Origin of the sequence: Promicromonospora alba (assembly GCF_042654905.1) — a bacterium.
GTDB lineage: Bacteria > Actinomycetota > Actinomycetes > Actinomycetales > Cellulomonadaceae > Promicromonospora > Promicromonospora alba.
Genome location: NZ_JBHSFI010000004.1, coordinates 1 through 56,356 on the forward strand (window position 1 = coordinate 1; position 56,356 = coordinate 56,356).

Below are 56,356 nucleotides of genomic sequence, written 5' to 3' on the forward strand. Positions count from 1 at the left end.
CTCGACGGGCTCGACCACCGGTGGTCGAGCCCGTCGAGACCGGACAGGCGCTCTACTTCGCGGACCGTCGTGTCAGAGGGACGCGAGGGCCTCGTTGAACGTCTTGCTCGGGCGCATCACCGCGTTGACCTTGGCCTCGTCCGGGCGGTAGTACCCGCCGATGTCGGCAGGCTTGCCCTGGACCGCGAGCAGCTCCTCCACGATCGCCTGCTCGCTCGCGGCGAGCGCCTCGGCGAGGGGCTTGAACGTGGCGGCGAGCTCGGCGTCGTCGGACTGCGTGGCCAGCTCCTGCGCCCAGTACAGGCCGAGGTAGAAGTGCGAGCCGCGGTTGTCGATGGTGCCGAGCTTGCGGCCCGGGGACCGGTCCTCGCCCAGGAACGTCCCGGTGGCGCGGTCGAGGGTGTCGGCCAGGACCTGGGCCCGGGCGTTGCCCTCGTTCACCGCGAGGTGCTCGAAGGACGCGGCCAGCGCGAAGAACTCACCGAGCGAGTCCCAGCGCAGGTAGTCCTCCTCGACGAGCTGCTGGACGTGCTTCGGCGCGGAGCCGCCGGCGCCCGTCTCGAACAGGCCGCCACCATTCATCAGCGGCACGATCGACAGCATCTTCGCCGACGTGCCGACCTCGAGGATCGGGAACAGGTCGGTGTTGTAGTCGCGCAGCACGTTGCCGGTCACGGAGATGGTGTCCAGGCCCTGGCGGATGCGCGCCAGCGAGAACGCCGTGGCCTCCGACGGGTCCATGACGTGGATCTCGAGACCCTCGGTGTCGTGCTCCGGCAGGTACTGCTCGATCTTCTTGATCAGGTTCGCGTCGTGCGCGCGGCGCGAGTTGAGCCAGAACACGGCGGGGGTCGCGGAGGCACGGGCCCGCGTGACGGCCAGCTTGATCCAGTCGCGGATCGGGGCGTCCTTGGTCTGGCAGGCGCGCCAGACGTCGCCGACGCGAACCGCGTGCTCGATGAGGACGTCGCCGGCGCCGTTGACGATGCGCACGGTGCCGTCGGCAGCGATCTCGAACGTCTTGTCGTGCGAGCCGTACTCCTCGGCAGCCTGCGCCATGAGGCCGACGTTCGGGACGGAGCCCATCGTGGCCGGGTCGAGGGCGCCGTTAAGGCGGCAGTCGTCGATGACGGTCTGGTAGATGCCGGCGTAGGACGAGTCGGGGATCACCGCGAGGGTGTCGGCCTCTTCGCCGTCGGGCCCCCACATGTGGCCGCCGATACGGATCATGGCGGGCATCGAGGCGTCGACGATCACGTCGGACGGTACGTGCAGGTTGGTGATGCCCTTGTCGGAGTTCACCATGGCCATCTTCGGGCCGTCGGCCAGCGCGGCGTCGAACGCGGCGCGGATCTCGGCGCCGTTCGGCAGGGACGCGAGCCCGGCGAAGATGCCGCCGAGGCCGTCGTTCGCCGACAGGCCGGCGTCGGCCAGGTCCTGGCCGTACTTCTCGAAGACCGGCTTGAAGAAGGCCTTCACCACGTGGCCGAAGATGATCGGGTCGGAGACCTTCATCATCGTCGCCTTGAGGTGCACGGAGAACAGCACGCCCTCGGCCTTGGCCCGCTCGATCGACTCGAGCAGGAACGCGTCCAGCGCGGCGCCGTCGATGAACGTGCCGTCCACCACCTCGCCGGCGAGGACGGGCAGCGACTCCTTGAGCACGGTGACGGTGCCGTCGGCGGCGACGTGCTCGATGCGCAGGGTGTCGTCGGCCTCGATGACCACCGACTTCTCGTTGGAGAAGAAGTCGTCGTGGCCCATGGTCGCGACGTTCGTCTTCGAGTCGGGCGTCCACGCACCCATGCGGTGCGGGTGCGCCTTCGCGTAGTTCTTGACCGACGCCGGTGCGCGGCGGTCGGAGTTGCCCTGGCGCAGCACCGGGTTCACGGCGGAGCCCATGACGCGGCCGTAGCGCTCGCGCGCGTCCTTCTCGGCGTCGGTCTCGACGCTCTCCGGGAAGTCCGGCAGGTCGTAGCCGAGGCCCTGGAGCTCGGCGATGGCGGCCTTCAGCTGCGGCAGCGAGGCCGAGATGTTGGGCAGCTTGATGATGTTGGCGGACGGGTCGTGCGCGAGCTCACCGAGCTCGGCGAGCGCGTCGGCCTGACGCTGCTCGTCCGTGAGCCGCTCCGGGAACTGCGCGATGATCCGGCCGGCGAGCGAGATGTCGCGGGTCTCGACGTCCACACCTGCCTTTGCCGCGTATGCCGAGACGATCGGCAGGAACGAGTACGTCGCCAGAAGCGGGGCTTCGTCCGTGTGGGTATAGATGATCTTGGACATGGGTGTGGCTGACTCCCCGGGTTATTGGAATGTGCCGATCTCTCGACATCAAGATACCTGAGCCGACCCCTCGTCCCGGAATCGCGAGACGCACCTCACGTCACACCTTCCCGTGGGTCGAGCTTGTCGAGACCTGGCGGGTCTCGACAAGCTCGACCAACGGGAGCGCTCGATCAATGGGTACGTTGGGTGCGAGTCAGACCAGGCCCAGGGAGCGGACGGCGTCGCGCTCCTCGGCCAGCTCGGCGACGCTCGCGTCGATCCGCGCGCGGGAGAACTCGTCGATCTCGAGGCCCTCGACGATCTTCCACTCGCCGGTGCCGTCCGAGGTCACGGGGAAGGAGGAGACGAGCCCCTCCGGGACGCCGTACTCGCCGGAGGACCACAGACCCGCCGAGGTCCAGTCACCCTCGGGCGTGCCGAGCGTCCAGTCGCGGACGTGCGCGATCGCAGCGTTGGCCGCCGACGCCGCCGACGAGGCCCCACGCGCCTTGATGATCGCCGCCCCGCGCTTGGCCACGGTCGGGATGAAGTCGTCGGTGAGCCAGGTCGTGTCCGCGGCGATCTCGGCGCCCGGACGCCCGCCGACCTCCGCGTGGAACAGGTCGGGGTACTGCGAGGCGGAGTGGTTGCCCCAGATCGTCAGCTTCTTGATGTCCGCGACGGCGGTCCCGGTCTTTGCCGCGACCTGCGAGAGCGCGCGGTTGTGGTCGAGCCGGGTCATCGCGGTGAACCGCGTGGCCGGCACGTCGGGCGCGTTCGTCGCCGCGATGAGCGCGTTGGTGTTCGCGGGGTTGCCGACCACGAGCACGCGGACGTCGGAGGCGGCGCCGTCGTTGATGGCACGGCCCTGCGGGCCGAAGATGCCGCCGTTGGCCTCCAGGAGGTCCGCGCGCTCCATGCCGGCGCCGCGCGGGCGGGCACCGACAAGGAGGGCCACGTTGACCCCGTCGAAGGCCTTGACCGGGTCGTCGAAGATCTCGACGCCGGCCAGGGTCGGGAAGGCGCAGTCGTCGAGCTCCATCGCCGTACCCTCTGCGGCGGCGACGGCCTGGGGGATCTCGAGCAGGCGGAGCCGCACTGGCGTGTCCGCGCCGAGCATCTCGCCCGCGGCTATGCGGAAGAGCAGCGCGTACCCGATCTGGCCAGCGGCTCCGGTGACGGTGACATTCACGGGTTCAGTCATGACCCCACTCTTGCATCGACCGGCCCGCCTCGCCCAGCCCCCACGCAACATCCGTACGCAGGGCCCCGGCGGCCGTCGAAGACCGGACCTAGACGATGCCGTAGGGCACAGCATGAGTACGGTGAAGAAAATACCTGCGTGCATTCAGGTATTGCTCAGCCAGGTAATGGCAGGATGTGCGCGACATCGCACGCACGCCGCCACAACGCGCACCGAATCGGTGTGCCACTGAAAGGATCTGACTTCATGTCCCAGGACCTCGCCGCGACCCGCGGCGTCACCGAGGTCGAGGAGCGGTCTCCGAGCCTGCTCGTCCGCCTGCTCGCCGAGACCTTCGGCACGTTCCTGCTGACGATCGTGATCGTAGGGCTGCTCGTCTACGGCCCGCTGAACTCGGCCCAGGCGCTCGGCGTCGCGCTCGGTGGTGCCTTCGCGTACATCGCGGGAGCCGCTGCAGTCGGCCGCGTCTCCGGCGCGCACTTCAACCCGGCGATCTCGCTGGGCGCCTGGCTCGGTGGGCGCATCTCGATCAGCGCCATGTTCAGCTACTGGGGTGCGCAGCTCGTCGGCGCCATCCTGGCCGCCGCAGTGCTCTTCCTGACGCTTCCCAACCCCCTCGTCGAGCTGCTCGGCAAGGAGAACACGTTCGGCGTCTTCAGCTCGGCGGTGAACGGCTTCGGGGAGCTCTCCCCGCTCTACCTGCAGACGCAGGGCGGGGCTCAGTTCGACTGGTTCCCGGCGCTGCTGGTCGAGGTCATCATCTCCGCGGTGCTCGTGGGCGTGTACCTGGGCGCCAACGACCCGCGCCGCCCGATCGGCTACGGTCCGCTTGCCGTCGGTAGCGCCATCGCCGCGCTGACCCTGGTCTCGTGGTTCGTCACCAACACCGGCATGAACCCTGCTCGCTCGACCGCCGCCGCGATCTTCGCGAACGAGTGGGGCCAGCTCTGGCTCTTCTGGGTCGCCCCGCTCGTCGGTGCCGCCCTGGCTGCCCTCTTCTACCGTGCGTTCGGCTCGGACGAGACCGCGGAGACGGAGGAGCTGGACCTCGACGAGGACGACGACGATCTCGATGACGACGACGTCGTAGTGGTCGAGGAGACGGAGCTCGTCGCCGTGGAGACCCCCGCCAAGGCGGAGGCCGAGGCTGAGGCCACCACGCCCGAGCCCGCGAAGAAGGCCGACGACAAGGCCTGATCCACCGCAGTACCTGCACGACGCCGGGGCCGCACCCTCCGTACGGGAAGTGCGGCCCCGCCGTCGTGCGGGCCCTGTGCAGACCGTGCGGCGATCGGCAGCCGTTTGCCGGGTCGGCGCTCCCCGGCGCTACGATCCCGGATCATGGCCGACAAGAAGCAGACCCCCGGTGACGAGCCGGAGCCGGCTACGGAACCCGAGACGGCCGACCCGGCGGACGGCGCAGAGGACGACCCTGCGGGCGACGTCGTAGACGACGCTGCGGAGGGCGCTGAAGCCACGCCCGCCTCCCCCGACGCCGATGTCGACGCCGACACCGACACCGACACCGACACCGACGTCGCTGACGATGACGACTCCGTCGACGAGCGACCCACCGGCCCCTTCCCGACCCGCGTCGGCTGGGTGGTCGCCGCGTTCCTGCTCTTCTGGCCGCTGGCGATCCCGGCGCTCGTGCTGTCGATGCGGACCGCCGAGGCCAACGGCACGGGCAACGTCCGCCGGGCCGAGAAGTCCTCCGTCCGCACGCTCGACTTCGCCCTGGGCGCCGTCACGCTGGGCGTGCTCGGGATCGTCGGTCTGGCCGTCGGCATAGTGGCCGCTCCCACCTATGCGTCGTCGCTCCCGGCGGGGTTCGTCTCGGCGGTCCGGTCGTTCGTCCCGCCGGCCCTGGCCGGCCCGCTCGGCATCACACTGTCCGACGACGGTGCAGAGGTCGCCGCGCCGACGTCGTCCCCCAGCCCGAGCGACGACCCGTATGCCGACCCCTTCAATCCTGACCCGTCGGCCACGGACCCGTACGCGGACGTCCCGGCGGACGACCTCGAAGAGACGCCCGAGGCCGACGACGAGACGGATCCCGCCGTCGAACCGGTCCCGGAGCTGGACGAGACCGCAACGGCCGGGGCGGAGATCCCCGACCTCGCGGTGGGCGACTGCTTCGACACGTCGGCGACGTCGGGCCAGACCACGCTGTACCGGATCCCGGTAGTCCCCTGCAGCACCGCGCACGGCGGCGAGATCTACGCCGAGACGACGGCGCCCGACAGCCTCGCGCGGAACGGCGACGCGCCGACGCAGCAGGCGCTCTGGGACGCGGCCGACGCGTACTGCTACCCGGAGTTCACGAAGTTCGTCGGCATGCGGTGGGCCAGGTCGGAGCTGCTGTACTGGCCGATCGCGCCGTCGGAGGAGAGCTGGGCCGAGGGCGACCGTCGCATCCTGTGCGTCGTCGAGTCGGAGCAGCCGGTGACGGGCTCCCTCAAGGGCGCGGCTCGCTGAGGCACGCAGGGCGGCACGGGCCGCCCGGCGGGGCGGCTGCCCGGCGGAACGACGTCAGATGCTGGGCGTCGCCACGGCGAGGATGCCGATCAGCACCGCTGTCGCGCCGTACAGCACTATGTCGACGGTCCGCGTGCGGATGACGAGCCCGACCGGGCTGTCGAGCACCGCGCGGAAGATCGCGCAGACCACGAGGACCACGCCGATGCCGATCGCCCCGACGCGTGCCCCGGCGGTCATGCCGAGGATCACCGAGAGGGCGACGCCGAGCAGCACGAGCCAGATCGCGAGATTGCTGCGCTGAGGCTCGGATGACGTCATGTCGGATGCCTCGCCGCTGGAGGGCTCACTGCGGTCGAGCTCCTGGCTGGTCGTCGTGGTGGCACTCGTCAGACGTGCCTCTCCGGTTCGTTCGAGCGTAGCCGTTCCGGCGGTTACCGGCTCGAGGAGCGCCGTAGCGCCACCCGGTGCGCTGGAGGCAGTCCGCGTCTCACTGAGATCCACGGCACGAGACTACAACCGAAACGTCGCGATTCTGCAGAGCCGTGACCTGCTTGCAACCTGAATACCTGTCCGTTCCCAGGTTGGCGGCCCTCCCGGCTACCGTGAGGTCTATGCCCACGCCTTCAGCACAGGTCCCCAGCAGCGTCGTCATCGTGGGCGCGGGACTGGCCGGCGCGCAAACCGCCGCGGCGTTGCGGAAGCACGGTTTCGAGGGTCACGTGACGCTGCTCGGCGCGGAGGGTCTGCCGCCCTACGACCGGCCGCCGCTGTCCAAGGAGCTGCTCAAGCGCACGGAGCCGCTCTGGCTCGCCGACGACCTCGGCATCGACCTGGACGCCCTCACCGACGACCTCCGGCTCGCCGATCCGGCGGTCCGTCTCGCGGTGGACCGGGAGCGTGTGGTGGTGCGGACGGCGTCGGGGGACGACGTGACGGCCGACGTCGTCGTGCTCGCCCTCGGCAGCGAGCCCGTCCAGCCGGCGGGCTGGGACGCCGCCGTCACCCTGCACACCGCCGCGGACGCCGAGCGGCTTCGCGCGGCCCTCGTGCCGGGGATGCGGCTCGTGGTGGTGGGTGCCGGCTGGATCGGGGCGGAGGTCGCAGGTGTCGCCGCCGGTGCCGGCGCCCGCGTCACCGTGGTGGAGGCGGGTCCGGTGCCGCTGGAGCGGCAGCTCGGCCGACGGGTGGGCGGCCTGGTCGCCCCCTGGTACGACGCCGCAGGGGTCACCCTGGTCACGGGCGTCGCCGTCGACCAGGTGCTGCCCGGGTCGCACGAAGGCACGCAGGACGGCGCGCGCGTGACGCTGGCCGACGGCCGCGTGCTCGAGGCGGACCTGGTGCTGGCGGCGGTCGGTGCGCGGCCGGCGTCGGGCTGGCTCGCCGGCTCCCTGCCGCGTGAGTCGAGCGGCGGGCTGCGGGTCAACCGCGCGGGCCGGTTCATGGGGCTGCGCTCCCCCACCGACCCGGCGGGCGGGCTGCACCTCGACGCGCTGCGCCGGGTGTGGGCGGTGGGCGACATCGCGACGCGCGAGCACCCGGTGTTCGGGCCGGTGCCCGGCGGGCACTGGTCGGCGGCCCTGCACGACCCCGACGTCACGGTCCGTGCCCTGCTCGGCCTCGACGAGCGCGCCGCCGAGCCGGAGCGGGTGCGCGCGCGGCTCGGGCTCGCGCCGATCCCGGCGCACGCGCCGTACGTCTTCTCGCAGCAGCTGGGGCACGACCTGGCGCTGTTCGGCGCGCCGTCCCCGTTCGACGAGGTGGTGCTGCGGGGCGACCCCGCGGCGTCGGGCGGCTGGGCCGCGCTCTACCTGGAGAACGCGCTGGACCGGCATCCCCGCCAGACCACGGACGGCCACCGGGTGGCGACCGTCCGGGCGGTGCTGCTGGTCGACTCACCCCGCGAGGTGGGGCAGGTGCGCAAGCTGATGAACCGCGGCGTCCCGCTGGAGCTGGACCTGGAGCGCGCCCTGGACCCGGCGACAAAACTGAAGGACACAGTCGTCTGAAGCGGGTTGCCGAAGTAGAGCGGGTGTCCGGACGCCCGCTCTACCTCGCGCGCCGAGCGACCGCGAAGTAGAGCACCTGTCCGGACAGGTGCTCTACTTCGGCGAACCGGGTGGGTCAGTGGGCGAAGTGGCGGGTGCCCGTGAGGTACATCGTCACGCCGGCCGCCTCGGCCGCCTTGATGACTTCCTCGTCGCGGATCGAGCCGCCCGGCTGCACGACGGCGGTGACCCCGGCGTCGAGCAGCACCTGCAGGCCGTCCGCGAACGGGAAGAACGCGTCGGACGCCGCGACGGCGCCCCGGGCGCGCTCGGCGCCGTCGGCCAGGGTGTTGGCGCGCTCGACCGAGAGGCGGCACGAGTCGACACGGTTCACCTGGCCCATGCCGATACCGACCGCCGCGCCGTCCTTGGCCAGGAGGATCGCGTTCGACTTGGCGGCCCGCACGGCCTTCCAGGCGAAGGCGAGGTCGGCGAGGACCTCGGGTGACGCGGCCTCGCCGGTCGCCAGCGTCCAGTTCTCCGGGGCGTCGCCGTCGGCCTGGAAGCGGTCGGTCGCCTGCATGAGCAGCCCGCCGGAGATGGGCCGGGTCTCGACGGCGCCGGACGGCGCCTCCGGGACGACCAGCAGGCGGATGTTCTTCTTGGCCTGCAGGATCTCCAGCGCCTCCGGCTCGAAGCCGGTCGCCACGACGACCTCGGTGAACACCGGGGCGATCTGTGCGGCGGCAGCCGCCGTGATCACGCCGTTGGCAGCGATCACGCCGCCGAACGCGCTGACCGGGTCGGTCGCGTGGGCCCTCGCGTGCGCCTCCGCGATGTCAGCGCCGACGGCGATGCCGCACGGGTTGGCGTGCTTGATGATCGCCACCGCCGGACCCTCGTGGTCCCAGGCGGCCCGCCATGCGGCGTCGGCGTCGACGTAGTTGTTGTAGCTCATGGCCTTGCCGTGCAGCTGCTCGGCCTGGGCCAGGCCCTTGACCCCGTCACCGCGCGTGTAGAGGGCGGCCCGCTGGTGCGGGTTCTCGCCGTAGCGGAGCACGTCGGACCGGTCCCAGGTGCCGCCGATCCAGGCGGGGAAGCCGGACTGCTGCGGCTCGCCGTCGACCGTCACCTCGTCGGTGGGCGACACGACGTTGCCCATCCACGAGGCCACGGCGACGTCGTACGTCGCCGTGTGCACGAACGCCTGGGCGGCGAGCGCCTTGCGCTGCGCGTACGTGAAGCCGCCGGCACGGACGGCGTCGACCACGGCGGAGTAGGCGTCGGGGTCCACGACGACCGCGACCGACGGGTGGTTCTTCGCCGCGGCGCGCACCATGGACGGCCCGCCGATGTCGATCTGCTCGACGACGGCGTCCGGCCCGGCGCCCGACGCGACGGTGGCCGCGAACGGGTAGAGGTTCACGACGACCAGCTCGAACGGCGCGATCTCGAGCTCGCCAAGCTGGTCGAGGTGGTCCTGCTTGCGGGTGTCGGCCAGGATGCCGGCGTGCACGCGCGGGTGGAGGGTCTTGACCCGGCCCTCGAGGCACTCGGGGAACCCGGTGAGCTGCTCGACCGGGGTGACGGGGATCCCGGCGTCGGCGATCCGCGACGCGGTGGAGCCGGTGGAGACCAGCTCGACCCCTGAGTCGTGCAGGGCGGTGGCGAGCTCGATCAGGCCGGTCTTGTCGTAGACGCTCAGCAGGGCGCGCCGGACGGGGCGCTGCGAGTCGTCGGTGAGCTGGACATCGGGTACGGACGGGGCGCCGGACATGGCGGTTCTCCTCGGAGTAGCTTCGCGGAAAACCCTGGCACCCAGGCGGGCGGCGCGCATCACGGGTCGCTCGGCCGCTCCCCGGTGGTGACCCACCCTCGCCAGTCACGGCCACCAGAAGTGTAGCCCGGCGTCAGTACACGTAGCGGTGGACGGTCTCCGGGTGGATGACGACGCGGGTCAGCTCAGTGGCGAGGATCCCGGCGAGGCCGGCGGCCCTGGCCGGGTCGCCGAGGTCCCAGTAGCGCGCCGCGAGCCGGGAGGCCAGGTCGGGCGCCCCGCCGGTCTCGACGGTCGTGGGTCCGGCGACCGAGATCCAGCGCTCACGCTCCCCCACCGGTGCGGCGACGACCAGAGAGGCGCGCGGGTCGCGGGCGAGACGCCGCATCTTCAGGGAGCCGGGCTCGGTGAAGAACTGGACGGCGCCCTCGGCCGTTGCCTCGAACCAGATGGGCCGGGGCTGGGGCGGCTGCGTCCCGCCAGCGACGGACAGGAACCCGTGCAGGGGGCGGGCGAGAAACTCGAGGTCCTCGGTGGTCAGGCTGGCGCTGTTGGTCATGACAGCGATTCAACGCCGCCGAGCCGGACGGATCCATGGGCGATCAGCCGGATTGCCTTTGTGATCGTCTAGCCTCGGTGGATGGACTCGTTCGGTGACCTCTTCCGCGGGATGCGCGCCCAGGGCTCGCTGTTCGGCAGCTCGACCCTGTCGCCGCCCTGGGCGCTGGACTTCGTCGACGGCGCGCCGCTGACGCTGTGCGCGGTCATCAGCGGAGCCGGCTGGATAGTCACCGAGGGCCAGCCGCCGGTGCAGCTGCACGCCGGCGAGACGGCGGTCGTGCGCGGCCCCGCGCCGTTCCTGTTCGTCGACGAGGTCGGCACGACCGCGGAGCCGGTGGCGTGCGGCGAGCACTGCGCGGTGCCCGAACAGGGCGGGACCAGGTACCGGCGCGGCTGGAGCGACTGCGGCGAGGGCGCGACGACGCTCGTCGTCGGCGCCTACCCCGTGCGCGGGGAGATCAGCCGGCGGCTGCTGGACGCGCTGCCCGTGGTGCTGCGGGTCGGGGCGGGCGGCGCGAGCGACGCCGTGCTGGACCATCTCGCCGCCGAGGTCGCCGCCGACACCCCGGGGCAGCAGGTGGTCCTGGACCGGCTGCTGGACTGGTTGCTGGTCTGCGCGGTACGCGACTACTTCGACCGGCCCGGCGGTGAGCCCCCGGCCTGGTACGCCGCCCAGCGGGACCCCGTGGTCGGCGACGCCCTGCGCCTCCTGCACGCCGAGCCGGCGGCGCCCTGGTCGGTCGCCACGCTGGCCACCCGGACGGGGGTGTCGCGGTCCACCCTGGCCAAGCGGTTCGCCGACCTGGTGGGTGAGCCGCCGCTGACCTATCTCACCGGCTGGCGCATGACGCTCGCCGCCGACCTGCTGACCGAACGCGAGAGCGCGACGGTCGCGGAGGTCGCCCGCGTCGTCGGCTATTCCGACCCGTTCGCCTTCAGCGTGGCGTTCAAGCGGGTCCGCGGCATGAGCCCGAGCGCGTTCCGGCGCACGGGCGCGCCGGCCCGGAGCGCATAGCGCTCAGGCCGGGATCCGCACCTCGAACCGCAGCAGCTCCCAGGCCCGCGCCGCTCTGGGGACCCGCTCGGCCGCGCCGACCCCGGACAGCCCGCCGGCCACCATCGAGACGGCGAGCAGCAGATCGTCCGACGTCGTCCCGGGCGGGACGTCGCCGGCAGCCGTCGCGTCCTCGAGCCGGGTCCCCAGCGCGACGGCGACCCGGTCACCCAGGCCGGCCAGCCGCCCGTCAGGCGCGCCTGACCGGACCAGGTCCACGAACCCGACCGACTCGACGGCATGCCGCGTGACCAGCCCGAGCAGGTCGGGCAGACCGACGCCGGGGGCCGACGCGAGCTCCTCCACGGCGGCGACCTGCTCCTCGAAGACGGCGACCACGAGGTCGATCCGCTCGGGGAAGTGCCGGTAGAGGCTGCCCTGCCCGACGCCCGCGCGCTTGGCGACCGCACTCAGCGGCGCGCCCGTCCCGGCGGACCCGAAGACCTCACGAGCCGCCGCCAGCAGCGCGGCGCGATTACCTGCCGCGGCGCGCGGCCCCAGGTTGGGCACTCCCCCGCGGCGCGCGGGTGCGTGCGGGACGTCGCCGCGCCGAGGGTCACGAAGTACACCGGTCATGGCGCTATCCTAGATACCGGACAACACTGTCCGGTATCGTCCCCGTCCCAGGAGCGCACCATGGCACTGACCGTTCACTCCACCGTCGGCGAATGGCTCGACCACCCGGTCGGTGGTCAGATCCTCGCCGGCTTCCTCGCGCAGGGCGGCGCGACGCCGGACTCGCTGGCCCCCGCCCGCGGCCTGCCGCTGGGGCAGCTCGTCGCCATGTCCGGTGGCAAGTTCCCCGCCGAGGCGCTCGACGCCCTGGTCGGGGCCTACCAGGAGGCGGCACCCGACGAGGCCGCCGAGGCGGACGCGGACACCGCCAGCGGGCAGCCCGCCGGCTGGGTCGAGCAGCTCACCCCCGGCCGCTTCGCCGGTCAGACGGTGATCGTGACGGGTGCGGCGTCCGGCATCGGCCGGGCCGTCGCCACCCGCGTGGCACGCGAGGGCGGCCGGGTCGTCGCGGCCGACATCTCCAAGGAGAAGCTCGACGAGCTCGCGGCCACGCTGACCGACCTCCCCGCCGGGGCCGAGGTGATCCCTGTCGCCGGCGACATCTCCGACCAGGGCGACGTCGAGCGGATAGCGCTCGCCGCGGGCAACCGCATCGACGCGCTGGCCAACGTCGCCGGGATCATGGACGACATGTCCGCGATCCACGAGGTCAGCGACGACCTGTGGGAACGCGTGCTGCGCGTGAACCTGGAGGGCACCATGCGGCTGACCCGCGCCGTCGTACCGAGCATGCTGGCGGCGAAGGAAGGGCGCATCGTCAACGTCGCCTCCGAGGCCGGGCTGCGCGGCTCGTCCGCCGGCGTCGCCTACACCGCCTCCAAGCACGCGGTGGTCGGCCTGACCAAGTCGTCCGCGGTGATGTACGCGAAGAGCGGCATCCGCACCAACGCCGTCGCGCCCGGCGGCGTCGCCACGGGCATCCACGTGCCCGGCGCGGCCGAGTTCGGCGCGCCGGTCCTGCGGCCCTACCAGGGCAACATCCCGAGCCTGGCCATGGCCGAGGAGCTGGCCGCCTCGATCACCTTCCTCCTGTCGAAGGACTCGGTGAACCTCAACGGGGCGATCATCGCCTCGGATGGCGGCTGGTCCGCCGTCTGACGGCTTCGGACCGGGTGGCCGACGGCGGACGCGGCGTCGGCCACTCGACCACGTCGGCCGCCCAGGTGCCGGGCAGGCCGACGTGCCACAGCGGGCGCACGAGGAACAGGGCGAGGAACAGTAAGGCCCACCCGGCGGAGAACACCCACATCGCGGGCCCGATCCCCAGGCTCGCGAGGAGCAGGCTGCCCACGAGCGGCGCGGTGGGCCCGGCCACCAGGCCGGTGAGCCCCATCGTCGCGGCCATCCGGCCCTGCACGGCTCCCGGCGTGATCGCCGTGACGTAGGAGAGCAGCCCGGCGTTCAGCGCCGGGGCGAAGAACATCATCCCGGTCAGCGCCGCGACGAAGCCCCAGAACGTCGGGTACAGCGCCATCGCGACGACGGCCACCCCGGAGACCCCGAGCGTCATGGCCGTGAGGACGCCCACGCGAACCCGCTTGACGAGCACGCCGGCGAGGAACGACCCCGCAAGCACCCCCACCCCGACCGCGGTGTTGATGAGACCGATGAGCGCCGGCGTCGTCCCGATGCTCACCAGGTGCAGGTTGATCGCGACCATCATGCCGTTGAGCACGATGTTGACCAGCACGAACAGCCAGATCATCGTGCGCAGCAACGGCACGCCGAAGACGTAGCGCAGACCCTCCCTGAGCGCCGCGAGCGGATGCTCCGCACGGGCGGCCCCGAGGTCCCCGTTGAGTGGCTCGCGCACCAGGGACGTGGTGACGACCGAGACCAGCCGGCCCGCCACCGACACGACGAACGGCAGCACGGAGCTCATGCCGTAGAGCAGCCCGCCGAGCGGCCCCTGGAGGAGGGTCGCCGCGGCATCGCGGCCCTGCGCCACGGACACGGCCTGCCCCAGCTGCTCCTTGGGCACCACGGCGTGCAGGGCTGCGATCCCGGCAGGATCCATGAGCGAGCCGACCATCGACGACACGAACAGCGCGGCAGCCAGGTGCGGGGCCGTGATCGAGAGCCCGTCGACCAGCCCGGCGACCACCACGCTCAGCCAGGCGAGCGCCGCGACCGCGCTGCCGATCATGATGAGCCGACGGCGGTCCACCCGGTCCACGATCACGCCGGCCGGCAGCGCCATGAGCACCGACCCGAGCTGGCCGACGAACGAGATCACTCCCGCCTGTACCACCGAGCCGGTGGTCCCGTAGGCGGCGAGCGGGACGGCGAAAGCGCCGACCGCGGCACCGACGTCCTCCGCCGTCGCCCCGGTCAGGAGCAGGCGGTAGGAACGGTTCTTCCAGAGGCCGGTCGCCGCTCCCCCTGTCGCCGGGCGGGTGGCGCCCGTCGCTCGATCCGTTGCCTCGTCGGTCGTCATGACGTCACCCTAGATTCCGCAACTTATATTGCGCAATAGCCATTGCGCATTAGTCCTTGCGGAACGTTGCTAGCCTGAGGCGATGGCATCGAAGGAGCCCTTCCGCATCACCGAGCCGGAGACCATGCGGGCGCTGGCCCACCCGCTGCGGCAACGGATCATGGTCGAGCTCAACGTCCGCGAGCACGCTCGCGCGGCCGACCTCGCCAGGACGCTCGGAGAGCCGGCGAACTCGATCAGCTTCCACCTGCGGGTGCTCGCGAAGCACCGGTTCATCGAGGAGGCACCGGAGCTCGCGCGCGACAAGCGCGACCGGGTGTGGCGGCCGCTCGTCGAGCGCTTTCTGGTCGACGGCACCGTCGGCCACGAGGAGCAGATGCTCGATCCGATCCTGCGCTGGACGCGGGACATGTTCCTCCGCGACCGGGACGCCCCGGGGGCCGAGGACGACTTCCACCAGGGCACCGCGAGCGGCGCCTTCTTCACGCGCAAGGAGGCGGAGGACATGACTGCCGAGGTCTTCGCCGTGATGGAGAAGTGGTGGGACCGGACCAGCGCGGCCAAACGCGCCGACCCGGACGATCCGGAGCGGAAGTACTACCAGGTCCTGTTCTCCGTCGGCCCGAGGGACCTCGCTGGAGAGCCCGCCCCGGAGAGCGCACCGGAGAGCTGAGCGGCGCCCGGCTCCAGCCCGGCTCCAGCCCTGCTCCAGCCCTACTCCAGCGCGTCGGCCGCCCAGGTGTCCGGCGTGCCGATCCGCATGAGCGGCCGCGTGCAGCCGAGCGCCAGGAGCACGCACGCCATCGCCCCCACCATCACCCACAGGCTGGTGCCGATGCCGAAGCCCTCCAGCAGTGCGCTGCCCAGGACGGGTGCGGCCGGCGCGGCGATCAGCCCGGTCAGCCCGAGCAGGGACGTGGCGCGGCCCATCATCCGGTCCGGGACGATCACCGTGAGGTACCCCGTGAAGCCCGCGTTGAGCGCCGGGTAGAGGAACACGCCGAACGCCAGCATCGCGACGAAGACCCAGTACGTCGGCACGAGCGCCATGACGGCCAGCGCGACGACGAGCAGGCCGATGGTCAGGAGCCCGAACCGGCCCACCCTGGTGCGCTGCACGATCGGTCCGGCGACGACGGCTCCCACCAGCATGCTGATGCCCGCACACGCGTCCACCAGCCCGATGAGCCGGGGATCGGTGCCGGTCCGGACCAGCTCCAGGTTGATGACCACGACCAGCGCGATCGCCGTGAGGTTCAGCAGGGTGATCAGCACCAGCACGGCACGGAAGAGCGGCACGGCGCCCACGAAACGCAGCCCCTCGCGCAGGTCGGCCAGCGGATGACTCAGCTCGGTCCGCTCCCGGTTGAGCGGCTCGCGCACGAGCGAGACCGCTACCGCCTCTATCGCGTGCCCGACCACGGAGGCCACGAACGGCAGCACGTGGGCCATGCCGTAGAGCAGCCCTCCGATCGGCCCCGCGAACAGCCCGACCGCCGCCATCCGCCCCTGGTTCACGGCCATGGCGTTCGCCATCTGGGCGGGCGGCACGACGGCGCGCAGCGCACCGCCCGACGCGGGGTTCACGAACGCGCTCACCATCGAGGAGCCGAACAGCACCGCCGCGAGGTGCCAGCCGCTCAGGGCGCCGGCGATGCCGGCCACCAGCGCCGTCGCCCAGAGGGCCGTTCCTGTGGCGGCGGCGAGCACCAGGAGCCGACGGCGGTCCACCCGGTCCGCGACGACCCCCGCCGGCAGGGTCGCCACCAGCGCGCCGACCTGGCCGATGCCGCTGATCAGGCCCGCCTGCGCCACCGAACCGGTGAGCCCGAACGCCAGCAGCGGCACCGCGAACGTGCCGACGCCCGCCCCGATCGCCTGGGCGAACCGCCCGGTGGTCAGGAGCAGGTAGGCGCGGTTACGCCGGAGCGGAACCTCCGGCGCGGGTTCGGTCTCGGCCGTCCGAGTCTCTGCGATCACGCCGCACAACGTAGTGGTCAGGTGTGTCGAGCGGGTGAAATGTCCATGCTTCAGCTCGCCACGCTCAGCGGCCGATCGACGCCTTCCGGCCAGCGACGTACAGGCCCTCGCGGGCGATGCGGCCCACCGTCTCGACGAGCAGCGCCCGCTCGGCGACCTTGATCCGCTCGGTCAGGGCCGGCTCGTCGTCGTGCTCCTGGACGGGCACGGCGGCCTGGGCGATGATCGGGCCGGTGTCCACGCCGTCGTCGACGACGTGGACCGTGCAGCCGGTGATCTTCACGCCGTGGGCGAGCGCGTCGCGCACGCCGTGGGCGCCCGGGAAGGAGGGCAGCAGGGCGGGATGCGTGTTGATGATCCGGCCCTCGAACCGCCGCACGAAGGTGGGCGCCAGGATCCGCATGAAGCCGGCGAGCACCACGAGGTCCGGCTGGAAGACCGCGACAGCCTCCGCGACACCCACGTTCCACGCGGCGCGGTCCTCGAAGTCCTTCGTCGAGACGACCACCGAGGCGACCCCCGCCTCGTGCGCGAGGTCGAGGGCGCCGGCGGCGGGGTTGTCGGTCACGACGCCGACCACGCGGGCGCCGTACGACGCCTCCCCGTGCGCGGCGAGCAGGGCGGCGAGGTTGGAGCCGAACCCGGAGACCAGCACGACGACCCGCTGGGACGACGTGGACTCGACGGGGTGACCGGAGGGCGTCTGCACGAGACCCAGCCTACGTCGACCGGCCCGGGTGCGGCGCCGTCAGTCGACACGCCACACGCTCAGGGTCGCCCGGTCCCCGCGGACGCCGTCCACCCCGATCGCGACCTTGTCGTTGAGCGTCAGCTCGCCTTTCGCCGCACCGCTCCAGGCCGCATACCCGTCACTCGACACGATGCTCCCGCCATTGGTGGAGAACGACCGGATGTACCCGCCCAGCTGAGCTGTGACGGACTTGTCGTGAACCCAGACCAGGACCTCGTAGGGCCCGCCGGACCCGCCGATCGAGAGCACGGTCCCTGACGTCACGCGCACCTGGCATCGCGCGTCCCGGCAGGCGCGGATGTTCGACCCGTCCGCCGGGTGGTCCGCGTTCGCGACGGCACGGTCGCGCACCTGCTGGTGGCGGATGCTCTGGACCAGCTCGTCGCGCATCTTCCGCACCGACTTCGCGCCGGGTGCGTCGGCATAGGTCTCGAGATACTCGCCGTACAGGGAACGTGCGTCGTTCAGCTCCTCGTCGGCCTGCTTGACCTGCGCGCAGCCCGCGAGCAGGTCGTCACCACGGTCGTCCGTCGACGCGATCGGCTCGGCGAGCTCCGGCTCGGTCCAACCGCCGCCGTGCAGCCACAGGTACTCCTCGCGGGCCGCGCAGGCATCCCAGGCCAGCGACTCCTCGTCGAGCGACTCGGTGAACCACTCCTTCTTGAATCCTCCGACGTAGACCGACATCAGGTCACGCACGGACGCCGACTCCTCCGGGTGCGCGGCGAGCGTCTCGGCCAGCTGCTCGACGGCTTGCTTCGGGTCGCGCCCCGGAGCGTCCCAGTCGCCGTACCCACTGCCGTACCCGACGCCGTTACCCGCGTCATCGGACAGCTTGAGCAGCAGGGCCGCGCGGACGGCACCCGCGTCAGCCCACCGCGCACCAGGGTGATCGAGGTAGTCGTCGAGACCGTCCGGCTCGAATTCCCCGTCGGAGCTGCGCGCGTCGAGAAGGACCTCGCACGCGCGACGACCCTGCACCGACACGTTGACGATGTCACCGGCCACGAGTCGGTGCGGCGACCCCAGCTCGTCGAGCACCTCGGTGGCTTCCCGGCAGTGGCCGTAGGAGTGCTGCTTGTCTGCCTGGTGCACCAGCTGAAGCGCCTCGGCCCGCACAGCGATGACGAGACCGCCCGTCGCGACCAGCACGACCGCGGCGGCCGCCGCGGTCACTACCCGCCACCGCAGGGCCAGAAACCGCCTGGTGTCACGCGCCCACGCGCGGAGCGCCGACGCAGGCTCAGGCGGGCGCGGGGTCGCCGGCCCCCGCGACGGGCCGGTCAGGCCTGGGTCCGTCGGGCTCGACGGGTCCGTCGGACTCGCCAAGTCCGTCGGGCTCGACGGGTCCGTCTGACTCGCCGGGTCCGTCTGACTCGCCGGGTCCGTCGGACCCTCCGGGGGCGTCGGCGCCTGATCCTTCGTCATGCAGGAAGTCGACCACGGAGCTCTCGGGACCCCTCCCAGCCTCCTCGACCCGCTCCCGCAGGCGTGCGGGCAGGCCGACGGCATCCAGCTTGGCGCCGAGCAGCACCGCGGCCGCTCCCCCACCGACCTCCGCGGCCACCAGGCCGGCGGTCAGCAGTGCGTTCGCGCCGACGTCGGCCAGCCGGCCCGGTCCACCGGCGCCCGCCGCCATCCACTGCCCGAGGAGCATGACGACGGCCGGGGTGAGGACTATCCCGCCGAGCACCCATCCGACGTCGGACCAGCGGACCAGCGACGGCTCCAGCCGGCGCCACACGAACAGGCCCGCCGCCACCCCGCACGCGACCACGAGCACGGGAACCCAGGCGGTGATCGGGTTGGCCCAGTCCTCCCCCGGCAGCGCGCCGAGGAGCGGGATGGCGGGCAGCGGTCCGGAGATGGTGCCGAACGGCGTGAAGCTCGTCCCCTCGCCGATGGCGAAGCCCGGCCCGGCGAGCCAGGCGATCGCCCACAGCACCAGGTTCGGCAGCAGGGCCAGCTGCGCGACGGCGAACACGATGCCGCCGGTCCAGCCGGGTTCGAGGGCGGTGATGATGTCCGACGACGTGGCGCGCCCGGCCAGTGCCCACGCCGCCACCAGGAGCGCCCCACCGCCGAGGAGCAGGGCGACGGCCAGCGTTCCGCCCCGCAGGCCGAGCCGCAGCGTCGCGGGCACCAGGTCGACGCCGGTGGCCCGGCGGGCCAGCACCTCCGCTCGCTCCCCGAGCTCGGTGGCCCCCGGAGCGTCCGGGCGCGCCAGGATGCCGAGCGCCATGCCGAGCCCGCCCATGAACAGGCCGGCCAGGGGCGCGGTCGCGAGCGTCCAGCCGGGTGCGCTCCCTGCGATGGCGGCCACCGCCGTCGTGCAGAGGGCGTAGGTGACGGTACCGGCAGCCCACGCGGCCACCGAGGTGGTGGCGAAGCGCTTGGCCGAGACGTAGGTGACGAACAGCGCAAGGCCCGCGACGCCGAGCGGCGCGAGGGAGACGGTGACGGTGTCGGCGGTGAGCGGGACGCCGTGGCCCAGCAGCCAGATGCCCATCGCGACATCGACGGCCGAGCGTACCTCCGCGCCGTCGCCGGGGGTGCCGGTAGCCGTGGACATCGCGGCGGTGCCGACCAGGTAGGCGACGACCGCGGGGAGGACCACCACGGCGAGCGACAGCACGAGCGCCTGACCGGCCGCGAGGACACCGGCGACGAGGTGGGAGACCGTCGGCGGTTCGTGCTCCGCCGGGGTCGGCTCCTCGACCAGCCGGCTGCGGCGGGCGGTCGGCCTGCTGGCCGGTCGGCTCGTCCGGGCACCGGGGGTGCGGGTGGCCGAGCTGGGGCGGGGTGGTGCGCTCACCACCCAATCTTCACCCGGGTGGGGCTGTCACACGGCGGACGCGGCTCGGCGTGGCCCGGGTGAAGTTCGGGAAAAATCACCGCGAAGCATGGAGTTTACGAGCGGTTCTGGTGTAGAAGCGCCCGCTTTGCCCGTTAACCCATCGAGCCCATCGTTGGTCGAGCTCGTCGAGACCTGGGTCTCGACGAGCTCGACCAACAGCTACCCCGAGGGGTCAGAGCGACTGCAGGACCTCGCGCATGAGGTCAGCGGTCTCGGTCGGCGTCTTGCCGACCTTGACGCCGACGGCCTCGAGGGCCTCCTTCTTCGCGGCGGCGGTACCGGCCGAGCCGGACACGATCGCGCCGGCGTGGCCCATCGTCTTGCCCTCGGGGGCGGTGAAGCCCGCGACGTAGCCGACGACCGGCTTGGTGACGTGCGCCTTGATGTACTCGGCCGCACGCTCCTCGGCGTCGCCGCCGATCTCGCCGATCATCACGATCGCCTTGGTCTCCGGGTCGTTCTCGAAGGCCTCGAGCGCGTCGATGTGCGTGGTGCCGACGATCGGGTCGCCGCCGATGCCGATGGCGGTCGAGAAGCCGAGGTCCTTCAGCTCGTACATCATCTGGTAGGTCAGCGTGCCCGACTTCGACACGAGACCGATCGGGCCCTTGCCCGTGATGGTGTGCGGCGTGATGCCGGCCAGCGACTCGCCGGGCGTGATGATGCCGGGGCAGTTCGGCCCGATCATCCGGGTCTCCTTGCCCTGGAGGTAGGCCCACACCTCGGCGGTGTCCTGCACGGGCACGCCCTCGGTGATGACCACGAGCAGGCCGATGCCCGCGTCGATGGCCTCGATGGCGGCATCCTTGGTGAAGGCCGGCGGAACGAAGACGACGGAGACGTCAGCGCCGGTCTCGGCCATGGCCTCCTTGACGGTGCCGAAGACGGGCAGCGTCACATCGTTGCCGTCATGGTCCTTGTGCTGCACGGTGGTGCCGGCCTTGCGAGCGTTCACGCCGCCGACGATCGTCGCGCCGGAGTCGAGCATCAGGGCGGTGTGCTTGGCACCCATGCCGCCCGTGATGCCCTGGACGATGATCTTCGAGTCCTTGTTCAGGTAGATCGACATTGTCTTCTAATCTCTGCTTTCGAAGTCTTCAGCGGGCGATCAGGCGGCGGCCGCGGCCTTGGCCGCGGCGAGGTCGGCGCCGCCGTCCATGGTGTCGGCAAGGGTGACGAGCGGGTGGTTGCGCTCGGCGAGGATCTGACGGCCCAGCTCGACGTTGTTGCCGTCGAGGCGGACGACCAGCGGCTTGGTCGCGGCGTCGCCCAGCAGGTCGAGCGCGCCGACGATGCCGTTCGCCACCTCGTCGCAGGCGGTGATGCCGCCGAAGACGTTCACGAACACTGCCTTGACCTGCTCGTCCCCGAGGATGACGTCGAGACCGTTCGCCATGACCTTGGCGTTCGCGCCGCCGCCGATGTCGAGGAAGTTGGCGGGCTTCACGCCGCCGTGCTTCTCACCGGCGTACGCGACCACGTCGAGCGTCGACATGACCAGGCCGGCGCCGTTACCGATGATGCCGACCTCGCCGTCGAGCTTCACGTAGTTGAGGTCGTTCTCCTTGGCCTTCGCCTCGAGCGGGTCGGCGGCAGCCGAGTCCTCGAGCTCCGCGTGGTCCGCGTGGCGGAAGGCGGCGTTCTCGTCGAGCGTCACCTTGCCGTCGAGGGCGACGATCTCGCCGTCCTCGGTCTTGACCAGGGGGTTCACCTCGACCAGCGTGGCGTCCTCGGCCTTGAACACGGTCCAGAGGCCGCGGATGACCTCGGCGACCTTGCTCTTGATGTCGTCGGCGAAGCCGGCGGCGTCCACGATCTCCGCGGCCTTGGCCTCGTCGATGCCGACGGCCGGGTCGACGGCGATGCGGGCCAGCGCCTCGGGGCGCTCTACGGCCAGCTGCTCGATCTCCATACCGCCCTCGACGGAGCACATGGCGAGGTAGTTGCGGTTCGACCGGTCCAGGAGCACGGAGAAGTAGAACTCCTCGGCGATCTTGGCGCCCTGCGCCACCATCACGCGGTGCACGGTGTGACCCTTGATGTCCATGCCGAGGATCTCGCCGGCCTTCTCAGCGGTCTCTTCGGGCGAGTGGGCCAGCTTGACGCCGCCCGCCTTGCCACGACCACCGGTCTTGACCTGGGCCTTCACGACGACAGTTCCGCCGCCCAGCTTCTCGGCGCCTTCGCGAGCCTCTTCGGGGGTCGTCGCGACAACCCCACCAAGCACGGGCACGCCGTGCTTCTCGAAGATGTCGCGCGCCTGGTATTCGAACAGGTCCACCCTGCTGCGTCCTTCCATCGGGATGCGGCCCTCGGACGTCGTTGTCGCCCGGAGCCCGGCTGAAGCGATGTCTCGACGTCAAGACATCCCGGTACAGCGTAGCCCTGGATCGCCCGTGCTTCCGAACGAAGCGGCGTTATCCCGGGGCCGGCAGAAGAGTGGAGTCGGGGCCGGCGGGAGGTGGGGTCGCGGCTCGGCAGCACGGGCGACGAGCGCGGTCCGGTCACCTGCGGTAGTGGGTGAAGAACTCCCAGATGAGCTCGGTTGCAGACACTTCCTGCGTGGCGCTGCTGTCGTTGCCGCCGGGCCAGCTGTGCGTGCCGCCGATGACCTTGTAGAACACGACGTCGGCCCGCCCGCGGCATGTGGTGTACGTCTCCCTGACGACGTGCTCCGTGACCGGTGCGACGCTCGGTCCGGTGGTGCAACCGTTCATCCGCGCCCACGACTGCACGGCGAGCTGGGTCGTGTATCCCCAGCGCTTGTCGCTGTTGCCCTGGTAGGGGTTAACGGTGTCCGCGTCGCCGTGAAAGGTGATGACCGGCACGCTGCGCGCGGGGGCGCACGACTGGAGCTCGACGGCGGCCGGGTCGTCGGGCGAGGGCCGGCCCGCGCGCAGCCCGGCGACCGGCGCGATGGCCGCGACCTTGTCCGGGCGGGCGCACGCGTACGCCGACGCCATCCGGGCGCCGCCGGAGTGCCCCGTCGCGTAGACCCGGCGCGGGTCGGCGCAGCCGAGGCTCACCAGCTCGTCGATCACGGCGGTGAGGAACTCGACGTCGTCGCGCGTGCCGGGCGGCGGGTACGCGCCGGCCGTCGTCGGCACGCCGGGCACGTTCCAGAACCAGACCTGGTCCGGGTTCGGGTCGGCGACCGGGATGGCGCCGTTGGGCGCCACCGTGACGAACCCTTCCGCGTCGGCGGTCAGGTCGAGGTCGTTGTACGCGGAGATCGACTCCGCGTTGCCGTTGCTGGGGTGCAGGTTGAGCACCATCGGCCGGGCGCCGGTGGTGTGGTCGGCGTCGGGGGCAGCGTCAGGGGCGACGTCGGGCACGTGCACCCGGACGGGATAGGCGACGCCGTCCAGCTCGACGTCGACGTGGCTCGTGCCCGCGGGCACCGCGCAGTCCCTTGCGGGTCGCCCGGCCGTGGCGCCGTCGGACGTGGAAGTGCTGGTGATCTCCGGGCCTCCGACCTGGTCGGTGCCGGTCATCGCCGCGTAGGCCGGGCCTGCCACGACCGCGCCGAGCGCGGTGAGCGCGGCGATCCCGCGGCCCAGGATGCGAGTGCTGTGCATGACGACTCCCTCGTCGTGATGCGTCCGGCGGGCGGACGCCCGACGCCCCCTGGCATCGGCGCGTCGAGGCTACCCGGCGGATCGTCAACCTGGGTTGACACTCGGCAGCATTGTCAACCATAGTTGACACATGAGCCAGCAAGCACTCGTCGCGTCCGCCGCCGGGGACGACCCCGCCGACGGGCTGCGCGCCGTCCGGGCCCTGCGCGAGCTGGCCGACCGTCTCGAGGCGCTCCAGGTGGAGCGTGCGCGACGGCTCGGCTGGTCGTGGCAGGACATCGCCGGTGCGCTCGGTGTCTCCCGCCAGGCAGTCCACAAGAAGCACAACAGGAGGATCTGATGTTCGAGAGGTTCACGAAGGACGCCCGCTCCGCCGTCGTCGACGCCCAGCTCGTCGCCCGTGCCGCGCACAGCGACCAGATCGACAGCCGCCACCTGCTCGTCGCCCTCGCCGAGTGCGACGGTCCCGCCCGCACCGCCCTGACCGACGGCGGTATCGACGTAGCCGAGCTCGTCACCCGCGCGCGCACCAACATCGAGGCGGGGGACGCCCTCGACCCGGCCGCGCTGGCCGCCGTCGGCATCGACCTCGACGAGGTCACGCGGCGCACCGAGGAAACCTTCGGCGCGGGCGCGCTGACCCGCGCCGGCCGCATCCTGCGCGGGCGCCGCAAGCACGTCCCGTTCACCGCGGACGCGAAGAAGTCGCTGGAGCTCGCGCTCCGCGAGGCGATCCGCCTGGGCTCCAAGGAGATCCACGGCGGGCACCTCCTGCTGGGCCTGACACGTGCGGAGTCCCCGGCCCGGAGCATCCTGTCCGACGGCGGCGCGGACGTCGAGCGGGTCCGTCACTTCGCGGAGGGCACGAGCGAGGCGGCGTGACGCCCGTCGTCGACCGCCGCGACGGGTGGGCGACGGCAGGAAATTGGCCGGACGGTGCCACCTGACCGGAGTCGGCCACGAAACGGCGTCGCCGTTACACGGGCGAAACCCAGCGCACGGTTTCCGATGGGTAGGAAAGGAGCAACACCTCTCGAAAGGGACTTCTGTGTCCACCTTCCTCACCCATGCCAGGGGGCTGGTCGCCGTCGGCGTCGCAGCGGCTCTGGCGGTCGGAGCCGCGTCGACGTCCGCCGCGGCTCCGGCAGGCCCCGGCAACCCCGTCCCGCCGGGCGGCTCACCCGCCGCGCTCCCGTCGTCGGCGCCGGGTTCGGGCAGCGTCACCCTGATCACCGGCGACACGGTCACCGTCACGACGGCGGCGGACGGCACCACCGTCACCGACGTCGAGGGCCCCGGCGGCGCGACGTCGACCTACCACCGCACCGACCGCAAGGGCAGCACGTACGTCTACCCGGACGCCGTGCTGCCCTATGTCACCGCGGGCTCGCTCGACGACCGGCTGTTCAACGTCACGCAGCTCCTCGCGAACGGCTACGACGACGCGAGCGCGGACACGCTGCCGCTGATCGTCCGCTACACGGACGCCGCGGCCCGGTCGCGCGACACCACGCCGCTGGACGGGTCCGACGTCGTCCGCGCGCTGCCGAGCGTGGACGGCGCCGCCGTCGAGCAGGACCGCTCCGATGCGGCCACGTTCTGGACCGCCCTGACCGATGACGCGGACTCCGGCGGCGCCCGCCGCGGCGACGCCCCCGTGTTCGCGGGCGGCATCGAGAAGGTCTGGCTCGACGGCCCGGTCACCGCCGACCTCGCCGAGTCGACCGCCCAGATCGGCGCACCCGACGTGTGGGCCGACGGCAACACCGGCGCCGGCGTGGACGTCGCCGTGCTCGACACGGGCATCGATCCCACGCACCCGGACCTGGCCGACCAGGTCGCGGCGTCGGCCTCGTTCGTACCCACCGAGGACTACGTCGAGGACTACATCGGGCACGGCACGCACGTCGCCTCGACCATCGCGGGTACCGGCGCGGCGTCCGACGGGCTCGAGCGAGGTGTCGCCCCCGACGCCCGGCTGCACGTCGGCAAGGTGCTGGACAGCAACGGCCAGGGCCTGGAGTCCTGGATCATCGCGGGCATGGAGTGGGCCGCCCGCGACCAGGACGCCCGGGTGGTCAGCATGAGCCTCGGTGGCGAGCCCGCCGGGGCGGACGACCCGATGGCGCAGGCCCTCGACGAGCTCACCGCCGAGACCGGAGCGCTGTTCGTGACCGCCGCGGGCAACGGTGGCCCGCGCACCATCAGCACCCCGGCCCTCGCGGACTCGGCCCTGACCGTGGGCGCCGTCGACGCGACCGACACGCTCGCCGAGTTCTCCAGCACGGGCCCTGCGCTCGACGGCGGGATCAAGCCCGAGGTCACCGCCCCCGGCGTCGACGTCCTCGCGGCCCGCTCGCAGCTCGTGCGCGGCTCCGGCATGTACACGACCATGAGCGGCACCTCGATGGCGACCCCGCACGTCGCGGGTACCGCCGCACTCGTCGCGGCCGCGCATCCGGACTGGACGGCGCAGCAGATCAAGGAAGCGATCGTCAGCACGGCAGCGTCCACGCCCGCCTACACGGCCTTCGAGGCCGGCAGCGGCCGGGTCGACGCGCCGGCGGCCGTGACCGCGGAGGTCTTCGGCACCGCGAGCGCCGGGTTCGGCTTCCACACCTTCGGGTCCGGGCCGGTCGAGCTGTCGAAGGCGATCACGTACACGAACCTGGGTGACGCGCCGGTCGACCTGCACCTCGCGGTCGACGGCACGGTCCCGGCGGGCTTCCTCACACTGTCGTCGGACTCGGTCACGGTGCCCGCGCGGGGCACCGCGTCGGTGACGCTCACGGCCGACCTGTCGCTTCTGCCCGCGGACACGGAGCTCAGCGCCACGGTCGTCGCGACGGACGACGCCGGGACGGTGCGGGCCCGAACCCTGACGGGGGCGACCCGGGAGGGGCAGCGCCAGGAGCTGACAGTCACCGTGAAGGACGACGACGGCCGCCCGGCGACCGGCAAGCTGCTCGTCACGTCGGACGCCATCTTCTCCGGGGCGGACCTCGACGAGAACGGCACCGCCGTGCTGCGGCTGCCCGTGGACAGCTACAGCGGCTGGCTGTCGGTCGACGTCGAGGGCGCGAACGGGCCGGGCTCGCTCGGCACCGCGCTCCTGAGCTTCGTGGACGTGGACCTGAGCCAGGACCGGGCGGTCGTGCTCGACGCCCGCAAGGCGGTCCAGGTGCGGGCCGAGGTGCCGCAGGACACCGACCCGGGGGCGATGCGCCTCGACGTGATCCGGCAGTTCCCGAACGGCGGGTACACGGCGAGCTCCATGTTCCCGGCGGGCGAGCACGACAGCCTGTGGGCTCTGCCCACCGGGACGAAGGTCACCGACGGCCTGTTCGAGTTCGGGGCGCAGTTCCGTCTGGAGCAGCCGGCCCTGACGATCGTGGAGGGCCGCGACGGGATCGGTGACCTGCGGGTCAAGCGTGGTGCCACGCCGCTGCCGGCAGGCACCCGCACCCTGCGGGTGGTGCAGGCCGAGGGCACGTCCGACCTGGCGCGGCCGGGCTCGGGCAAGCACCTGCGGGACAAGGCAGTCGTCGTGCACGCCGCCGACACCGACGAGATCGGGGCGCTGGCGCAGGCCGCCGCCGACGCCGGGGCCCGCCTCCTGCTCGTGGTGCACGACGGCGTCGGGCGGCTGGCGCCGTGGGACGAGTCCCCGTGGGTCCCCGGTGAGCCGGCCCCGCTGACGGTCGCCACGCTCACGTCCGGCCAGGGAGCAGAGCTGCTCCGGTCGCTGGACCGCCGCCGACCCGAGGTCACGGTCGCGTCGCACCCGACGACCGAGTACGTGTACGACGTCGTGCACCACTGGACGGGTGCCGTCCCGGCCCGGCCCACGTGGACCTCGACGAAGCGCGACCTCGCCCGGGTGGACACGTCGTTCCGCAACTACCGGCAGGGTCCCGCCATGGAGGCACGGTTCGACGTCTGGCACGGGTGGACGGCGGGCAACCAGCTCGCGGCGCCTGCGCAGGGCGAGCGGACCGACTGGGTGACGGCCGGCGTCCCGTGGACGCAGAGCGCGCACATCTCGGGTGAGATGGGGCAGTCCTCCATCGACGTGCTGCGGTACGGGGCCCGCACGACCAGCGACGTGACGTGGTTCGGGCCGATCCTGCGGCCGCGCATGGGTCCGCTGGACTCCCAGCCGATCCGCTACCTGGACCAGATGTACGTCCCGGTGCCGGGCTGGGGCGACTCCGGAAGCGGGCACGTGGGCACGACCGGCGGAGGAAACTTCGAGGTCCGCAACCGGGCGACGCTCTACCAGGGCGACACCGAGCTCCTGTGGGGGAACGCCGAGTTCCTGCCGGTGGGCGGCGGCCTGCCCGCCGAGCGACTCCCGTACCGGGTGGTCGTCGACAACGACCGCGCGGACTGGGCGGGGCCGTACTCGACGCACACGCACACCGAGTGGGACTTCACGTCCGCGGCCAGCGGGCCCGACGCCGTCGAGCCGCTGCCGCTGGTCCAGCTCGACTACGACGTGGACACCGACACGGCGGGCCGTGCCGCGCGCAACGCCCGGCTGTCGGTGACCCCGTCGCACCTGCCGGGGATCGAGGCGCGCGTGGGCCGGCCCACGGTCGAGGTGTCGTACGACGACGGGGCGACCTGGCGCCGGCTCGACCTCACGCGAGACCGCGGCTCCTGGTCGGCCGGACTGGCGGCGCCGAGGAATGCTGAGTTCGTGAGCCTGCGGACGGCAGTCGAGGACAGCGACGGGAACAGCGTGTCGCAGACGCTGACGCGGGCGTTCGGCGTGCGCTGACACCGCGCCGCACGGGGGTGAGGCCCCGCGTCCACCCGGCGAACGCGCCCACCCAGCGATCGTGCCCGGAAACCACGTAGTTTCCGGGCACGATCGCTGGGTGGGCGTGGCCGTTCCTCAAGGCAGCACGACACCTCATCGCCCGTGGACTTTCGCCCAGATAGTCCGCAATGCACCGCTACGATCATGCGCCATGAAGCATGCCCGCAATGACGGTCCCGACATCGCGTTCCGGCTCGCCCGGCGCGTGGTCTCGACCGTCGCCGACGACATGTCGACGACGCAGCGCGTCGTGGCCGGTGCGGTCGCCGCACTCGTCGGTATCTCCCCGTTCGGGGCGTGGAACAAGGTCGAGGCCCAGGCAGAACCGCTCACCGCGGGCACGCCGGTCGAGGTCGGTCCGTTCGAGGTGACCATCGAGAAGGCCGCCACGGCGGACGAGCTCGGCTACCTCGTGCCGGAGCCGGGCAACCACATGCTCGCGGTCGTCGCGGACGTCACCAACACCGGCGAGGTGCCCGAGTACAGCAGCAAGATCGGCGAGGCGATCCCGGCCCCGGAGAACGTCGGCATCATCCCTGCGGCACCACTCGGGGAGCCCGGCGCGGTCACCGAGGACGCCCCCGGGACCGGGGAACCACCGGACGGCGCCGACCCCTCCGCGAGCCCGTCCCCCGACGAGGCCGAGCTGCCCTCCGCGTCCGTCGTCAACATCGAGGACGGCACCAGCATCAGCATCCTCAACCCCGGCCTGACCTATCGGGTCGCGCTGATCTGGGAACAGAGCGGCACGTTCTCCGGCGACGAGATTCCGCTCCGGATCATGGCGCTCGAGTGGATCGAGGAGAGCGCGGGGAGCCTGGACAACCAGTACTGGCTTCTTCGGGACGAGGCCGCCTTCGCGGGGCAGATCCCGGTCGAGCCGGCGAAGCCGGCACCCGACGCCGAGGCGGGTGCGCAGTGAGGCACGGGCGGCGTCGGATCACCTGGAAGGGCACCGCGCTCGTCGTCGGCGCGGTGACGGCGGGCTGCGCGCTCGTGACCTACCTGCCGCAGGACGCAGGCGTGGAGGCGCCCTTCATCGTCGAGGGAGAGGTCGGCGAGACGCTCGACCTCACGTACGCGAAGCTCACGGTCACGGAGGTGCGGGTCGCCGATACCCTGACCGGACTCTCCGAGGCCGCCGCCGCGGGCGGGACCTTCATCGTGGTCGACGCGACCTGGCGTGCCCTACAGGGCCAGACGAGCTTCGGCGGCGCCGAGGTCACCGACCAGCAGGGTCGCCGGTTCTGGCCGACCAACCTGGCCGGGTGCTCCACCTCGGCCAGCGCTCAGCCAGGTTATGCCTGGCGCACCACGTACTGCTTCGACGTGCCGCGCGACGCGCTGGCGGGGGCGACGGTCCGGCTCGCCCGGGGCGGCCAGAGCGAGGACCACGCGGGCCAGCGACGCGACGCCGTCGCCGTCATCGACCTCGGCATCACACCGAGCGAGGTCGACACGCTGTGGGAGGCGGAAGAAACCGTGACGCCCGAGGCGCCGGGTTACGCCCCGGCGAGCGCAGGAGGTAGCGAGGGATGACGACTCTGGTGACCCCGGCGGCGCCGGGCCCTGATCAGGGGACACCCCCGGGCGCGGCACCGAGCCTGCGCCCCGGCATGCTGCCCGGCATGATCCCGCCGAACGCCCGGGCGCCGCGCCCGCGCAGGAGCTGGGGGCGGCGCAACGCCGTCTGGCTGGTGCTGCTGCCGATCGCGATCGTGGCGGCCGCGGGGGCATCGTCGTTCCGGGTGTGGGCGTTCTGGTGGCCGGTGGGCCTGCACCTCGAGGTGGACCGGGTGGCCCTGGGCGAGCCCGCGCACCTGGCGGGCGAGTACTACGACGCCTTCGGGCTCGACGTGCCGGAGCGGGCGCAGACCACGGTGCTCCGGGAGATCGACGCGACGGTGACGAGCGTCGAGCAGGTCACCGAGCTGCCCGCGCCCAGCTACGGCGATCCGGTGCCGATCCCCGAAGGCTCCGTCGCGTACGAGGTGCGGGTGCAGTTCGCGGCCGAGCTCCAGACCGACCTCTCGCTGTGTCAGATCACCCTCGTGGCGGAGGACGGAACGCGGTACGGGGACTCGACCACGGACGTGCTGGGCAGCTCCAACCGCTGCTCGACGCCGGACGCGGAGGGCTTCGTCAGCGAGCAGCCGGAGTGGGAGGTCACGTCGTTCGTGCTGGCCGATCCCGGCGCGGAGATCACGCAGGTGCGGCTGGGATTCGGGGGTCCTGAGTACGTGACGTTCGAGCTGCCGTAGCCAGGCCGGAGCCGGCGCCGCCGTCTTCTCGGACCACCATGCCACGCTCGACCAGGACCCCGACGGTGGCGGCGATCAGGGCCGCGGCGAGCGCCAGCGCCAGCGCGAGCCCGGCGGCTGATTCCATGGGACTGAAGGCGAGCCACGTGTTGGTCTCGACGGGACCGGTCGCAGTACGCACGAGCCACCCGGCGGCTTGCGGCACCCGCATGATGACGAGGTAGCCCAGGCAGAAGACGAGCATCGGGCCGAGGCCGCCGTGCACGATCAGCTTCAGGCCGTTCCACAGGGCGGAGAAGCGGGCGCGCAGGTCCTCCGTGAGCGACTCCAGGAGCGAGCGCAGCCCGCCCGGCAGCCAGGTCATGCGGTCGAGCCAGCGGTGCTCGGTGGACGGCGGCTCCATGAGCTTGTGCCCGAGGACCACGGCGCCGAGGGCGAGCCACGCCAGCGGCGCGACGAGGACGATGTCGAGCGACTCGAAGACTGTCACGATCCCGTCGGACACGAACGTGACGGTGGTGTTGCCCGTCTCCCCCACGGCCTCCTGCGCGACGTCGACGGTCCCGACGGCAGCCGCCACGAGCTGCAGGTTCGCCGCCTCGTCCCAGAGGCTCAGCTCGATGGCCTCGACCTGGCCGGCGACCTGGCTGGTCCAGTAGACCTCGAGGCAGCCACCGAGCACGGCGATGCCGAGGAACTGGAACCTGCCCTCCAGCCGGCCGAGCAGCCAGCGCAGCACGAACGCGCCGGCCACGATGGCGACGAGCGTCCAGCCGTTCCAGAGGCCGAGCCGGGAGACGAAGTCGACACCTTGCGCGGAGAACATGTCGTTGAACGCCTCGTCCGCGGCTGCCTCGTTGAGGAACCGGTCCCGGTCGGCGTCCATCAGACCCTCGACCTCATAGATCACGAGGAACGGCACCAGCACGGACAGGGCGACGTCGATCAGGCGCCGCTCGCGCCCCTCGGACGGCATCATCGGGGCGCGAGTCGTACCGGAGAGCATGCCGGGGATCTGACCGTTCTCATCCCGGTACGGTCCCACCTCCGGGCTCAGGTGCGGCAGGGACTGCCTGCAGACCCACAACATCCCGATGACCGGCATCAGGTAGCCGAGCGGGCTCACGATCAGCAGCAGCTGCGCCACGAACGAGTTCCACTGGCTCAGCTCGACGGCGCCCCACATGGCGCCGTTCCGCACCGCGACGCCGAGCAGGCCGAGCGTCAGCAGCGCGGGCCAGTGCGCGACGAACAGTCGGCCGGCGGAGACCAGGATCCTCATGGCGACACATAGTGTCCTAAAGCAGGACGTATGCGCCAAGCGGCGCACGATCGCCGCACGGACGTGGAGCTCGGAGCCCGAGCCGGGCCGTCACCCGCCGCGCGGCCGGACCCCCTCCAGGGCCAGTGTGACCAGCCGTTCCGCCTCGGCCGCGCCAACCTCCTGCGCGGCGAGCGAGATCGCGTTGACGAGGGTCATCAGGTCGGCCATCGCGACGTCCGGGCGCACGGAGCCCTCGTCCACCGCCCGACGGCGCAGCGGGTCTCCCGCCGCGATCAGTGTCGTGCCGCAGGAGTCGCTCTCCTCCGCCGGTGCGTTCAGGATCGACGCCGCCAGGCCGCGGGTCGTCGTCGAGTAGGCGGCCACCTCCCGGAGCCAGGTACTCAGCGCCTCGAGGGCGTCCGGCGCGGCCCGCAGCTCCTCGGCGCGGGCGCACAGGCCGTCGATGCGATCCCGGAAGACCGCCTCCAGCAGCGACCAGCGCGACGGGAAGTGCCGGTGCAGCGTGGCCGAGCCGACACCCGCCGAGCGCGCGATCGCCTCGAGCGACGCGTCGGCACCGTCGCGCGCGATCGCCGCGGAGGCCGCGCTCACGATTCGGGAGTAGTTGCGTAGTGCGTCAGCTCTCATGATCCGCCGTTGCCAAAGTGGGGTGGTCCCCCATATGTTAGCCGAACCGGTAAACGGGGCGATACCCCACTTAATTCAGGAGGCAGCATGACGGTTCTGGTCATCGGAGCGACGGGCAACCAGGGCGGGGCGACCGCCCGGGCCCTGCTCGACCGTGGGGTCGCGGTCCGCGCCCTGGTCCGCGACACGCGCTCCGACAAGGCGCAGGCCCTGAAGGAACGGGGAGCCGAGCTGGTGATCGGCGACCTGGACGACGCTGCGTCGCTGTTCGCCGCGGCCGAGGGGGCGGACGGCGTGTTCTCGATCCCGTACCCCGACGTCACCGACCTCGCGGGCGACGCGGAGGTGGTCCGGGGCCGCAACGTCGTCGAGGCTGCCCGCAAGGCGGGGGTCACGCAGGTCGTGCACAGCAGCGTCTCCGGCGCCGGCGAGTTCCACCGCACTCAGCCCGGCTGGGCCGAGGGGCGCTGGGACCAGCACTACTGGGAGAGCAAGGCCACGATCGACGAGGCGGTGCGGACGGGCGGCTTCGAGCGCTGGACCGTGCTCAAGCCCGCGACGTTCATGGAGAACCTGACCGGCTGGTCCTACCTGTTCGGCGACTGGTCCAGCGGCACGATCATCACCGGGTTCGCGGCGGACACCCGGATCCCCTGGATAGCCGTCGACGACATCGGGGAGGCCGCGGCGATCGCGTTCACGGAGCCCGGCAGGCTCGACGGCATGGATGTCGAGCTCGCCGGCGAGATGCTGACGATGACCGAGACCGCCGCGATCCTCAGCGAGGTCACCGGGCGCACGATCAGCGCACCGGTGCTCACCCCGCAGGAGGCCGTCGAACGCGGCATGCTGCCCGCCATGGTCAACGGCGTCGAGCGGATCAACGCGAACGGAACGCCCGCCCGGCCCGAGGACGTCCGGGCCCTCGGCCTGCCCACCACGGACTTCCGCACCTGGGCGCGGCGCACCCTGGCCTGACGCCATTGCCGGAAGGACACGTACGAGCCGGCTCTGACGGGGCGCGCACCGTCAGAGCTTGGTGACCGCCGTGTACTTCAGCGCGATGCGCTTGGTCCCGTTGCTGCCGAAGTCGATCTTGACCACCGCGTTCGCCTCGACGTCCACCACCGTGCCGAGCCCGTACGAGTCGTGCGTGACGCGGTCGCCGATCTCCAGGCTCGGGATGTCCTTCTGGACGTTGATCCCGCCGAACCCGCCCTTCGCACCCGCCTTCTTCTCCGGCGCGAACGGCTTGCTCTGCCCGCCGCCCGACGACGTCGTCACCGGACCGCTGCGCGAGGTCCCGGACCGGCCGGCGGACCACGTGGAGCCCGTACCCGCACCGCGCCCGCCCGAGCCGTAGCCGCCCGAGCCGTACCCGCCGCTCCACCCGCCTCGGCCGTTGCGGATCGCAGCGGTGGACGACTCCCGGCGCCGCCAGTCCCACAGCTCCTCGGGGATCTCCTGCAGGAACCGGCTCTCCGGGAACTCGTTGGCCATGCCGAACGCGGCCCGCACCGAGGACCGCGTGATGTACAGACGCTCGCGCGCCCGGGTGATGCCCACATAGGCGAGCCGGCGCTCCTCGGCGAGCTCCGAGTCGTCGTGCAGCGAGCGCATGTGCGGGAAGGTGCCGTCCTCCATACCCGTGAGGAAGACGACGGGGAACTCCAGGCCCTTGGCCGTGTGCAGCGTCATGAGGGTGATGACGCCCTGGTCCTTCTTGGGCGCTTCCTCCGCCGCGCCGTCCGCCACGTCCTCGTCGGGGATCTGGTCGCTGTCGGCGACCAGCGAGACCCGTTCCAGGAAGTCGGCCAGCGAGCCCTCGGGATCGGTCTCCCCGAAGTCGACGGCCACGGCGTGCAGCTCCGCCAGGTTCTCCACGCGACCCTCGTCCTGCGGGTCCTCGCTCGCGCGCAGCTCCGCGAGGTAGCCGGTGCGGTCGAGCACCGCCCCCAGGACCTCCGCCGGCGGGGCGCCCTGATCGACCAGCGCCCGCAGCTCCCGCATCATGTCGCGGAAGACGAGCAGCGGCTTGAGGGACCGGTTGGTCATGCCGGGGATCTCGTCGGCGCGCTCCAGAGCGGCGCCGAACGAGATGCGCTCCCGGTCGCCGAACGACGCGACCAGCGACTCCGCGCGGTCGCCGAGCCCGCGCTTGGGCACGTTGAGGATACGGCGCAGGTTCACGTCGTCGTCCTCGTTGGCCAGTGCGCGCAGGTAGGCGACGGCGTCCTTCACCTCGCGGCGTTCGTAGAACCGCGTGCCGCCGACCACCTTGTACGGCAGGCCGACGCGGACCAGCACCTCCTCGAGCGCGCGCGACTGCGCGTTGGTGCGGTAGAAGATCGCGACGTCGCCCGGCCGCACGCCGTCGGAGTCACCGAGCTTGTCGATCTCGTCGGCGACGAACCGTGCTTCCTGGTGCTCGTCGTCGGCCACGTAGCCCACGATCTTGGCCCCGGCCCCCGAGTCGGTCCACAGGCGCTTGGGCGTGCGGCCGGCGTTGCGGGAGATCACCGCGTTGGCCGCGCTCAGGATGTTCTGCGTGGATCGGTAGTTCTGCTCCAGCAGGATGGTGGTCGCGGCCGGGTAGTCCTTCTCGAACTCCAGGATGTTGCGGATCGTGGCGCCGCGGAACGCGTAGATGGACTGGTCGGAGTCGCCCACGACGGTGAGCTCGGCCGGGTCCAGCCCTCCGTCGGTCGAGTCGGCGGCCCCCTCGGTGCCCACCCCCGCCAGCTCGCGGACCAGCGTGTACTGCGCGTGGTTCGTGTCCTGGTACTCGTCGACCATGACGTGCCGGAACCGGCGGCGGTAGTGCTCCGCGACGTTCGGGAACGCCTGGAGCAGGTTCACCGTGGTCATGATGATGTCGTCGAAGTCCAGCGCGTTCGCCTGCGTGAGCCGCGCCTGGTAGCGCGTGTAGACGTCGGCCAGCACCTGGTCAAACTTGGGCGCCGTCGTGTTGCGCTCCTCCGCCGACTGCCCGCCCCACGGCCGGCGGATGGCCCCCGCCTCCGCCGCCGCTGCGGCCGCGAGCGCCTCCTCGGTGGCGTTGGCCCCGGTCTGCCGCGCGTAGGTCTCCGGGTCGATCAGCTCGTTCTTCAGGTCGCTGATCTTGTTCGACAGCCCGCGCGCCGGATACTTCTTGGGGTCGAGGTTGAGCTCGCGCGTCACCAGCGTGATGAGGCGCTGGCTGTCGGCGGCGTCGTAGATGCTGAAGCTCGACCGCAGGCCCAGCGTCGTCGCCTCGCGGCGCAGGATCCGCACGCAGGCCGAGTGGAACGTGGAGACCCACATGCGGCCCGCTGCCGGGCCGACCAGGCCCGCGACGCGCTCCCGCATCTCGGCCGCCGCCTTGTTGGTGAACGTGATCGCGAGGACCTCCCCCGCCCGCGCCCTACCGGTGGCCAGCAGGTAGGCGATGCGGTGCGTCAGCACGCGCGTCTTGCCCGAGCCCGCGCCCGCGACGATGAGGAGCTGCCCGCCCTCGTGCACGACGGCGGCGCGCTGCTGCGGGTTGAGCCCGTCCAGCAGCGCCTCGGGGTCGAGGTGGGAGTAAGCGCCCCCGGCGCGCGGCGCCTCGGACTCGTGCGGCAGGCCCGCCAGCCAGTCCGGCTCGCTGGGGAGCGCTGCCTCGCCCGGGTCGCCGGCGCCCGCACCGTCGTCGTCCCACTGCGGCGCCGTGCTCGGCAGGCGCGACATGGTGCCAGGCGACGCGGGGTCGAGGCCGGGCAGGGAGAGGCTGTCGAAGAGGGAAGTCATCGCCCCTAAGCCTAGGCGGGCTCACCGACACTGCCGACGGTGGCACGGATACGAGCTGTCACAGATCGGGTGCGTACCCGGTCGAGATGGGGGACGGATCTGTTCGCAGGGGAACTTCGCAGGGTCACAAGGAGTCGTCGATGAGCACCATCGCATTCGTCAACATCGGCATGCACGGGTACATCAACCCGACGCTCCCCGTCGTGGCGGAGCTGGTCCGGCGCGGTCACACGGTGATCTACCACGCCTCCCCCGCGTTCGCGGCGCAGATCGAGGCCACCGGCGCGACGGTCCGGTTCTACTCCGGCGACGACCTGCCCCTGCCCGACCCGCCGATCCCGCTGGCGATGGTGGACGGGCTCGCGCGCACCGCTGTCGGGCTGCTCCCGAGCGTGCTCGCGGACCTCCGAGCCGACCGGCCCGACCTGGTGGTCCACGGGGCCGCCTGTCCCTGGGGCGCGGTCGCCGCACGGGAGCTCGGCGTGCCGGCCGCTGCGACGTACACCACCTTCGCGTTCAACCGGCAGGTGCCGAGCCCGTGCCGGATCTCCCGCGAGCTGCTGGCCGCCGCGGCGGCCTATCCCCGGATCGCGGGCAGCTACGTGCGAGCGCGGTGGGCTCTGCGCCGCGGCTACGACACCAGGGGTCTGCCCCTGACCGACCTGATGAACGCGCACGAGCCGCTGAACCTGGTCTTCACCTCCAGGTCGTTCCAGCCCGGCGCCGACACCTTCGACTCCTCCTACCGCTTCGTCGGCGCGAGCGTCGGCTCCCGGCTGCTCGATCCGGCGTTCGCGGCGGAGCGCTTGACGGGTCCGGTGCTGTACGCCTCCCTCGGCACGGTGTTCGACGCCGGTCCGGCGCTGCTGCGCACCTTCGCGACCGCGCTGGCGCCGCTGGGCGGAACGGTGGTCGTGGCCACCGGGCACACGGACCCGGCCGGGCTGGGCAAGCTGCCGGGCAACGTGCTTGCGTGGCCGTCCGTACCGCAGCTGCAGGTGCTCGAGCACGCAGCGCTCTTCGTCACGCACGGCGGCATGAACAGCGTCAACGAGGCGATGCAGGCCGGCGTGCCGACACTCGTCGTCCCGCAGGGCGCGGACCAGCCGCTGGTGGCTCAGCGGGTCGTCGACCTCGGCGCGGGGCTCGCGCTCCGCACCCGGGACGCCACCGTCCAGACCGTGCGGAACCTCGCACGGCGCCTGCTCGACGAGCCACGCTTCCGCCAGGCGGCAGGCGCCCAGCGCGACGCCCAGCGGCAGGCGGGCGGCTACCTGCGTGCTGCCGACGAGCTCGAGCGGTACCTCGAGCGCGTCGGCGGCCGACCCCACCCGGCACCGAAGCGCTGACCGTGTCGACGACGCTCGTGGTGCTGCTGGTCCTCGCCGGCCTGTCCGAGAGCGCCGGCCGGGTGCTGCCCCTGGTGGCTCGCCGGCCCCGGCTGTCCCGGCGGCTCGTCGCCGGGCTGATGGTGACAGGCACTCTGGTCGAGGGAACGGTGATCGCGCTGTGGCCGGTGGCCGCGTGGACCGTCGCCGACCTGGTCGGACCGGGTCAGCTGCCCAGCACCTCGGGCCTGGCCTGGACCCCGGCCCTCGTCGCACCGCTGCTCCTGGCCGCCGTGCTCGCGTTCCCGCTGCTCGGCCCGTTCCTGCACCTGCTGCTCGTCGCCGGCGTCGGGGCCGGGCTGGCCGGTGCGCTCACCGCGGAGACTGATCTGGGTTGGTGGGCCGCGGCCGGCTGCGTCGCCGCCGCCGGGATCGGGCTCGCCGCCACCGTCGACGTCGTGCGCCGCCTGGTCGCGCGGGTGGTCGCCGGGGCGCGGGAGCGGGAAGTGGTGGTCGCGTGACCGAGATCGTGCTGCTCGTCGTCCTCCTGGCGCTCGGCCCGGTCCTGCTCGCCGAGGGCCTGCTCGCCCGCTACGAGCTGATGGTCTACGCCGTCGGGTGGCGGGCGCCGTCGCCTCGGCTGCCCGAGGACCAGCCGTACGCCAGGGGCGCGGACCCCCGCCGTCCGCCCGCCGCGTACCTCGTCTACCTGGACGGCATCGGCAAGCGCCGCTTCAGCGACACGCGCGACGGCGGCCAGCTCGTCCAGGCGGTGATCGCCGGCGCGCCGGAGCTGCGCGTGCTCGGCCAGGTCCAGCCCTACTCACCGCTCGCCGACCCGCTCGTGGGTCGACCGGCGTGGGACTGGCTGCGCCGGCACGTCGGCATCACGCTGTTCCTGCACAACGTCATGCAGATCTTCGTCGCCGCGGACCGCCGCTACCGACCGCTGTACAACCGCGCGGTGGGCGCCCAGATCGCCGACCAGCTGCGCCTCGCGGGCTACGAGCCGGGCAGCGGCATACCGGTGGTGCTGCTCAGCTACAGCGGTGGTGCCCAGGTGGCGACCGGCGCGGTCGACGGCATCTTCACCGAGCTGCGGGCGCCGATCTGGCTGATCACGCTTGGCGGTTTCCACAACGGTGCCAACGACCTCACGCACGCGGTCCACCTGCACCGGCTCACCAGCTCGAACGACTGGATAGAGGGCGTCAGCACCTGGCTCTTCCCCGAACGCTGGCGACTGTTCCGCCGCAGCGCCTGGAACCGGGCGCACGAGGCCGGCAAGGTCACCGTGCACTCGCTCGACCCGGCGGCGCACATCGGGCCGCTGGGCTACATCAGCCCGGCGGCGCACCTTCCCGACGGGCGGAGCTACCTCGACCGCACCACCGACATGGTGATCGACATCGTCCGGCGCGACTGCGAGGCGCACGCCGCACGGAACCCGGCGCTGTGAGGCGACGGCGCCGGCGCGGCCGACGACGTCAGACCTTCTCCCACACCGAGACCTGCTTGGTGCTCTCGTGCTCGAACGGGGCCCGGTCCCAGTCCGCCCACCGGTGCTTGAGCCGCATACCCGCGATGCGGGCCATGAGATCCATCTCGGCAGGCCACGCGTACCGGAACGGGACCACGTGGAACCTGCCGCCGTCCGGGGTCACCGTCACGTGGTTCGACGTGTAGAGCTGCGTCGCGACGTCGTACCGGTCGAAGCCGACGTACCCGCCCCCGTCGTCGGGTGCGACGGTGAACGGCACGGTGTCCTGGCCGGGCGGCATCCGCCGCAGGCCCGGGATGACCACCTCGACGAGGAACAGCCCGCCGGGCCGCAGGTGCGCCGCCGCGTTGCGGAAGACGTCCACCTGCCCGTCCTGGGTGGTGACGTTGTCGATCGTGTTGAAGACGAGGTAGACCAGCGAGAACTCGCCGGGCGCCACGGCGCCGTCGAACAGGGTAGTGGTCATGTCGCCGATCGTGACGTCGATCTGCCCGCCGCCCGGCTTGCCGCCGATGCGGGCGGCCATGGCCTTGCTCAGCTCGATGCCGCTCACCGGGACGCCGCGCGCGGCCAGCGGCACCGCGATCCGGCCGGTCCCTATCGCGAGCTCCAGCACCGGGCCGCCGTCGGCCAGGTCCGCCAGCACGTCGACGACCGGGACTATCGCCTCGGGGGTGTTCGCGCCCTCCGGGCCGTCGTACCCGGCGGCCACGCTCTCGGGGAACAAGCCGTCGCTCGGGTCGTCGATGGTCGTCTCGCTCGTGTCGTCGCGCGCCGTTTCGCTCACGACATCGACGCTATGCCCGACGGCGGCGCCCGCACACGCTTATTTCCGGCCCTGCCTGGCGTGGTCCCGGTGCCCGTTCAGCAGGTCCAGCGTGCGCCGCAGCGCGGTGCTCGAGGTGTGCACCGTGTATGGGAAGTACATGACCTCCACGCCGACGTCGGCGAACCGGCGCTCCAGCTCGAGCCCCTTGTCGGTGCCCTTCCAGTCGTCGCCCTTGAAGAACACGTCGAACGGTCGCTGCCGCCACGTCTCGATCTTGTCGGGCTGGGTCTCGATGAACACCTCGTCGACGAACGCGATGTGGCGCACGATCTCCGCGCGCTCGATGACCGGCACGACGGGGCGGCGCCCCTTGGCGAGCTCCAGCATGTCGTCGTCGACGACGCCTGCCACCAGATAGTCGCAGCGACCCTTCGCGTGCCGCAGCACGTTCAGGTGGCCTACGTGGAACAGGTCCCAGGCGCCAGGCGCATAACCGACCACAGTCATGCATGAGAGGCTAGAAGGGCTCTGTTTCCAACGCTGCCCAACACGGACATCCGAGCGGGTGAACGTGCAGTTCACCCCCCACGAATGCACACAGACCCCCACCGATCGCATGCGAGCGAGTCGGTCACGGCACCCTGAACGGGTGACCTTCGGGTGAAAGTACGTGGTTCGGCTACTACCGGACAAAGGGCCACGGCATGCTGGGCACTACATGGCTACGACAATCCTTACGGTGTGCACGGGGAACATCTGTCGCTCCCCCGTTCTGGCACGCCTGCTCACAGCCCGCACCGACGGCACCGTCCAGGTCAGCAGCGCGGGCATCCGGGCGCGCGCCGACGAACCCATCGAGTCCCACATGGCGAGCCTGCTCCAGTCGCGCGGGCTCGACAGCGGCCAGTTCATCGCGCGCCAGCTCACACCCGAGATGATCCGCACCGCCACCGTCATCATCACGATGACGCGTGCCCAGCGCTCCGCGGTGGTGCGGGCCGTCCCGGAGGCCGTCCGGCGGACGTTCACCCTGCTGGAGCTGGCGCATGTGCTGAGCACGTCGCCGGGCCCGCGCTCCGCCACCGACGACGCGACCCGGTGGGCCCGGGTGCCCGAGCTCGTGAGCCTGGAGCGCCTGAACCACTCGGCGTGGAACCGCACGCTGGACATCGAGGACCCCTACGGCCGTGGCGACAAGGCCTTCCGGCGCGTGTTCGAGCGGATCTGGTCGGCGACCGACACGGTGTGCGGCGTGCTCGGCACCGGCCGGCAGCCCTGGCTCCTGAGCGCGCCCACCCCGCGCTCCGGCCCGCAGCCGCTCACCCAGCCGCGGCACTCGTCGCACCTCGGCAGGCTCTGAGCCGGGCCGGCGACCAGCCACGGACCACGAGCCACACCAGACAGGCCGCACAAGACAGGCAGTACCTGACGACAGGCCGTACAAGGCAGACAGGAGGCAGGACGTGGAACTCGCCGAATACGCGAACGTGCTGCGGCGACGCTGGGCGGTGATCGTCTGCACGGCGCTCGTCGGGGCACTCGCCGCGTTCGGCTACGCCTGGTCCACACCGCCGTCCTACACCGCGACGGCCAAGGTCTACGTGTCCCTGAACACCGGTGAGTCGACCAGCGACCTGCTGCAGGGCTCCACGTACGTGAAGAACCTGATCGAGTCGTACGCCGCGCTGACCGACATGCCTGTGGTGCTCGACCCAGTCGCGGAAGACCTCGGCCCGGACATCACCGGCCGTGACCTCGCCGGCGCCGTCTCCGCCGACTCACCGCTGAACACCTCGATCATCGAGATCAAGGTCGACGACGGCGACCCCGAACGCGCCGCCGTGATCGCCAACGCCGTCGCCAAGCAGCTGTCCCTGACCGTCGTCGACCTGTCGCCGGCCACGCCGACCGGCGAGCAGGCGATCGCGGTGACCACCGTCTCGTCGGCGGAGGTCCCGCAGTACCCCTCGGCGCCCCGCACCCGCCTGCTGGTGGCCGCCGGTGGCGCGGGAGGCCTCGCGATCAGCGTCGCGCTGGTCCTGCTCTGGGCGGTCGTGGACACGCGGATCAGGTCGTCGCAGGACCTCGAGGTCGTGTCGGAGGGCACCGCGCTCCTCGGCTCGATCCCCGTGGTCAAGCGCAAGGCCGCGCGCGTCCCGGCCACCCATGAGCCGCTGAGCACCCGGGCGGAGGCCTACCGCCGCGTCCAGACGAACCTGTCGTTCGTCGACGCGACCACGCCCGCCCGGGTCCTCGTGGTGACCTCGAGCGTGCCCGGCGAGGGAAAGTCCACGACGGCGATCAACCTCGCGTCGACCTTCGCCGAGAGCGGCAGCCGCGTGCTGCTGATCGACAGCGACATGCGACGCCCGTCCATCGCCACCGTGCTCGGCCTGGAGGACGCCGCGGGGCTCACCACCGCCCTGGTCGGACGGTCCGCCATGACCGACCTGGTCCAGCGGTACGGCCCGGGCCCGCTCGACGTCCTCCCCCTCGGACCGATCCCGCCGAACCCGCACCAGCTCATCGCCTCGGACGCCACGCGGGACCTGATCGCCGCGGCCCGCGCGGCCTACGACGTCGTCATCATCGACGCGCCGCCGCTGCTCCCCGTCTCCGACGCGGCGGTCCTGTCCACGATGGCCGACGGCGTGGTCGTGGTCGTCGGAGCCCGCCGCGTGCGCCGCCAGCAGCTCACCCAGGCGATGCGCTCGCTCGCCGGGGTCGAGGCGCGGGTGCTCGGCTTCATCCTGGCGTTCGCGCCCCGGTCGGGCCCTGGCGGTTCCTACTACGGCTACAGCACCAACCGGCGCCGGAAGCTGCGGTTCCTGCCGAGCCAGCGCCACCACGACACGCTCGACCTGCCGCCGATCACCGGCACGATCAGCGCGGTGCCCGGAACCGGCAAGGTACCGAGCGGGATCCCCGGCCCGGGCATCGCCCCGGTCCTGGGCAAGGCCCCCGGCCCGAGCGGCGTCCCGCGTGGTGGCGTCGTCCCAGGTCCCGACGGCATCCCCGGAGCTGACACCATCCACGGGCCCGGAGGCATCCCCGGCCCCGGCGCGCGGCTGACCCCTGGCCCCTCGCCGCGGCCGATCCCCCCTGTCGTCGCCGATCTCGGGACGGCCGATGAGCGAGCCGGGTGACGGCAGGACGCGCGACGTGCGCGTCTACAAGACTCTTCGTACGGCCCACCTCGAACGCGCTCTCGCGCTCACCCCGGCGGACATCCTGTACCAGGAGAGCCGTTACGACTTCGACGAGGAGCTGGTGGCGGAGGTCCGCCCGCAGCAGGCCGGTGACCTCCGCTCCGCGTGGCTCGTCGCCCGGAACGGGTACGAGATCGTCGAGATCAACGAGCCGGCGGCCATCGACTGCGTGCGCCGGTCCGCCGCCGTCCTCGCCGCGCTGCTCCTGAGCGACCTCGTCCGACGCCGCCGCACCCGGATCGTCGCCTACGCGATAGGCAACGTCGACCCGCGCACCCTCCCGAGACCTACCGCCTGGTGGCCGCGCCTGGGCAGGCGCCTGGACCTGATCCTCGCGCGCTGGATCTGGCTGCGGCTCGACCGGGTCGTGTTCGGCACGGAGGCCGCGCGCCAGCTCTACGGCACCGTCTTCGGCATCGCGGGCCGCCGCAGCCTGCGGTGGACCACCATCGAGGCGCTGCCCGCCGTCTGCGACTGCCTGCTCGACGGCGAGAAGACGCCGGGCCGCGTGCTGTTCCTTGGCGACCTCTCGGCCCGCAAGGGGTTCGACTCGGTGCTGGCCGCCTGGGCGACGGTGCGGCACCACTCGCCGGACGCCGTCCTCACCGTGGTGGGGCGCGGCGCGCTGCTCGACGACGCCTACGCGGCCGCACGGGCGGACAGCCGGGTCCGGGTCATCGCCGACCCGCCGCGCGACGTCGTGCACGCGGAGCTGCGGCGAGCCTCGGTGGTGGTGCTGCCGTCCCGCCGCCAGGCCGCGTGGCGCGAGCAGGTGGGCCTGCCGATCGTCGAGGGGCTCGCGCACGGCTGCACGGTGGTGACCACGGACGAGACCGGGATCGCGGACTGGCTCCGGCGCAACGGGCACGGCGTCATCCCCGCGGTCTCGGTGGGCGACCTGCTCGCCTCGGTGATCACCGAGGCCGCGGCGAGGCCGCTCGACGCACGCGCGGTGTGCGCCTCCCTGCCGCGTCAGGACTCCCGGCTGGAGGCCGACTCGTGGATGTTCGCGCGGGAGGTCATCGCCGCCGGTTCGGCCGACAAATCCGGCGACCGCCGATGATGTCCTCGCTACGCTGACGCCATGCCGACCACCGCCCAGCTGCTCGCCTTCCTCGCGGCGTCCGTAGTCTTCATCGCGCTGCCGGGGCCCAGCGTCCTCTTCGCGATCGGCCGCGCCCTGACGGTCGGCCGCCGGGACGCGCTCCTGTCGGTGACGGGCAACGCGCTGGGCCTGCTGGTCCAGGTGGCGTTCGTCGCTATCGGGCTGGGTGCGCTGGTCGAGGCGTCCGCCGCGGCCTACACGGTGCTCAAGCTGGTGGGCGCCGGCTACGTGATCTACCTGGGCATCCAGGCGATCCGCCACCGAGCCGACGCCCGCCTCGCCCTGGCCGCGCCCGACAAGACCCGCTCGGCGAGTCCGTGGCGCGCGGTCTGGGCCGGGTTCGTCGTCGGCGCGACCAACCCGAAGACCATCGTCTTCTTCGCGGCGTTCCTCCCGCAGTTCATGAACGACGCCGCTCCCGCGACCCCCCAGCTGCTGTTCCTCGGGCTGCTGTTCGGCCTCCTCGCGCTCTGCCAGGACTCGATCCTCGCCCTGGTCGCGAGCCAGGCCCGCACGTGGTTCTCCCGCAACCCGAAGCGCCTCGACCACCTGAGCGTCACCGGCGGCGTCGCCATGGTCGGCCTCGGCACCGGCCTCGCGCTCGAGGGAACGGTCGTCAAGGCCTAGCGCGGCTCGGCACTCAGGCCTGGCCCCAGAAGGCGTCCTCGGCTTCCTGGTCGGCCGAGAACAGCCACATCTCCACGATCTTGTCGCCCTCGACACGGAGCACGTCGACGCCCGACATCGACATCGCCACGTCCTCGCGCTTGCCGGAGAAGTGGACCGGGATCGCGGCCAGTGCGCCGTTGACCATCGGCTCGCCGGTGAACCGCAGCTCGAAGGTCCCCTCGGAGGCGGCCCCCATCCCGCCGAGCAGCGCGCCCACGGCGGGCCCGCCGGCGTGCGCGCCGGAGAAGCGGTTGCGGCCCGGCTGGTGCCAGACGATGTCGGCGCCGAAGAGCGCGGTTCCCGCCGGGATGTCGCCGACGGACATGGCCTCGTAGTACTGCTGGGCGATCACGGCGGTGCTGGACTCGGTCATCAGACTCTCCCTTTGTTGTCGTTCCTGCTTCCCGCCTATAGTCACTATCCGAAACCAGTCACTACAACGTAACCATCGGAGCACTGTGACCTATGTCATACGAACCTGACTGGAACGTGCTCACGGTGACGTGCCCGTCGCGCACGTCGCTGGCACGGATCGCCAACAAGTGGACGGCGATGATCGTCATCGTGCTGTCTCGGGGCCCGGCCCGCTTCGGGGACCTGAAGAGCGCGGTCGAGGGCATCAGCGGAAAGGTCCTCACCGAGACGCTGCGGGAGCTCGAACGCGACGGGCTGGTCAGCCGGCACGCGTTCGCAGAGGTCCCGCCCCGGGTGGAGTACGAGCTGACCGAGCTGGGGCGCACGCTGCAGGAGCCGCTGAGCGCGCTCGGGCAGTGGGCCGAGGCACACACCGCCGAGGTGCTGGTCGCGCGGGACCGGTACGACCGGGCGTAGCGACTATTTGCCAGCCCTGACGCCGGCCAGATGTTAGTGTCCGGCCAGTCGGCGTCGGCGTGGCGCCCAGCTCTCGGAGGTCGTCATGGTCCGGATCGACGTGCAGGGCGCCAGCATCGACCCCTTCCTCGACGACGGGGACACGTTCACGTCCGTCTTCAACGCCCTGTTCATCATCATCCCGGTCATCATCGTCGGGATGGTCGTGCTGATGATCGTGCTTGCGGTCCTCAACGCCCGGCGCCTCCGGAGCAAGGGCATCAACCCCCTGGCCACGGAAGCGGAGATCGTGGCCGACGCCGTGCGCGGTTCCGCGGCGCAGCGATCCGCCGCTCAGCCCGTGGCACGCCCCGCGCAGACGCTCGAGGCACGGCTGGCGGAGATCGAGCAGCTGCACGCGGCGGGCAAGATCACGAGTGCCGAACGCGACGCCGCGCGGGCATCCGTGCTCGGCACCCTCTGACGGCCACCCGGCGTCGGCTCAGCCGGCGGTCAGGCCAGCCGGCTCAGCAGGTGGACGGTGACGGTGTCGCCTGCCTGCTTGTCGATCTTGCGGCGTAGGTCGGCGGCGACGGGGAGCTTGTGCGTGCCGTCGCCGAGCGCCATGAACGAGCTGGTGAACGGGACGCCGTCGACGGTGCCGGTGACCTTGACCAGGCCACGCGTGCCGAAGTAGTCGGCCGAGCCGTCGAGCTTGAGATAGGTCCAGCCGCCCTTCGCCTCGCTCCGGAGCAGCACTGCGGTGAAGGTGCGGTCGAGCGGGCCCGCGCTGGTGGCTTCGTTGGTGGCTTCGGACATGTTCGGACTCCTTCGGATCAGTGGATCAGTGGATGAGCCCGATGGCGAGCGCCACGAGCATGAGCTTGAGCAGCCAGTCCCCTGCGTGGATGGCGGCGGTCTGCCACGGCACGCGTTCCCAGATGATCGAGCCGGCGAGCAGCACGACCGGGAACGCCACCCACAGCACGAGCGCCAGCAGCAGCGACGAGGGCAGTGCCAGCAGGTCGCTCTGCGCGGCGATCCAGGCGAAGCCCGCCCCGACCACGGCGGTGCGGACCAGCTCGGTCACCACCTTCCACGGAGCCGGGCGGCCGCGGTCGAGGGCACGGTCGCCGAGCGCCCGCTGCTCGAGCGGGGTAGTGACGACGTAGTAGACGGAACTGAGCACGAACGCCGCGACGGCGGCGACTGCGATACCCCACACGATCATGACGATCCTCCTTTTAGTACTGACCAGTACTGTAGCCCGGCACAGCGAGTACCGTCCAGTACTATTTTCGACGTGACCACCTCAGCCTCCCCCGCCCGGCGCCGTGGCAGGCCAGGCGGCAGCCAGGGCACCGACCTGCTCGCCATCGCGCGCGACGTCTTCCTCACGCACCAGTACGCCGGCGCGACGATGGACGCCGTGGCCGCGGGGGCACGGGTCTCGAAGCAGACGCTCTACCGGCAGTACCCGTCCAAGGAGGTCCTGTTCGGAGCCGTCGTCCGGGACTGGGTCGACCGTGGTCGCGACGCGATGAGGCCGCACCTGCAGGCGCTGATGGAGTCGGAAGACGTCCGGCAGGGGCTGCTGGAGCTCTCCCGGATCCTCCACGCCGGCGTCCTGAGCCCCCCGGTGCTCCAGATGCGGACACTGATCGCCGCCGAGGCCGAACGGTTCCCCGAGGTGGCCGCCGACTACGTGCGGCGCAGCTGGGACCACAACCAGGGCCTCCTCGCCGAGGCCCTGCGGCATCTGGGCGCACGCGGCCTGCTCCGCATCGACGACCCGGCCGTCGCCGCCGAGCAGCTCACCTGGCTCGCTCTCGCCGCACCCCTGAACCGGCTGACCCTCACGGCCGGTGCCGCCCGCTACAGCGCCGCGGAGCTGGACGTCATCGCGCGTGAGGCCGTCACCACGTTCCTGGACCGCTACGGGGCGCGCGACAGCGCTGCATGAGGCCACCAGTGGTGGCGGCCGGACCGCGCGACGTCAGCGCCGTGGGACGTGCTCACCCCGACGGAGCCACTCCGGGGCGACGTAGAGGTAGCGCAGCGGGCCGGAGGCGGTCCACCCGTGCAGGAGCCGCGAGAGCGCGATCGCGATCGCCGCGGCGACCGGCACCACGAGAAGGCCGACGACGTCCGGCAGGACCGTCGACCCGGTCAGCGCGAAGACCAGCGACGAGCCCAGGATGATCACGGGCGTGTGGCCGAGGTAGACCGGCAGCGTCGCAGCCCCGATCCGCACCAGGCCGGCGCTCCGGGCGAGGAAGGTCCCCAGTGCGACGCCGGCGAGGATCCCGACGACGCACAGGGCGAAGTACACCCCGACGAAGGACCGGAGCCCCGTCGTCTCCACGACGGCGGCCAGGACGGCCCAGCCGGCCAGCAGGCCGGTCCGCACCGGCCAGGGCGTCCGGGCGAACGCGAGCAGCAGCCCGCGCAGGTGCATGCCGCAGACGAAGAACACGTAGTACTTGAGCGCGCCGTTCCAGCCGACGTTGCCGAGGTCGAAGCCGTCGGTCAGCGCGATGACCGACGGGACGGCGGCGGCGAGCAGGTGCCAGCGCCAGTCGACGGACCGCAGGAGCCGCGCGGCGACGCAGAAGAGCGCGAGCGCCCAGATGAACCACAGCTCGAACTGCGGGCGGACCGGCGACAGGAGCAGGTCGCGCAGCATGGGGCCGAACCCGAGCGGGGTCCCGCGCAGGGCGAACCCGATCAGGTAGCACGCCGTGCCGATGGCCTCCCAGATCACGAAGACCCACAGGTAGAGGCTCAGCCGGCGGTCCCACAGCGCACGCCACGTCGTCCCGACCGGGGCCACCACTCCGATGCGGTAGGCGAGCATGCCCGAGATCACGAAGAAGAACGGCATGCGCACGGAGGACACGTAGTCGTTGAGCTGCTCCCACCCGGCCACCTCGAACCAGCGCGCCGCGTGGTACAGCACGACCAGGAGTACCGCGATCCCCCGGCCGGCGTCGATCCAGACCTCACGGCCGGGAGTGCCGGTCATTCGTCCGTCCGCCTCTTCTGGAGGGCCAGGGGCGCCATCAGCGCCACGGCGAGGACGAGCACGGTCAGCGCGCTCTCGAGCGGGGCGAACAGCAGGTTCCAGATCGACTTCACGCCGAGGAACAGCAGCAGCGCGGAGGCCGCTCGTCCTGTGGTGAGCACCGCCGTGCGCGTCACGAGGAAGACCAGCAGCACGACGGCCAGGGCAAGTCCGGGGATGCCGCACCAGGCCCACAGGTCGCCGATCACCGAGTGCACCTCGAACCCGCTGCCGAACATGTAGTTCTCGACGTACCCGTTGTTCGGGTCGTACCCGATGGCGGACATGCCGGACTTGGCCACGAGGACGTCGGTCATGTTCGGGACGGCCCCGCCGCCGAACCCGCCCGGCGACTCGGCCATCAGCGCCAGGGTGGCACCGATCTCCGGCCTGCCACCGGTGATCAGGGTGCCCGACGTCGACAGCTGGAGCTCGGTACGGAGCTGCGCACTCTCGCCGAGCGCGCCCTCCAGGATTGCGGCCTGGACCGAGAGGTACGTTCCGAACGCGAGCATCCCGAACAGGATCAGGGTCCGGATTGCCGCGAGCTTGGACGACGCCGGTCTCCCCCACGACTGCCATACGACGAGCAGCGCGACCAGCAGCAGGATGGCGCTCGTCGAGCGTCCGCCGTTGAGCGCGGAGACGCCCGCGAGCGCGAGCACGGCGATGACGTCGAGCCACCGTCTGCGCCACCGCGTCACGATGGCGAGGACGATGACGGTGACCGGCAGCGAGAAACCGAAGCGCCAGGGGTTCTCGGCGAACGTGCCGCCGGCCGGGTTGATCCCGAGCAGCAGCCCGATGCCGAACACGGCTCCCACCACCCCTATCGAGGAGCGGCTGCGCGCCCACAGGACACAGACGATGCCGCACACGAGCCCCAGCACGCCGAAGACGGACTCCAGGAGACCGGCGGTGGACACACCCCGCGTGTCGCTGTGCCAGAGCGTGAGCCAGACGCTCCCGGTCGCCGAGGCCACCCCCAGCACGACCATCCAGGTGATCCACCGGGAGCTGCGCACCCACGGCACCCACAGCGGCAGGAGCACCACGGTGAGCGCGAGCCCTGCGGTGAGGCCGAAGGACAGGTCGAAACGCATCCCCGTGAGAACGAGGCAGAGCAGCGCCAGCCACGTCGTAGCAACGCCCCAGCCCTCCCGCCCCGGAAGGGACGGGAGGGCCGGGGTCGTCTCGACGGGGCTCGACGTCACGGCGCGGGCGGTCCAGCCCACAGGTCGTCGAGCCGGACGATGTTCGCACCGGTCGTGACGCTGCCCGCGTTGCTCACCGCGTAGCCGACGCCACCGGCGTCCTGCAGCTCGGGTATCGAGTTGGTCGCGGTGAGCTGCCAGGCTGCCGGCTCGGCGGTTCCTGCCCTCCACACCTTCGCCCGGATCGTGGTCGGCGCCGAGCCCGTGACCTGCATCCGGACGGAGAGCTTCTCACCGGCAGCGGCCGTGAGACCGGTGATGTTGGCGGCGGCCAGCGTCGTCTCCGTGGACTGCAGGGAGACGAGCTGGAGCTGGACCGCCCCGGTCGACTTGACCCAGACCTTCGCCCGGTACTCGCTGCTGAACCCGCCGGTGCGTCCGGTCAGGGAGACGAACGTGCCACCGCCGTCGGAGATCTCGTCCAGGGTGAGCGCGCTCTTGATCTCCACGTCCCCGACCGACACGCCCTGCAGCTGTGCCTTCCGGTTGCTCCCCGCCGCGGGGAGCGCCATGAGGCCCTCGCCACCAGCGACCGAGAAGTTCGACGCCCCGCCGGAGAGCGTCCAGGGACCGCCTATCGGAGCCTCACCCCAGGAGCCGGACACGGACCGGGCGAAGTCGTCGACGGCGAACTCGGCGGGCGCCGTCGCCTCGACCTGGACGGTGTCCTGATCGGTCGCACCGTCGGCGTCGGTCACCGTGAGGGTCACGGTGTACGTGCCGGGGGCGGCGTAGGTGTGGGTGGCCTGCGCGCCGGTGCCCGTCGCGCCGTCACCGAAGTTCCAGGCGTAGGACGCGAGCGGACCGTCGGGATCGGACGATCCCCGGCCGTCGACCTCGAGGTCGAAGCCGTGGATGCTCGCCGCGGCGTCCGCGACCGGCAGCCGGTTCGGCCGACCGCCGCTCACCGCGACCGTGTAGTGGTCCTGCACGGCGGCGGCGGACAGCACGGTCGGGTAGACCGCGACGTCGTCGATAGCGCCGGTGTACCGGTCGCCGCCCAGGAGGGAACGGTTGGGCCAGCCGCTGAGGGTGTCGGCCCCGATCCGCCAGTAGCCGTTGTAGGCCTGGCCTGAGGTGATGTCGGCCCGGTTGGCGACGCGGACGCCGTCGACGAAGAGCTGCATGCCGTTCGAGCCGAGCGTGCCGACCACGTGGTGCCAGGCGCCGTTGTCCACCCGGGCCGGGGACCGGAGCGTGAGCCTGCTGCCGCTGTTCACGCCGAACGAGAGCCGGCCGCCGGCGTCGACGTAGAAGAGCCGGTCGGTGGAGCTGGAGGTACCCGTGGCGCTGTTGTTGTTGCCATAGCCGACGATCCGGCCCGTGCCGGTGCCCTTGATCCAGGCCTCGACCGTGAACGTGTTCGGCGCGGGGGCGATATTGGCACTGCTGGCGACGAGCCTGCTCGACGAGGAGTTCTGGAACGTCGCGGCGGTGTTCGGGTCACCGGCGATGGCGCCGGCGGTGCCGAGCCGGACGGCCGACGGCACGGTGAGGTCCGCCCCGCCCGCCCAGTCGTAGGTCGGGGTCGCACCCAGTGGCTCGCCGAGGCGCCAGAAGTTGGCGGCGCCGTCCTGGATCACGGTGTCCGCGTAGTCGCTGGACGGAGTGCTCGACACGGTGACGGGCACCCAGTCCGAACGCTTCACGTTGCCCGACGGGTCGGTGACCGTCAGGCGGTAGCTGTGCTCCGAGCCTGCCGCGAGGCCGGTGTCCCGCGCGGTCCGCTTCTGCGGCAGCCAGAACTTGGTGGCGATCGTCTCCTCGAAGACTGGCGCGTTCGCCTCCGAGTCGCGGTAGATCCGGTACGTGAGGGCCTCGTCGTCGCGGTCCCACGTGGTGGTCAGGTTGATGCGGACGGAACCCCCCGAGACGGAGGCCACCGTCGGGTTGATCGTCGCGCCGGAGTCGACCGGGCCCACGTTGTTCGGGGCGCTGGAGCGCTTCGCGTACCGGACGATCCCCTGCTGCCCGACGCCGTTCACCTTCGGGAACTCGCCGCCGTACACCACGTAGTCCGCGTTGCCGGAGACCGTCCAGACGGCCTGCTCCTTCCCGGAGTACGTCCCGACGTCGGTCAGGGGGTGCCAGGTCAGGAGCTCCGGGCGCGGTGTGCCCGGGTGGTCGGGGTATCCCCAGATGTCCTTGGTGTTGGTGCCGCGCACCTCGTTGATCCAGGCGGTCGAGTGGTAGAAGTTCCACGGGTTCGTCTGCGGGAACCCGCCGCTGTTGCCGCAGTAGTGCTTGTGGCTGGCGGTGTAGACGACGTTGCCCACCGGTGCCACGTCGTAGGTGTCGCCGTGGCAGTCCTCGAGCCAGATCAGCGTGCCGTCGGTCCAGCTCGCCTTGAAGGTGCCCTCGGTGGTGCCACCCCTGCCGTAGTGCCAGCCGACGCCGTACCAGGCCTCGCCGTCGGTCGCCAGGCGCAGGATGCTGGAGTTGTCTCCGGCGTTGCGGATCTCGGTGTGGTTGATCGGGAGGTTGCGCGTGGCGCCCGTGGCGGCGTCGAGCCACGCGATGCCGTAGCCGTTCTGCGTGTCGGAGTTGACCGAGGTGAACGTCCCGGAGATCGCGACGGACTGCTCGTCCGGCGACACGACGATCGACTGCACCTGCCGGTCGTCGACGACCGGCACGAACCCTGGGCGCAGGGCGCCGTTCGACGCGTTCACGGCCGCCACGCGGTAGCGCGTGGCGCCGTTGACGCCGCCGAACCACCCACCGAAGTAGACGGTGGTGTTGGTGGCCGCGACGGCCTTCGTGTTGCCGTTCGGGGTCGGGGCGAACGACGTGTTCAGGGTGCCGGTCGGCAGGTTGAACGCGACGATGCGGTTGCGGGCGACGCCGTCGACCGTCGTGAACCCGCCCACCGCGTAGAGCCGCGTCCCGTCCGGCGACGCCGCCAGGTCGGTGACGTTGCCGTTCAGCGTGTGGTTGAACGACGTGATCAGTGCGCCGGTCGTCAGGTTGTAGGCCAGCAGGTTCGTGCGGGGCACCTGGTTCGTGCCAGGAGCTGCCCCGGCTGGCCGGGCGTTCTGGAACTCACCGCCGACGTACACCGTGTTCCCGACGATGACCTGCTTCCACACGATCCCGTCGACCTGGACGGTCGGCAGGGCGTCCGCGGACACGGTGGCAGGATCATCGGCGACCGCTGCCGCTACCGCGGTGTCCGCGGGGGCCTGCTTGACGGCCGATGCCGTCGGCGCGGCCACGAAGGATGCGACCACGAGCGTGACGCTCGCGAGAACGGCGGATGCCCGCCGGCCGGACAGAGTTCGATGGGACACGACTACCTCACTGGGAGACAAGGTCCCGCCGGATCGCTGAGCCGCCGGGCGATATGGGACCTGTAGAACTGACTGCTCATCACGCTAATTGCGGACACGCCAGTCGGCGCGGTCAAATCGGGGTGAATCGCGGGTGATCTCGGGTGCCTCAGGCGCCCGTGAAGATCGCGATCGGCGCGTCGATCCGCGGATCGATCTCGAGCTCGACCTTGTCCTGGAACTCGGCCGGGACGTTGAAGACGAACACCCCGCGGGCGGTGTCACCGTCGCCGACCTCCGACTCGAAGGCCTTGCCGCCCGGCTTGAGCAGGGGCGATGCCGGGGTGCGGTCGGGGCCGTAGTAGGCGTTCACCACGACGGTCCGCAGATCGAGCGTCTTGCCCGTGCCGTTCGTGACGTCGACCGTGAACCGGAGCGCCGGGCCGCCCACCTCGCCGGGGGTGTTCGCCTCACCGGTCACCTCCTCGACCTTCGGCACCGCTACGGTGACGCCCCGCTGGGGCGTCACCTCGTCGCCGAACGGCACCGGGTCGAGCGTCTCGCGGGCAGCAGGTTCTGCCGCGCCGCCGGGCTCGGCGTCTGTCGGGTCGTCGCCGGCCAGATCATCGGACGGAGCGTCGCCGGGCTGCTCGTCGTCGCCGGCTCCGGACTCGCTCACCTCGGGATCGCTCCCGGCATCCGTTCCCGACGACGCCGTTGGGCTCGTGGAGGGCGTGTTACCGGCCGTCGGGTCGGCGTCGGACCGCAGCGCGATCACTGCCACGACGGCCGCGACCGCCAGGACGAGCACGATCACGCCGAGCAGGAGCCGACGTCGGGTGAGGAGAGAGGTTGCAGACATGATCTTTGGAGCGTAGCCGCGTGGAGGACCGCGAAGCCGGTGTTCTGGCGGAGTTCACCCCTGCCGCGCGTACGGCAGGAGCACCCTGCCGAACGCCGCGAGCAGCTCGCCCCGGGACCTCGCGAGCGATCGCCGGCCCCGCGCGTCCTGGGCGATGTCGCGCCGCGCCGCGCCGCGGGCTACCTGCAGCGCCCCGAGGATCCCCCGGGCCAGCCCCGCCGCAAGGGTGCGCGCCCGCAGCACGGCCCGCCGTCCTCGGCCCGGTGCCAGCATGAGCGCCACGCGCGCCGACGCGTTCGCGAGCCCCGCGGTGCGCGCGAGCAGGTAGGGGCGGGTGAGCCGGTCGACGGGAACGACGTCGGACACGACGGCCTCGGCGCACCAGACGATGTGACCGCCTGCGGCGGTCAGCGCGCTCGTGAAGAGCGTGTCCTCGCCGCCCGAGAGCCCCAGGGCGGGATCGAACGCGAGGCCCGCCCGCCGGACCACCCGCAGGTCGAGCAGGAGGTTGTTCGTCGCGGCACTCCTGACCTGGTCACCGGTGCGGAGCCCGCCGCGGTGGGCGCGGTCGTAGAAGCCGCCGGCGACGACCCACGGTTCGGGCTCGGCCGCGTACCGGGACACCACGGGCCCCGCGACGGCGGCAGCTCCGGTCGCGCGGTACGTCGCGTGGAGGGCGTACAGCCAGTCGGCGTGCGGCAGCTCGTCGTCGTCCACGAACACGAGCAGGTCGTGATCGTCCGCGGCGCGCAGCGCCCGGTTCCGGGCGGCGGAGATGCCAGGCTCGGGCTCGACGACGGCGGCCGCGCCGAGCCCGGCCACCGCAGCCGCGCCGGCACCTGCCGGATCGTTGTCGATCACCAGCACGCTCGCCTCGACGCCTTCGGCCCGGCGCGTCAGGTCACCCGCCTGATCCACGAGCAGGGGGACGAGTGCCGCGATCCGCTCCGGGCGCCGGTAGGTGAGCACGGCGACAACCAACCGTTCCGTCCGAACTTCACCCACCACAATCACCCCTTCCCAGGCACCACTACGGCTGATCCGGCAGTTACCGTAGCGTGGCCCGCCCCCTTGATCCTCTGGAGAGCCGAGACTCGTGCAGCAGGTTCACCCGCGCGTCCTGATGAGCGCCTATGCGTGTGGGCCCGGTGACGAGCCGGAAGCCGCAGCAGGCTGGGCGTTCGCCCGGGCGGCGGCCAGGTCCCACCGGGTGCACGTGATCACCCGGCACAGGTTCGCCCCCGCGATCACAGCAGAGCTCGCGAGCGAGCCGGAGCTCGCCGAGCGCCTGACCGTCGAGTACCTCGACCTGTCCGACCGGGTGCTCGCCCGCAAGCGCCGCGGCAGCGACGTGTACTGGTACTACGCGCTCTGGCAGCGCGCACTGGCCCGGCGTGCCGCCGAGCTGCACCGGGCCGTGCCGTTCGACGTCGGCCACCATGTGACCTTCGCGAACGACTGGCTGCCCTGCGGTCTGGCGCGGGTCCGAGACCTGCCCGTCGTCTGGGGTCCGGTCGGCGGCGCGAGCGTCATCCCCCTGCGCCTGGTGCGCTGGCTCGGGCTGCGTGGAACGGTCACGGAGCTGCTCCGCGGCGTGCTCACCGCGCCGCTGCGGGCCGTGTGGGGCGACGCCGCCGCCCGGCGTGCGACCGTCGTCGTCGCGCAGAACGAGGACGTCGCGCACCGGTTCCGCCGGGCCCGGCACGTGGTCGTGGAGCCGAACGCCGCGCTCGACGACGATCTGCCGGACCGCGCCCGGCCGGCTCGGCCCGGACCGGAGCGCGAGTCCGCTCCGCACGCTCGGCGCGCAGTGTTCGTCGGCCGGCTGCTGGCCTGGAAGGGCGGGCGGCTCGCGATCGAGGCGCTCGCGCGTACCCCCGGCTGGGAGCTGCACGTCTACGGCACGGGGTACGAGCGCCCGGCGCTCGAACAACTCGCCGGACGGCGGGGTGTGACCGATCGCGTCGTCTTCCACGGGCACCGGCCGCGGGCCGAGGTCCTCGACGCGATCGCCGGGTGCGACGCGATGCTGTTCCCGTCGATGCACGACCAGGCCGGCTGGGTGGCGGCCGAGGCGAGCGCCCTCGGGCGCCCCGTGGTGTGCCTGCCGCTCGGGGGCGTCCCGCTCCTGGCCGGCTCCAACGCCCGGCCTGCCGATCTCGAGGGCGACGTGGTCGGGCACCTGGCGGCCCGGCTCGCCGAGGCCGCCACCACCCCGGGCACACCGTCCGGCCGGTGGTCCGTCTCCCGGCTGCCGGACGTCGTCACGCGCCTCTACCGGACG

At 72.0% G+C, this 56,356-nt stretch carries 51 protein-coding genes and 1 riboswitch (1 of these 52 cut by a window edge); of the genes, 24 read left to right on the forward strand and 27 right to left on the reverse strand.

The genetic code is table 11. From position 1 onward, the window contains the following. Positions 1-72: 72 nt before the first annotated feature. A complete protein-coding gene (locus tag ACFO6V_RS10965) occupies positions 73-2,283 on the reverse strand; it encodes an NADP-dependent isocitrate dehydrogenase (protein ID WP_377135221.1) in 2,211 nt (736 codons plus the stop codon). A 196-nt stretch (positions 2,284-2,479) separates the two neighbouring features. Continuing rightward, on the reverse strand, positions 2,480-3,469 hold the full coding sequence (locus ACFO6V_RS10970; RefSeq protein ID WP_377135223.1) for a malate dehydrogenase: 990 nt from the start codon (positions 3,467-3,469) through the stop codon (positions 2,480-2,482). Positions 3,470-3,715: 246 nt separating this feature from the next. On the opposite strand from ACFO6V_RS10970, the gene ACFO6V_RS10975 reads away from it, so the two are divergent. Then, entirely contained in the window at positions 3,716-4,666 is a 951-nt protein-coding gene (locus tag ACFO6V_RS10975; protein WP_377135225.1) for an MIP/aquaporin family protein, read from the forward strand. A gap of 144 nt (positions 4,667-4,810) precedes the next feature. Then, positions 4,811-5,947, forward strand: a complete 1,137-nt coding sequence (locus tag ACFO6V_RS10980) for a septum formation family protein (protein WP_377135227.1) — start codon at positions 4,811-4,813, stop codon at positions 5,945-5,947. 54 nt (positions 5,948-6,001) lie between these two features. Here ACFO6V_RS10980 and ACFO6V_RS10985 read toward each other — a convergent pair whose 3' ends face one another. Then, complete coding sequence (locus ACFO6V_RS10985) at positions 6,002-6,268, reverse strand: DUF3017 domain-containing protein (RefSeq protein ID WP_377135229.1); 267 nt, start codon at positions 6,266-6,268, stop codon at positions 6,002-6,004. A gap of 293 nt (positions 6,269-6,561) precedes the next feature. On the opposite strand from ACFO6V_RS10985, the gene ACFO6V_RS10990 reads away from it, so the two are divergent. Beyond that, on the forward strand, positions 6,562-7,956 hold the full coding sequence (locus ACFO6V_RS10990) for an NAD(P)/FAD-dependent oxidoreductase (RefSeq protein WP_377135231.1): 1,395 nt from the start codon (positions 6,562-6,564) through the stop codon (positions 7,954-7,956). 115 nt (positions 7,957-8,071) lie between these two features. Here the strand turns inward: ACFO6V_RS10990 and purH are convergent, their stop codons facing one another. Both purH and ACFO6V_RS11000 read right to left on the reverse strand, forming a co-directional pair. Then, positions 8,072-9,712 carry a bifunctional phosphoribosylaminoimidazolecarboxamide formyltransferase/IMP cyclohydrolase gene (gene purH, locus ACFO6V_RS10995; protein ID WP_377135233.1) on the reverse strand — a complete coding sequence of 547 codons (1,641 nt, stop codon included), beginning with the start codon at positions 9,710-9,712 and terminating at the stop codon, positions 8,072-8,074. A 32-nt stretch (positions 9,713-9,744) separates the two neighbouring features. Then, a riboswitch (ZMP/ZTP riboswitch) is annotated at positions 9,745-9,831 on the reverse strand. Between the two features lie 14 nt (positions 9,832-9,845). Continuing rightward, on the reverse strand, positions 9,846-10,271 hold the full coding sequence (locus tag ACFO6V_RS11000) for a pyridoxamine 5'-phosphate oxidase family protein (protein ID WP_377135235.1): 426 nt from the start codon (positions 10,269-10,271) through the stop codon (positions 9,846-9,848). Positions 10,272-10,352: 81 nt separating this feature from the next. Between ACFO6V_RS11000 and ACFO6V_RS11005 the strand changes: the two genes are divergently transcribed. After that, positions 10,353-11,288 carry an AraC family transcriptional regulator gene (locus ACFO6V_RS11005; RefSeq protein ID WP_377135237.1) on the forward strand — a complete coding sequence of 312 codons (936 nt, stop codon included), beginning with the start codon at positions 10,353-10,355 and terminating at the stop codon, positions 11,286-11,288. A gap of 3 nt (positions 11,289-11,291) precedes the next feature. Here the strand turns inward: ACFO6V_RS11005 and ACFO6V_RS11010 are convergent, their stop codons facing one another. Continuing rightward, positions 11,292-11,903 carry a TetR family transcriptional regulator gene (locus tag ACFO6V_RS11010; RefSeq protein ID WP_377135239.1) on the reverse strand — a complete coding sequence of 204 codons (612 nt, stop codon included), beginning with the start codon at positions 11,901-11,903 and terminating at the stop codon, positions 11,292-11,294. A 60-nt stretch (positions 11,904-11,963) separates the two neighbouring features. On the opposite strand from ACFO6V_RS11010, the gene ACFO6V_RS11015 reads away from it, so the two are divergent. Then, positions 11,964-13,001 (forward strand): SDR family NAD(P)-dependent oxidoreductase, encoded by a 1,038-nt coding sequence (locus ACFO6V_RS11015; protein ID WP_377135241.1) that lies wholly within the window; start codon positions 11,964-11,966, stop codon positions 12,999-13,001. On the opposite strand, the gene ACFO6V_RS11020 is transcribed toward ACFO6V_RS11015, so the two are convergent. After that, complete coding sequence (locus ACFO6V_RS11020) at positions 12,967-14,340, reverse strand: MFS transporter (RefSeq protein WP_377135243.1); 1,374 nt, start codon at positions 14,338-14,340, stop codon at positions 12,967-12,969. The genes ACFO6V_RS11015 and ACFO6V_RS11020 overlap by 35 nt on opposite strands. A gap of 82 nt (positions 14,341-14,422) precedes the next feature. Here ACFO6V_RS11020 and ACFO6V_RS11025 point away from each other — a divergent pair, with 82 nt between their 5' ends. Beyond that, positions 14,423-15,013 (forward strand): helix-turn-helix domain-containing protein, encoded by a 591-nt coding sequence (locus ACFO6V_RS11025; RefSeq protein ID WP_377135245.1) that lies wholly within the window; start codon positions 14,423-14,425, stop codon positions 15,011-15,013. Between the two features lie 41 nt (positions 15,014-15,054). Here ACFO6V_RS11025 and ACFO6V_RS11030 read toward each other — a convergent pair whose 3' ends face one another. The 7 genes from ACFO6V_RS11030 to ACFO6V_RS11060 form a co-directional block, all read right to left on the reverse strand. Further along, a complete protein-coding gene (locus ACFO6V_RS11030; protein WP_377135247.1) occupies positions 15,055-16,320 on the reverse strand; it encodes an MFS transporter in 1,266 nt (421 codons plus the stop codon). 64 nt (positions 16,321-16,384) lie between these two features. Next, on the reverse strand, positions 16,385-17,029 hold the full coding sequence (gene purN / locus ACFO6V_RS11035; protein ID WP_377135249.1) for a phosphoribosylglycinamide formyltransferase: 645 nt from the start codon (positions 17,027-17,029) through the stop codon (positions 16,385-16,387). A 39-nt stretch (positions 17,030-17,068) separates the two neighbouring features. Further along, a complete protein-coding gene (locus tag ACFO6V_RS11040; RefSeq protein WP_377135251.1) occupies positions 17,069-18,247 on the reverse strand; it encodes a hypothetical protein in 1,179 nt (392 codons plus the stop codon). A 67-nt stretch (positions 18,248-18,314) separates the two neighbouring features. Further along, the gene (locus ACFO6V_RS11045; RefSeq protein WP_377135253.1) at positions 18,315-19,886 is read right to left on the reverse strand and encodes a cell division protein PerM; all 1,572 of its coding nucleotides are present in this window, start codon (positions 19,884-19,886) and stop codon (positions 18,315-18,317) included. Between the two features lie 214 nt (positions 19,887-20,100). After that, positions 20,101-20,997 carry a succinate--CoA ligase subunit alpha gene (gene sucD / locus ACFO6V_RS11050; protein ID WP_377135255.1) on the reverse strand — a complete coding sequence of 299 codons (897 nt, stop codon included), beginning with the start codon at positions 20,995-20,997 and terminating at the stop codon, positions 20,101-20,103. A 39-nt stretch (positions 20,998-21,036) separates the two neighbouring features. Then, positions 21,037-22,209, reverse strand: coding sequence for an ADP-forming succinate--CoA ligase subunit beta (sucC, locus tag ACFO6V_RS11055; protein WP_377135257.1), 1,173 nt, complete (start codon positions 22,207-22,209; stop codon positions 21,037-21,039). Between the two features lie 223 nt (positions 22,210-22,432). Then, positions 22,433-23,506, reverse strand: coding sequence for a CE1 family esterase (locus ACFO6V_RS11060; protein WP_377135260.1), 1,074 nt, complete (start codon positions 23,504-23,506; stop codon positions 22,433-22,435). Positions 23,507-23,636: 130 nt separating this feature from the next. Here ACFO6V_RS11060 and ACFO6V_RS11065 point away from each other — a divergent pair, with 130 nt between their 5' ends. From ACFO6V_RS11065 to ACFO6V_RS11090, 6 genes are all read left to right on the forward strand, one after another. Continuing rightward, the gene (locus tag ACFO6V_RS11065; protein WP_116673717.1) at positions 23,637-23,846 is read left to right on the forward strand and encodes a helix-turn-helix domain-containing protein; all 210 of its coding nucleotides are present in this window, start codon (positions 23,637-23,639) and stop codon (positions 23,844-23,846) included. Next, positions 23,846-24,388 carry a Clp protease N-terminal domain-containing protein gene (locus ACFO6V_RS11070; protein ID WP_377135262.1) on the forward strand — a complete coding sequence of 181 codons (543 nt, stop codon included), beginning with the start codon at positions 23,846-23,848 and terminating at the stop codon, positions 24,386-24,388. Before ACFO6V_RS11065 ends, ACFO6V_RS11070 begins: the two co-directional genes overlap by 1 nt. A gap of 166 nt (positions 24,389-24,554) precedes the next feature. After that, positions 24,555-28,289, forward strand: a complete 3,735-nt coding sequence (locus ACFO6V_RS11075; RefSeq protein ID WP_377135264.1) for a S8 family serine peptidase — start codon at positions 24,555-24,557, stop codon at positions 28,287-28,289. A 193-nt stretch (positions 28,290-28,482) separates the two neighbouring features. Further along, complete coding sequence (locus ACFO6V_RS11080) at positions 28,483-29,253, forward strand: hypothetical protein (RefSeq protein WP_377135266.1); 771 nt, start codon at positions 28,483-28,485, stop codon at positions 29,251-29,253. Beyond that, positions 29,250-29,870: a hypothetical protein gene (locus ACFO6V_RS11085; RefSeq protein WP_377135268.1), complete on the forward strand. Its 621-nt coding sequence runs from the start codon at positions 29,250-29,252 to the stop codon at positions 29,868-29,870. The genes ACFO6V_RS11080 and ACFO6V_RS11085 overlap by 4 nt, the downstream gene beginning before the upstream one ends. Next, positions 29,867-30,592, forward strand: coding sequence for a hypothetical protein (locus ACFO6V_RS11090; RefSeq protein WP_377135270.1), 726 nt, complete (start codon positions 29,867-29,869; stop codon positions 30,590-30,592). Before ACFO6V_RS11085 ends, ACFO6V_RS11090 begins: the two co-directional genes overlap by 4 nt. Here ACFO6V_RS11090 and ACFO6V_RS11095 read toward each other — a convergent pair. Together ACFO6V_RS11095 and ACFO6V_RS11100 are read right to left on the reverse strand one after the other, a co-directional pair. Then, positions 30,534-31,874, reverse strand: a complete 1,341-nt coding sequence (locus ACFO6V_RS11095) for a hypothetical protein (protein ID WP_377135272.1) — start codon at positions 31,872-31,874, stop codon at positions 30,534-30,536. The two genes, ACFO6V_RS11090 and ACFO6V_RS11095, sit on opposite strands and share 59 nt — an antisense overlap. A gap of 90 nt (positions 31,875-31,964) precedes the next feature. Then, a complete protein-coding gene (locus tag ACFO6V_RS11100) occupies positions 31,965-32,468 on the reverse strand; it encodes a TetR/AcrR family transcriptional regulator (RefSeq protein WP_377135274.1) in 504 nt (167 codons plus the stop codon). A gap of 123 nt (positions 32,469-32,591) precedes the next feature. On the opposite strand from ACFO6V_RS11100, the gene ACFO6V_RS11105 reads away from it, so the two are divergent. Then, positions 32,592-33,482, forward strand: coding sequence for an NmrA/HSCARG family protein (locus tag ACFO6V_RS11105; RefSeq protein ID WP_377135276.1), 891 nt, complete (start codon positions 32,592-32,594; stop codon positions 33,480-33,482). A gap of 51 nt (positions 33,483-33,533) precedes the next feature. On the opposite strand, the gene ACFO6V_RS11110 is transcribed toward ACFO6V_RS11105, so the two are convergent. Next, positions 33,534-36,272: a UvrD-helicase domain-containing protein gene (locus tag ACFO6V_RS11110; RefSeq protein ID WP_377135278.1), complete on the reverse strand. Its 2,739-nt coding sequence runs from the start codon at positions 36,270-36,272 to the stop codon at positions 33,534-33,536. 140 nt (positions 36,273-36,412) lie between these two features. Between ACFO6V_RS11110 and ACFO6V_RS11115 the strand changes: the two genes are divergently transcribed. The 3 genes from ACFO6V_RS11115 to ACFO6V_RS11125 are packed head-to-tail and all read left to right on the forward strand — an operon-like array spanning position 36,413 to position 39,059. Next, positions 36,413-37,621, forward strand: a complete 1,209-nt coding sequence (locus ACFO6V_RS11115; protein WP_377135280.1) for a macrolide family glycosyltransferase — start codon at positions 36,413-36,415, stop codon at positions 37,619-37,621. 2 nt (positions 37,622-37,623) lie between these two features. Next, positions 37,624-38,121, forward strand: a complete 498-nt coding sequence (locus ACFO6V_RS11120; RefSeq protein WP_377135282.1) for a hypothetical protein — start codon at positions 37,624-37,626, stop codon at positions 38,119-38,121. Next, on the forward strand, positions 38,118-39,059 hold the full coding sequence (locus ACFO6V_RS11125; RefSeq protein ID WP_377135284.1) for a hypothetical protein: 942 nt from the start codon (positions 38,118-38,120) through the stop codon (positions 39,057-39,059). Before ACFO6V_RS11120 ends, ACFO6V_RS11125 begins: the two co-directional genes overlap by 4 nt. 28 nt (positions 39,060-39,087) lie before the next feature. Here the strand turns inward: ACFO6V_RS11125 and ACFO6V_RS11130 are convergent, their stop codons facing one another. Then, positions 39,088-39,888 (reverse strand): class I SAM-dependent DNA methyltransferase, encoded by an 801-nt coding sequence (locus tag ACFO6V_RS11130; protein WP_377135286.1) that lies wholly within the window; start codon positions 39,886-39,888, stop codon positions 39,088-39,090. A gap of 39 nt (positions 39,889-39,927) precedes the next feature. Further along, a complete protein-coding gene (locus ACFO6V_RS11135) occupies positions 39,928-40,377 on the reverse strand; it encodes an FAD synthase family protein (protein ID WP_377135288.1) in 450 nt (149 codons plus the stop codon). A 211-nt stretch (positions 40,378-40,588) separates the two neighbouring features. On the opposite strand from ACFO6V_RS11135, the gene ACFO6V_RS11140 reads away from it, so the two are divergent. From ACFO6V_RS11140 to ACFO6V_RS11155, 4 genes are all read left to right on the forward strand, one after another. Continuing rightward, complete coding sequence (locus tag ACFO6V_RS11140) at positions 40,589-41,230, forward strand: arsenate reductase/protein-tyrosine-phosphatase family protein (RefSeq protein WP_377135290.1); 642 nt, start codon at positions 40,589-40,591, stop codon at positions 41,228-41,230. A gap of 103 nt (positions 41,231-41,333) precedes the next feature. Further along, entirely contained in the window at positions 41,334-43,016 is a 1,683-nt protein-coding gene (locus ACFO6V_RS11145) for a tyrosine-protein kinase domain-containing protein (RefSeq protein ID WP_377135292.1), read from the forward strand. Continuing rightward, positions 43,000-44,142 carry a glycosyltransferase family 4 protein gene (locus tag ACFO6V_RS11150; protein WP_377135294.1) on the forward strand — a complete coding sequence of 381 codons (1,143 nt, stop codon included), beginning with the start codon at positions 43,000-43,002 and terminating at the stop codon, positions 44,140-44,142. The genes ACFO6V_RS11145 and ACFO6V_RS11150 overlap by 17 nt, the downstream gene beginning before the upstream one ends. Positions 44,143-44,163: 21 nt before the next feature. After that, on the forward strand, positions 44,164-44,811 hold the full coding sequence (locus ACFO6V_RS11155) for a LysE family translocator (protein WP_377135296.1): 648 nt from the start codon (positions 44,164-44,166) through the stop codon (positions 44,809-44,811). A 13-nt stretch (positions 44,812-44,824) separates the two neighbouring features. Here the strand turns inward: ACFO6V_RS11155 and ACFO6V_RS11160 are convergent, their stop codons facing one another. Next, positions 44,825-45,226 (reverse strand): nuclear transport factor 2 family protein, encoded by a 402-nt coding sequence (locus ACFO6V_RS11160; RefSeq protein ID WP_377135298.1) that lies wholly within the window; start codon positions 45,224-45,226, stop codon positions 44,825-44,827. Positions 45,227-45,318: 92 nt separating this feature from the next. Here ACFO6V_RS11160 and ACFO6V_RS11165 point away from each other — a divergent pair, with 92 nt between their 5' ends. Together ACFO6V_RS11165 and ACFO6V_RS11170 are read left to right on the forward strand one after the other, a co-directional pair. After that, positions 45,319-45,684, forward strand: coding sequence for a winged helix-turn-helix transcriptional regulator (locus tag ACFO6V_RS11165; RefSeq protein WP_377135300.1), 366 nt, complete (start codon positions 45,319-45,321; stop codon positions 45,682-45,684). An 85-nt stretch (positions 45,685-45,769) separates the two neighbouring features. Then, positions 45,770-46,147, forward strand: a complete 378-nt coding sequence (locus ACFO6V_RS11170; RefSeq protein WP_377135302.1) for a hypothetical protein — start codon at positions 45,770-45,772, stop codon at positions 46,145-46,147. A gap of 29 nt (positions 46,148-46,176) precedes the next feature. Here the strand turns inward: ACFO6V_RS11170 and ACFO6V_RS11175 are convergent, their stop codons facing one another. Beyond that, positions 46,177-46,482 (reverse strand): DUF1905 domain-containing protein, encoded by a 306-nt coding sequence (locus ACFO6V_RS11175; protein WP_377135304.1) that lies wholly within the window; start codon positions 46,480-46,482, stop codon positions 46,177-46,179. Positions 46,483-46,507: 25 nt separating this feature from the next. After that, positions 46,508-46,894 (reverse strand): DUF1761 domain-containing protein, encoded by a 387-nt coding sequence (locus tag ACFO6V_RS11180; protein ID WP_377135306.1) that lies wholly within the window; start codon positions 46,892-46,894, stop codon positions 46,508-46,510. 72 nt (positions 46,895-46,966) lie between these two features. Here ACFO6V_RS11180 and ACFO6V_RS11185 point away from each other — a divergent pair, with 72 nt between their 5' ends. Next, on the forward strand, positions 46,967-47,626 hold the full coding sequence (locus tag ACFO6V_RS11185) for a TetR/AcrR family transcriptional regulator (protein WP_377135308.1): 660 nt from the start codon (positions 46,967-46,969) through the stop codon (positions 47,624-47,626). 33 nt (positions 47,627-47,659) lie between these two features. Here the strand turns inward: ACFO6V_RS11185 and ACFO6V_RS11190 are convergent, their stop codons facing one another. From ACFO6V_RS11190 to ACFO6V_RS11210, 5 genes are all read right to left on the reverse strand, one after another. Beyond that, positions 47,660-48,688 carry an acyltransferase family protein gene (locus ACFO6V_RS11190; RefSeq protein WP_377135310.1) on the reverse strand — a complete coding sequence of 343 codons (1,029 nt, stop codon included), beginning with the start codon at positions 48,686-48,688 and terminating at the stop codon, positions 47,660-47,662. Further along, positions 48,685-49,941 carry a hypothetical protein gene (locus ACFO6V_RS11195; RefSeq protein ID WP_377135313.1) on the reverse strand — a complete coding sequence of 419 codons (1,257 nt, stop codon included), beginning with the start codon at positions 49,939-49,941 and terminating at the stop codon, positions 48,685-48,687. Before ACFO6V_RS11195 ends, ACFO6V_RS11190 begins: the two co-directional genes overlap by 4 nt. Then, positions 49,938-53,231: a LamG-like jellyroll fold domain-containing protein gene (locus tag ACFO6V_RS11200; RefSeq protein WP_377135315.1), complete on the reverse strand. Its 3,294-nt coding sequence runs from the start codon at positions 53,229-53,231 to the stop codon at positions 49,938-49,940. The genes ACFO6V_RS11195 and ACFO6V_RS11200 overlap by 4 nt, the downstream gene beginning before the upstream one ends. Positions 53,232-53,379: 148 nt before the next feature. Beyond that, positions 53,380-54,072, reverse strand: coding sequence for a hypothetical protein (locus ACFO6V_RS11205; RefSeq protein ID WP_377135317.1), 693 nt, complete (start codon positions 54,070-54,072; stop codon positions 53,380-53,382). Between the two features lie 54 nt (positions 54,073-54,126). Then, complete coding sequence (locus ACFO6V_RS11210) at positions 54,127-55,077, reverse strand: glycosyltransferase family 2 protein (protein WP_377135319.1); 951 nt, start codon at positions 55,075-55,077, stop codon at positions 54,127-54,129. Between the two features lie 91 nt (positions 55,078-55,168). On the opposite strand from ACFO6V_RS11210, the gene ACFO6V_RS11215 reads away from it, so the two are divergent. Next, a protein-coding gene (locus ACFO6V_RS11215; protein ID WP_377135321.1) for a glycosyltransferase family 4 protein crosses the window boundary here: on the forward strand, positions 55,169-56,356 show its 5' portion. The gene runs 54 nt beyond the window's last position; 1,188 of the gene's 1,242 nt are visible here — the first part of the coding sequence; the start codon lies at positions 55,169-55,171; its stop codon lies beyond the right edge, outside the window.

Bases quoted from the DNA above. Each gene is read 5' to 3' on its own strand.
- ACFO6V_RS10965 (WP_377135221.1), bottom strand. From the start codon at position 2,283: ATGTCCAAGATCATCTATACCCACACGGACGAAGCCCCGCTTCTGGCG.
- ACFO6V_RS10970 (WP_377135223.1), bottom strand. From the start codon at position 3,469: ATGACTGAACCCGTGAATGTCACCGTCACCGGAGCCGCTGGCCAGATC.
- ACFO6V_RS10975 (WP_377135225.1), top strand. From the start codon at position 3,716: ATGTCCCAGGACCTCGCCGCGACCCGCGGCGTCACCGAGGTCGAGGAG.
- ACFO6V_RS10980 (WP_377135227.1), top strand. From the start codon at position 4,811: ATGGCCGACAAGAAGCAGACCCCCGGTGACGAGCCGGAGCCGGCTACG.
- ACFO6V_RS10985 (WP_377135229.1), bottom strand. From the start codon at position 6,268: ATGACGTCATCCGAGCCTCAGCGCAGCAATCTCGCGATCTGGCTCGTG.
- ACFO6V_RS10990 (WP_377135231.1), top strand. From the start codon at position 6,562: ATGCCCACGCCTTCAGCACAGGTCCCCAGCAGCGTCGTCATCGTGGGC.
- purH (WP_377135233.1), bottom strand. From the start codon at position 9,712: ATGTCCGGCGCCCCGTCCGTACCCGATGTCCAGCTCACCGACGACTCG.
- ACFO6V_RS11000 (WP_377135235.1), bottom strand. From the start codon at position 10,271: ATGACCAACAGCGCCAGCCTGACCACCGAGGACCTCGAGTTTCTCGCC.
- ACFO6V_RS11005 (WP_377135237.1), top strand. From the start codon at position 10,353: ATGGACTCGTTCGGTGACCTCTTCCGCGGGATGCGCGCCCAGGGCTCG.
- ACFO6V_RS11010 (WP_377135239.1), bottom strand. From the start codon at position 11,903: ATGACCGGTGTACTTCGTGACCCTCGGCGCGGCGACGTCCCGCACGCA.
- ACFO6V_RS11015 (WP_377135241.1), top strand. From the start codon at position 11,964: ATGGCACTGACCGTTCACTCCACCGTCGGCGAATGGCTCGACCACCCG.
- ACFO6V_RS11020 (WP_377135243.1), bottom strand. From the start codon at position 14,340: ATGACGACCGACGAGGCAACGGATCGAGCGACGGGCGCCACCCGCCCG.
- ACFO6V_RS11025 (WP_377135245.1), top strand. From the start codon at position 14,423: ATGGCATCGAAGGAGCCCTTCCGCATCACCGAGCCGGAGACCATGCGG.
- sucD (WP_377135255.1), bottom strand. From the start codon at position 20,997: ATGTCGATCTACCTGAACAAGGACTCGAAGATCATCGTCCAGGGCATC.
- ACFO6V_RS11060 (WP_377135260.1), bottom strand. From the start codon at position 23,506: ATGCACAGCACTCGCATCCTGGGCCGCGGGATCGCCGCGCTCACCGCG.
- ACFO6V_RS11065 (WP_116673717.1), top strand. From the start codon at position 23,637: ATGAGCCAGCAAGCACTCGTCGCGTCCGCCGCCGGGGACGACCCCGCC.
- ACFO6V_RS11070 (WP_377135262.1), top strand. From the start codon at position 23,846: ATGTTCGAGAGGTTCACGAAGGACGCCCGCTCCGCCGTCGTCGACGCC.
- ACFO6V_RS11080 (WP_377135266.1), top strand. From the start codon at position 28,483: ATGAAGCATGCCCGCAATGACGGTCCCGACATCGCGTTCCGGCTCGCC.
- ACFO6V_RS11090 (WP_377135270.1), top strand. From the start codon at position 29,867: ATGACGACTCTGGTGACCCCGGCGGCGCCGGGCCCTGATCAGGGGACA.
- ACFO6V_RS11095 (WP_377135272.1), bottom strand. From the start codon at position 31,874: ATGAGGATCCTGGTCTCCGCCGGCCGACTGTTCGTCGCGCACTGGCCC.
- ACFO6V_RS11105 (WP_377135276.1), top strand. From the start codon at position 32,592: ATGACGGTTCTGGTCATCGGAGCGACGGGCAACCAGGGCGGGGCGACC.
- ACFO6V_RS11110 (WP_377135278.1), bottom strand. From the start codon at position 36,272: ATGACTTCCCTCTTCGACAGCCTCTCCCTGCCCGGCCTCGACCCCGCG.
- ACFO6V_RS11115 (WP_377135280.1), top strand. From the start codon at position 36,413: ATGAGCACCATCGCATTCGTCAACATCGGCATGCACGGGTACATCAAC.
- ACFO6V_RS11135 (WP_377135288.1), bottom strand. From the start codon at position 40,377: ATGACTGTGGTCGGTTATGCGCCTGGCGCCTGGGACCTGTTCCACGTA.
- ACFO6V_RS11140 (WP_377135290.1), top strand. From the start codon at position 40,589: ATGGCTACGACAATCCTTACGGTGTGCACGGGGAACATCTGTCGCTCC.
- ACFO6V_RS11150 (WP_377135294.1), top strand. From the start codon at position 43,000: ATGAGCGAGCCGGGTGACGGCAGGACGCGCGACGTGCGCGTCTACAAG.
- ACFO6V_RS11155 (WP_377135296.1), top strand. From the start codon at position 44,164: ATGCCGACCACCGCCCAGCTGCTCGCCTTCCTCGCGGCGTCCGTAGTC.
- ACFO6V_RS11160 (WP_377135298.1), bottom strand. From the start codon at position 45,226: ATGACCGAGTCCAGCACCGCCGTGATCGCCCAGCAGTACTACGAGGCC.
- ACFO6V_RS11165 (WP_377135300.1), top strand. From the start codon at position 45,319: ATGTCATACGAACCTGACTGGAACGTGCTCACGGTGACGTGCCCGTCG.
- ACFO6V_RS11170 (WP_377135302.1), top strand. From the start codon at position 45,770: ATGGTCCGGATCGACGTGCAGGGCGCCAGCATCGACCCCTTCCTCGAC.
- ACFO6V_RS11175 (WP_377135304.1), bottom strand. From the start codon at position 46,482: ATGTCCGAAGCCACCAACGAAGCCACCAGCGCGGGCCCGCTCGACCGC.
- ACFO6V_RS11180 (WP_377135306.1), bottom strand. From the start codon at position 46,894: ATGATCGTGTGGGGTATCGCAGTCGCCGCCGTCGCGGCGTTCGTGCTC.
- ACFO6V_RS11190 (WP_377135310.1), bottom strand. From the start codon at position 48,688: ATGACCGGCACTCCCGGCCGTGAGGTCTGGATCGACGCCGGCCGGGGG.
- ACFO6V_RS11205 (WP_377135317.1), bottom strand. From the start codon at position 54,072: ATGTCTGCAACCTCTCTCCTCACCCGACGTCGGCTCCTGCTCGGCGTG.